Raw genomic sequence first — 57,671 nt, 5'->3', positions numbered from 1 at the left:
AGTGGTATGGCGATGCAATGACAGAAGCTGACCCTTACTTCTGGGCGAGCAAACTGCATTTCAGCATCTCTCAAGTAAGCTTCTACAACTACCCATACTTGTTCGGTTACCTGTTCAGTAAAGGTGTTTACGCTCAGCGCGATGCGAAAGGTGAGCAATTCTACGGCGATTACGTTTCGTTGCTTCGTGATACGGGCAGCATGATGGCGGAAGAAGTCGTTCAAAAGCACTTAGGAATGGACCTGACTCAAGCTGATTTTTGGCAACAAAGCATCGACATGGTCAAAGTTCAAATCGATGAATTTGAAAGATTGCTCGATCAGGAAGATTAATTGATCTCAATCTGTTCATAGCAGGTAAGAGCTGTGTTAGCTTACGTGGCTCTTATCTTGCTGGCATAACCTGAGATAAGCCGAAACAACCAAAAGTCTCTTTAAATAGAGAAAGTTATTTGGAACAGATGTCGGTTAGTAAAGTCAGCAGGTAATATAAAAATATATGGGTAGTATTTGTGAGTGATAACGGAGTTTCTGTTGATAAGTGCGATCCTAGCAACACAATTTCTATGTACAATTTATTAACATACGGCCGTGCAATTAAGGAGTAGCGCATGACGAAGACCCTCTTTCGCCAATCATTTCTTTTTGACAGCCTAGATCTTGAGCAAGAAGTGTTTGCAGGACAGACCGTACTGAGTAACGGTGTTCAAATTAAGCTTCATCAACGCGGTGTCTTGGAAGTGATTCCCGCGGATTTTAATTCTGAAACCAAGAACATCATTTTTTCAACCGGTGTTCATGGCGACGAAACTTCACCAATGGAGCTGATCGATAAGCTCATTGAGGATATTGAAACAGGTTTCCAAGTAGTAAACGCGAGATGCTTGTTTATCATAGCTCACCCAGAAGCCACTAACGCGCATACTCGTTTTCTTGATGTGAACATGAATCGTCTGTTTGATGAAAAGCAGTACGAGAGCAATCGAGAAGTGGATATCGCGAAGAACTTGAAGTTCTTGGTGACTGAGTTTTACAAAGAAACGGAACCTGTCACTCGTTGGCATCTAGATTTGCACTGTGCAATCCGTTTATCTAAGCATTACTCGTTTGCAGTGAGCCCTAAAGTTCGCCACGAAGTACGCAGTAAAGAGCTGTTTGATTTCATTAACAGTGCGCACGTGGAAGCAGTGTTGTTGTCAAATGCGCCAACCAGTACATTCAGTTGGTACAGTGCTGAAAACTTCGAAGCGCAAGCACTGACAATGGAACTAGGGCAGGTCGCGAGAATTGGTGAGAACCAACTTGATAAGCTAACGGCTTTTGACTTGGCGATGCGTAACTTGATTGCTGAAGTTGAGCCAGAGCATTTACCTAAGCGAACCATCACTTATCGCGTGAGCAGAACCATTGTTCGTTTACATGATGACTTCGATTTCATGTTCTCAGATTCTGTAGAGAACTTTACCGCGTTCAAGCACGGTGAAGTATTCGGTCATGATGGTGATAAACCGTTAATGGCTAAGAATGAAAACGAAGCGGTGGTGTTCCCTAATCGTAATGTTGCTATCGGTCAACGAGCAGCCTTAATGGTGTGTGAAGTTGAAACGCGATTCGACCATGGTCAGCTTGTGTACGATTAATATCGACTCGGGTTTAAACGACGAAAACAACCGCTCAACTGGTTGAAATATCAAGGTTCACATTACGGTGTGAGCCTTGAGTTTATTTGGGGATACAGGTAAGGTTACGCGAACATTTTCAAAGTAGCTTGATATGGATTTCCAACAACTTCTTCACCAAAAACAGCGCAAATGGACTAGAGCCATTTATCTGATGGCAGCACTGCTTGTCGCGCTGAGTGCGATTTACCTAATGGTTGGCGATCTTTTCATTTCCCCTCTGGGCACATTGTCCACGTTAGAACAAAAACTACTGATTGATTTACGCTTACCTCGACTATTGGCGGCTATTGCTATCGGGGCAGGGTTAGCCGTATCTGGCGCAAGTTTACAAGTCTTATTGGGTAACGTATTAGCAGAGCCCGGTGTGCTCGGCATTTCTGGTGGTGCAAGTTTGGCGATGGTTATCGTGCTGTTCTTCTTGCCGTTTGCTCCCACACCAGAACTGTTCATGATTGCCGCCGTTTTAGGCTCGCTCTGTTTCACCGTGATACTGGTGAGCATGGTAAAAACGATGCGACTCACCACGGCTAAATTACTGCTAGTGGGTGTCGCGTTAGGCATTCTTTCTGGCGCGATGGTGACATGGGCGTTCTATTTTAGTGATGACTTAAGTCTACGCTTATTGATGTATTGGCTGATGGGCAGCTTAGGTGGCGTCACTTGGTATCAACACTCGCTCACGTTGGTGATGATCCCCGTGATTATTTGGCTGTGCCTGCAAGGTAGTAAGCTAGATAAGTTAATGATTGGCGAAACGCATGCCGCACAGTTAGGCGTAAACGTACCGAGATTGCGCTGGCGTCTAATTTTCGCCGTGTCTATTTTAGTCGGCTGCGCGGTAGCTTTAGGTGGCGTGATCAGCTTTGTTGGCTTGGTTGTGCCACACTTATTGCGTTTAGCGATTGGTACTGATAACAAATACCTTCTTCCTTTGTCTGCCGTTGCTGGCGCTGCGTTGTTGGTGTTTGCTGATATCTGTGCAAGAACCTTATTAGATTCCGCAGAGCTACCTTTGGGTGTGATGACCACCAGTATCGGTGCGCCTATCTTCATTTGGATGTTAATTAAAAATCATGATTCAAATTAAGAGCCTGAGCGTTGGCGCTCGTTTATTACCACTATCATTTGAGCTCAAGCAAGGGCAGGTGACTCACGTTATCGGCCCGAATGGCAGCGGTAAAAGTACCTTACTCGAATCGATATCTGGCATTGGTGATGGTTACAAAGGTGATATCAAGATCGACGGGCAGGATTTGTCGGAGCTGTCTTTACAAGATTTATCATTGCATCGTGCTTACTTGTGCCAAAGCGCAAGGCCAGCCTTCAACTTAGAAGTGTTCCAATATCTTGCATTGTCACTGCCAAGCTCCTCACACGGCCTTGATGCTGAAATCAACGCAGCTTTGGAAGAAATCAGCCAGATGCTAGACATTGCAGACAAACTTCATCGCTCAATTCAGACACTGTCTGGTGGTGAATGGCAACGCGTACGTTTGGCGGGAATGTGCCTGCAAATTTGGCCGACACTTAACCCATACGCGAAGCTGCTGATCCTCGACGAACCCGCAGCTCCGTTGGATATTGCTCAAGAAGCCTTGTTGTACAAGCTCATTGAACGAGTGGCAGAGAAGGGCATCGCTGTGATCATGGCTAACCATGATTTGAACAGAACACTAAGACACGCAGACCAAGTGTTGTTGCTCGATAAAGGTGTACTTCAAGCATCAGGCTCAGCTTATCAAGTGCTTACCCCTGAGCAGCTAGAGTCCGTGTTCAACACCGAAGTCAAAAGTATCTCAGTCGACAATCAGACCTATCTTTTGTTTGGTTAAAAGACTAATTAGTTAAGCTGCTCATTGGGTTTAAGGCGAGTTAGTAAAGGAAGCAAATATGTTTAGATACATCCAAAGAAGAAGAATCAAAAAGGCGATTAAGTCATTGTCTGCAAAGATGGTGAAGAGCTACGGAAGCCGTGATTTCTTCTCTATTGGGCAGGTTGAAACAAGTTCTCGTGAGTTGAGTAAACGCCAACAACAGATTGCTTTAGCCTTGTTTGCGGATCCACAAGATCTTGCTGTTGAATTAGCTCCAACTATTCAGTTGCTGCGTAATGATGTGTCTAATGACTTCTTTGGCGGAGAAGACTACACAGCGCGAGATGTACTTAATCTATTGGGTGGCGGCGGTTGGAAGGGCGGTCGTATGGACGATGACATGTCACATCGCATGGGCATGCATAGCCGTTATTAAATATCTTCTTACTACCTAACGCCTTTATATCCCCAAAGCGGCTTAATCATAAAGCCGCTTTTTTATTCATTCCGAATAATGTTCCCTCAATCAACATAGAATACTGAAACGTCATAATTCAAAGCAACATCATCTATCTACAACGCATTTGTTTGAGTTGTGTGATGCTGATTCCTATCAATATAAAACCCGCTGTTATTGATAAAATTGACGTATATATTTTTCGTTGTTCTTTAAGTCAGAAACTATAAACCTTCGAATTACAGTGCTGGTTGGTTAGTAACCAATTGGTTTTGTGTTTAGGGTAAAATAATAGAGAGTGGGAAAGTGACAACAATAAATAATAATATTCTAAAAATAGCAGTGGGTATGGCTATGCTATCGAGTGTGCCGTCAGTGGCAAATGCTCATGGTTGGTCTGAGTTTCCAAGCGCGCGTCAGAACACGTGTTACGAGCAAGGCGGGATTTGGTCGGGTACACCACCTAATGCTGCGTGTGCTCAAGCAAAAGACATTTCGGGTTCATACCCGTTTGTTCAACGTAACGAGTACGCGAAAAATATCCAAGATTTCAACAACATCAATGCTGTAAAAGCGGCGATTCCTGACGGCACGTTATGTTATGCCAACGATTCGCAAAAACGCGGCATGGGTGCGCCTCATACTGGTTGGACTCGTACCGAGCTAAATACTGGTACGTTTGAATATGTATTCAATGCGACAGCGCCACACAACCCTTCTTTCTGGGAGTTCTACCTAACGAAACCAAACGCGGACCTAAGCAAAGGCCTAGCGTGGGGAGACTTAGATCTTATCCAAGAAGAGGGTAACGTTCCGGTTAATGGCGGCAAGTACCGCATTAATGTCACTATTCCTTCAGACCGTTCTGGCGATGCGATTCTATTCGTTCGTTGGCAACGTGATGATGCTGCGGGCGAAGGCTTCTACAACTGTTCAGACATCACTATCGCGGGTGGCACAACCCCTCCACCAGAGCCGGGTCCAGAGCCTGATCTAGTGCGTGGTGACCTGTTTGTTTCTGACCAGTTTGGCACGCCAGAAATTGGTGATACGGTTAAATACGACATCATCAACAAGTACGGTGAAGTAGCGCGTAGCTTCACCATCGTCATCGACGCTTCAAACGTTAACGATTGGGCTCGTTTGTTGGCTTCAGAAATTAACGGCTGGCATGAAGAGTTTAAAGACGGCGCGATCTTCATTGGTGATTGGCACGCTGAAATGCAGCACTACATGTACTTCCAAAACGATCCTTCACGTAACTTCTTCAACTCAAAAGATAGCCGTGCTTCTGGTCAGTTAACGTTGATTGATGGTGGCGACGGTGGTGTTGAACCATTGAAAGGTGACATCTACGAGCTAGTGAAGAGTGACAATGTAGTCAATGCTGGCGATAAGGTTGTGATTGCAACAAGCGAAGCCGCGACATTGACTCAAACTCAAGGTTCTTCAGTAAGCATCCAAAATAACGGCACGGCTTCTATCGTAGTTGATACCACTGGCATCACTGCAAACGAAACTTTATCGTTTATGGCTAGCTCGATTGAAAGCGACAGTGTTGAAACCTTCACTTTTGAAGTAATTGCCGATGACGGTGGCGTGACACCAGACCCAGATCCAACGCCGGATCCTGATCCGACTCCTGACCCAGACCCTACGCCAGATCCAGGTACGTGGGACTCATCAGCGACTTACCTTGGTGGCGAAGTCGTGACTTACTCGAACCAGTCATGGAAAGCACAATGGTGGGTTCAAGGTGGTACTAACCCTAAAGCGACTTACGAAAATGACAAATGGGGCGTTTGGCGTCCAGCCAACTAATCTTAACTATTGTTAGTTAATTAGCCTTGCAATAATAACCAAGACACCACATTTTTTGACGAGTGTGGTGTCTTTTTTAGCGTCTGCATTTGCGGTTTTGAATGTCATCAGCCTAGAAAAAGTGATTCAGGAACGGAGTCTTAATCACTCAGCACGGCTCTATAAGAAGATGAGAGTTATATAGAAAACAAGAGCTATATAACGTTTTGTAATGTGTTGACGAATTATTTCAGAATAAGGTTTTCTTTAATCTCATCGTTAAGATACCCCTGATCAAAATCTGGTGTCATAAATTCGACGGAGGAGGAGTCTAGATAGCTGGTTTCTAGATAACTCGGCTCTAGATAATGGGGGTCTAAGTGATCAGCACTTACGTAGGTGGGAATCGCAGAAAACAAAACGATACTGATCGCTGCAGCGATATTAATGGCTTTGTTGCGTTGAGGAGTCATTTTCATAGTAGTGCCCTCGAAAGGTGGGCAAATCCATCTGCCTATGAGAATTGAATCTGAGATGTTTAGAAGTCGTAAGACAAACCAAGCGTAATGATATTGTCGTTGTCGATCGGGCCCATCGATTGGCCGTTCAAGTAAAGGTCACCTTCGTTGGTGTTGAAATAGGTGTATTTCACGTAGGGTGTCCAGTCGTCGATGCTCTTAGAGAGAACGACTTCGTGTTCATTGGTACGGTAGTCGCCTTGATGAAAGATTACGTTGTCATCGTTGTGGGTAAACCCGCCATTGGATCCATCACTGTTTTCGTGAGTGTATTGATAAGCTAAATCCCAGCCTGCGAGTGAGTACCCCGCACCGGCGATGAACTTATTGGTGTTGATCGTGGTGTCGCTTACATTCTCGAGTACTTGCCCTGACTGGTTATATCCCAATCCACTGAATACATTGAAGTTGTCGTTCACTTGATAATCGATAATACCTTCGATTAATAACTCTTCACCGTTGTCCCATTTACCAAGTTCACCGTATAAGTTGAACGTGAAAGATTCGCTGATGTGAAAATCGTGCCCGTAACCCGCTGCCAACCAACCCTGGTCATCAAAACCTATATAGACTTGTCCATTTTCTGAGGTATCGATTAATGCGCCAGCTTCTGTGGTGTAGACACCGTTATCAGCAGCATTAGAGGCAACGTTTTGTTCGATGTAAACTTGAGTCGAAGTCGCAAACGCTGCGCTGCTGAGTAACGTAAGTGGTAGAGCAATAAGGTTAAGCTTTTTCATGGATTCTCCAGTGTCGTTCTATTGAATTAACTTGCTGGAGAGTATGTGATTAAATTGAATTTATATTAATAGGGCTAACTTTAGTTAAAACCTCAGTTTCATTTATGTTTTCTTAATGCCGACTTGATTGCTTCGCGGGTTTTGATGTGTTGTTCGTCGTTAGCGTAACGGCGGTGATAGAGCATCCGAAACGTGATCGGTCTTAATTTGATGGGGATAGGGTGAACGCGTAAGCCAAGCGCCGGTGCGAGCATTTCTGCAAAAGAACGAGTAGAAGCGGCAATATAATCCGTCGTGCTCGCCAAAATCAGCATGCTTGAAATTGAGCTGGTTTCAATTCTGACTTTTCTCGGCTCGATATCGCTCTCTGATAAAAACTCGACTGTGTTCATGTTGGCGCGTTTGATCTTGAGTGCAATATGTTCCTCTTGGAAATACTCCTCTTTACTCAGTGTCTCACCAATTCGAGGGTGGTTAATTCGAGTCAGACACACGGGTTCCTCATCGACGATGGTTTCTTCAATCAATGAGTGTTTCTTACTCGAAAGTACATCAATGACGATATCCACTTTTTGTGCAGTAAGCGCATCAAACAGTTCTTCCTCTTCGAGCGGCGCTTCCGTAAAGTTTACGCCTTCAACCTGGCTAACGAAATGAAGCAAGCTCTCTGTGCAATAGACTTTAAGGTCATTCTTTTGCTGCTCAACCGTTCCAATGATGTTCAATGGGTCTTCTATCTTGTTAGCGAGTGATACCGCAGCTCCAGTGGGCGCGATACCTCGTCCTTCTCTCACAAATAAAGCTTTGCCCACGACCCCTTCGAGTCTCTTAATAGCCGCGCTTACCGCGGGTTGAGAAATATCGAGCTGCTCTGATGCCACGGTGATAGAGCTGTGTTTGTAAACGGCCAAAAATGTCGTCAGTAGATTAAGGTCCAAATTCAGTTCCCTCTATTCTTATTGCCACTCATCCAAATCATGGTGGAGTCGTTATTAACTCATAAATGAAATGGAGGTTTTAAGTAAAGTTTACACTATATATCAAGGTTCTGTTTATTAATAAACTTGTTTGCATCGGAGTGAGGAAGGAACTTCATTCATTTACTAAATACTCAGACCGATAGGTGAAACTATGAGAACTTTCGCAAAATTATCAATCATCTCTACAGCAATGATCATCACGACAACCGCTTTTGCTGCTGACCCAATGATGCAATACAACACCAAGCAGACTAACTCTGATATTCAAAAACTCGAGAAATTTGAATATCACGAGGGTGAAACCCTTGAAGAGTATCTGAGCACTCAACCTAAGGGGAACTTGTACTCTTCAGAAGAAGAAGTGCTTTCTGTGTTAATGGGCGGTGTAAACAATGGTGACTATCGCAAAGAAACCAATTCAGGTTGGAAAGAAGGCCTGATGTTTGAGGGCATTGCACCTTATGGAGATCACATGGTGTCGGGCGCCAACTGGTTCCCACGAACTGAAGAAGTTCAACCGGATGAAATGCGTGTCACGTTCATGGGGACATCACCAATGATTCGCCCGGGGCAGGCAAACACCTCGATATACGTCGAATTGGGTAACGGCTCTAACTTTGTCTTTGATTTAGGTGAAGGATCAATTGCGAACTACGTAGCGGCGGGTGTCGCGATGAATGAACTCGACCATATCTTCATTACTCACTTACACGTAGACCATTACGGCTCGTTACCTTACCTGTATCAATTTGGTGGTTGGAATGGTCGCTGGGAAAAGCCGCTTAACATTTATGGCCCGAGTGGTGCGACTCCAGAATATGGCACTCGTCATATGATTGAAGGCATGCAGCAAATGTTGAACTGGCACACCGATGCATTTGATGTGTTCCCATCAGGCAACGACATAGTGGTACACGAGTTTGATTTCCGCGACGACGGTGGCGTTATCTATGACCAAGACAATGTGGAAGTGATTCACTGGCGACGCAGTCACGCAAAAGATGGCGCGTCTGGTTACCGCTTGAATTGGACTCAAGATGACGGTCGAGTGCTTTCATTTGTTTGGACAGGAGACGGTCGCCCAACCGAGTTGGATTTGAAATACGCAAAAGGTGCAGACTTGTTCATTACTGAGCTGCAAACCGAAACGTTCGGTGTGTCTTCGATTATTCAAGGTGTGCCGCCATTCTTAGCACGTTACACCGTTGATACTCACCATACACCAGCGTACGCGGCGGGTTATGTGGCGAATGAAGTACAACCGCGCTTGTTCATGACAACGCACATGACATTCGACCCATATCTCAATGAGGAAACCGTTGCAGAGGTTCGACACCATTGGCAAGGGCCTTACCACTTCGGTGCGCCAGATGGCATTGTCGTTAACATGACTAAAGATAATGCGTGGGTTCGTGAAGGTATTTTACCTGATTTCCCGAATGCGCGAGCGCCACAATTTGATATGGCAGATGGGTCTGACTTTAGAATCCCGCTGCCGAAAAACAGCCGTGAAGACATACAAGAACAAGAGATTCGTGATTTAGAGTTGGATCCAAAACTGTACTACCCAGAAGGCTACCACCCAGAGCTGTTAACTGAGTGGCCAGTCGACCGTGACATCGTGATCCCAGCTGAACAAGTACCAGAAGCAATGAAGCAAGGTATGAACACCAAGCAAGAATACATGGATAGAGTGCGTGCTCACCACAATCTTGAGCGCAAGTCGGTAAGTCGTCCAACTGAGCCTGGTGAAGGAGCAGGAACCGACAACAAATAGGGTATTTGTAGTGAGGGCTGATATTGCCCTCGCATCCTAAAAAGTTAGGTAAATAAACCCATTCTCTTACTCAATCATAAAAACTATTGCTTACAACATCTTTGCTTAGAATATCTGGAGTTCATTATGAAAAAATCAATTTTAGCGGTCGTCATTCTATCTTTAGTGTCAGCGTCTGTTTTCGCTAACGGACAATCAAATGCTCACAACTATCAACCTGGTGCGACGAATAACTCAGAACGTTTAGCGGATATTGATCCTAACTACGAACTGACCTTACCTTCAGAAAAAGAAGGCTACACCATGTATGACAACCAATCCATGTCAGATGGTGGGACCTACACAACGTATGTCAAACCGAATCCTTCCGATGCAATGCATGTAGCCGATGAAGGCTCGCTAAAAATAACGCATGGAGAAGGTGGTGTCATTATGACGGAATACACCACAAAGAATGGCCAACACACGTTTTCAGTGATGTGCGGCTACACTTCGGGCCCATCATACTGGGCTGACGGAAAACCAGCGAAGGTATGTGAAGAGGCGCAAGCACTAGCGGTTGCATTGGAAGCAAAAGGTGAATGGGAGGTGAAGCCAATGACTTACACCATCGCACCAGCAAGAATCGTAGTTGATAAGTGATTTTTGTCTACAGAACGCTCGTTATATCGAGCCTTGTTATCCAATCATATTGATTATTTGTAGTGAGACAGAGGGGTACTCAGGCTGAAATGGTCTTGAAGTTCCCCTCAGCTTAGCTCACCTCACAAGAAGCTAAGTCAGCCAACTAATCAAATTTGTATTCGAAAATACAGAAGGTCTATCCCATGAAAAATACCATTAAGCTACTGGCTATCGCATGTGTTTTACTTACTCCAATGCTTGTCGCCGCTGCCGAACATAATCACAGTCACAATCATTTTAACCCTGAATTAGAGAAACTTGGCGACGATATTATTGGTCTAACCGTGTGTTACAAAAATGGTCATCTATCAGATGAGAATCAAGAGCCTGCGTTTATGAACCTTATCAACCACGCCAATGTAGAAGGTGAGGAGCTGGGGATGTTCTACATGGACAAATTGGGCCCTAAAGCCGAGCAAATCATGAGTGATGATGAGGCTCGACGTTTATGGACCGAAGAATATTGTGCTGATTTAACTGATACCTATTTGGACTCACACAAGTTAGCTCAAAGAGCAAATGAACACAAAGGTTATTCCCACGGACACGATCATGGTCATCACCATAATCACGATCACCATGGACATGGCGACTTGACACCAGAGGTGCTTGAGCAAGATATCGAACGAGGTCGTTTACTCAGTATCAACTAAGCCCAATAAGATAAGTTCATCTAACCTATTGTTAAATATTCACTATTTGTTAGTGTGTTTAGGTGCACATTGAGGATGTGTTTCATATTTAGCGAAGAAATATTAGGAGTTGCGATGAGTATTATAGTGAGACGGTCTGAGCCGTCAGATGCGAAGGGAATAAAAGAAGTTTACGAATGCACGAATGCTTATACCGGTACGCTGCAACTCCCAAATCCATCTCTGGAAAGCTGGCAAAAACGAATCTCTAATATGCCTGACAACGTGTACTCGTATGTCGCGATGATCGACGATGAGATTGTTGGCAACTTGGGAATGGAAGTGTGTGTGAATCCAAGAAGACGACATGTGGCTTCATTTGGTATGGGTGTTAAAGACGATGTGTTAGGCAAAGGTGTCGGTAGCCAACTGCTCGCAACAGCAATCGACTTGTGTGATAACTGGATTAACATCAAGCGAATGGAGTTAACGGTGTATACCGATAACGAAAGAGCGATCAGTCTGTATAAGAAGTTTGGTTTCGTGATTGAAGGAGAGTCCGCAGGGTTCGCTTTCAGAAACGGCGAATATGTGGCGGCTTATCACATGGCGCGACTGGTATAGCATTTAGCTACACAGTTAGAATTGACTGACAGATAATAAAACGCCACGTTATTTAAACGTGGCGTTTGCTATTTTGGTGCGCTGGTCGGTTTAGATAACCAGCTTAACCTTAGTTCAGTCGTAAACTTAGTTAAGCCGTTAGTGGCTCAAGGTTCGCAGGGCGGTAGTGTACAGATTTTAGTACTTTACCTTGGCGAACTGTCTTGCCTTCAGATACGAAATCTTCCGCACACTTAGCGATGATGTATTCGCCTTTTTGAACCGCCATCAGCTTGATGTTCTGCTCAGCATAGAAAGCTTCTGTTTCAGCGTATTCAGTTTCGTTGCGACATACTTTGCTCATGTTGCTTGAGTGTACTTCGTCCCAGCAAGGCAAGAAGTCAATTGAGCGGTTTTTAGAAACATTCAATAGCAGGTCGATCAGGTAGCTGATTGCTAGGTTGTCTTCAACCTTAGCTTGGCCAAGGTGAACCAGACGCCCCATCAAAACATAAACGCTGTCTACAATAGCGTCCGCTTGTTCGATTTTTGAGTCAGCTTCTGCAAGTTCTGTCAGTTCTTCGATCGCTAGAGAGGTATGTAGCGTATCGCCTTTTTCGTCCATTGTTTCAGGAGCAGCAACAGGCAGATCAAAAGTACTGCGGAACTCTTCAATGTCGCGGTAAAGGTGATCGTAGATTTCTTGGCTTAGTTGAGAAAGGTTCATTTTCCTATCCATTTTGTTTCGTTAATGGACCATTTTAACAAAGGTAGTAATGGGGTGCTAACGCAAAGTCGAAGAAGTCGACTTTTATTCATTGGACCAATGAGGTATTTTGCATACAAACCAATTGATTATTATGTTTTTTTACACTTTACTCTTCTTAATATACCAAATATTAATGTTGCCATTAACTTCGGCTGCAGTGGGACCCCATTTATGAACCAAGCCAGTGAAAGCGAAATTGTTATACGTCGCTTGTATCAAATCACCAATGATTACCGGAAGGGCTTCGATATTCAGATCGCTCAGCTGCTTATCATGGGGCTTGAACGCTTCAACCTTGATATCGGTATTTTATCTAAAGTCGAGGGTAATACTTACTTAGTTGAACACTCTGTCACGCCTGAAGGGGTTGAGCTCAATAGTGGCGATATCTTCGATTATCGTTCAACCTATTGTGAAATTACCTGTAAATCGATTGGTCCTATCTGTATAGAGCATTGTGGTAAACACGATAAGTATGCGAAGCACCCTGCTTACCAGTCTTTTGGCTTGGAGTCTTATATTGGGGTTCCCATTTTCGTTAATGATGAGCTTTATGGCACCTTAAACTTTTCAAGTCCAGCGCCCTATCATCGTGAGTTTAAAGAGTTCGATGTCGACGTGATGAGACTAATGGCGTCATGGATCGAAGTGGAGCTGGTTAGAAGGCAGCAAGAAAGAAAGCTAAAAGAACTGAATGAGAAATTGGAGTATCAAGCTCTGTATGATCCTCTGACACACTTACCAAATAGACGTTGCTTGTTCAAAACATTGAATGCAGAAGTGGAGCAATTAAAAGGCTCTTTAGGAAAGGGAACCTTGGCCGTTGTCGACATCGATTTCTTTAAACAGGTCAATGACACTTATGGCCACCAAATGGGCGATGTTGTCTTAAAGAAAGTGGCGAACGTGCTGAGCAATAACACTCAAGAGGGTGAGTTTGTGGCGCGTTTTGGTGGTGAAGAGTTCATTCTTTGGTATCCAAATAAAACACCAAGTTGTGTTGAAGATAAGTTCATGACTCTTTTGCAAGAGATGAAGAAAATCACACTGGATAGAAAGCCTGTCACTATATCAATCGGTGCGTGTCATTTTGAGTTGAGTACCGGGGATACCAAAGGGGAAAGGATGTCGGCACTCGACTCTTTGATCAAAGTGGCTGACGAGTGTTTATATATCGCCAAACAAAATGGACGAGATCAGTTTGTATCTCGTCCATATCATCAAGAACGCGCAAGTTCGTAAATACAGAAAACGTATTGCATTTTCCGATTCGGAATAGCTTAACTGAACAGGTAAGGGAACAGTTTACGACGCTCTTCTGGCGTTAAAGACTCAACTCTTGCGATGTTGGTGTCTGGGATCGCTTCAGGGTTAGGGTAGTGCTTCAGTACCTTTTCCATGCTTGCTTCACGAATCAAATGGTAAACAGGGTATGGAGAGCGATTCGTTAGGTTTTCATCGTCTTCTGGATCCGCACCACCAAAGCAATAGTCAGGATGGAACGTTGCCACTTGGTAAACGCCTTCCCAGTCTTGCTGTTTGATCAACGCTTCAACCCAATCAATGAACATGTTGTAGTCGAAGAAGTCTTGCAGCATGTTAGGAACCACCACTAAAGTCGTCTCTAATTCAGCAACTGGCGTATTATCTAACTCTACGAAATGCGTCATGATGTCTTCCAGTAACGCTTCTTCCGTATTCGCTTCACTCACAAAGATCTTAATCTGTTTATTACGTTGTGGCTTGGCTGCGAATGGGCACAGGTTTAGGCCAATAACGACATCATCTAACCATTGTTTTACTTGGTCGTGGATGGTTTGAAGATCTGTGCTTTGAGTGTTCGACATAACAGGTTCCGAAATGAAATTTTGCGTAGGATATCAGAACGGACGTCAATCAAAAGCAATAATTGAGTTACAACCTTAGTCGTACTTATGCTTGTGCGAGTTTAGAGGCCGATACTTGAAGTTGTTTTAATTGGTAGACCCAAGCAAATATCGCAACATAGAAGATTGAACCGCCCGCAATCACGCCATTCCAACCGAACAGTTGCCAGCAATACAAGAGTAAGAAACCACCTAAGCTCCCGCCTATGTAATAGTGTACTAAGTAAAGAGCGGTTGCCGTTGCCTTAGCGCTCGGTGCTTTTTGACTTACCCAAGAGTAGGCAAGGGTATGGGCGAAGAACGCGCCGCCACTAATCAATAACAAGCCTGCTAGCATGAACGGAACTTTGTCGACTGCAGAAATTAGCATTCCGATTAAGCTAATACACACGCCCATCAATATTCCGCTTAACGGGTCAAAGCGAAGTGTCCATTTGTTGGAGAGCTTAGAGCTTACCGTACCGGCCAAGTAACATAGGAATATCAGTGAAGCTAAACCAACGGGTACCGAGTGAGGTTCGGATACTAGCCTAAAGCCCATTACAGAGTACAGGTTAACAAACAGCGCGAAGTTAGCACCACCAATCAACATGGCAAGCCACAAGGTACGGTTTCTTAAGTGCATTACAACGGAGCGGTTGTGATGAAAGAACAGCCCTTTTTGAGGTTTGAAGTTCTGTTGGTCAGGTAGGCGATAGGCAATAAAGAGTGCACCAAGCAATGAACCGACAACGAAAAACAGTACAGTTGCATGCCAATCGAAATAGTCTGTAATTAAGCCGCCTAATACACGTCCGAAGATTCCACCCAATGAGTTGGCCGCAATATAACCTCCAATCGCGACAGCAAAGGCTTTGGGTGTTAACTCCTCAACCATATAGGCAACCGCCACACCAGCAAACGCCGCCACAGCGATGCCCATAAATGCGCGGGCAATAACGAGTTGCAACAAGGTAGTCGTGAACACCATGCTTAACCCTATTAATGGGATAGCGAACAGACTGAACAGAATAATGGGTTTACGACCAAAGGTTTCAGAGGCAATTGCCCAAGGTACCAAGCTAATCGAAAGGCCGAGTGTTGTAGCAGCAAACAACCAGTTGATCTGAGTTTCAGATACTTGGAAGTGTTCCGCCATGTGCGGCAAGATTGGCTGAAAGAGGTAAAGGTTACAGAAAATGATAAACGAGCCAATCGCCAATGATTGGGTGATGCGTTTGTATTGAGGACTGCCTTTATCAAACATTTACGTTGTGCCTGCACGAGTTAGTAAGCTATTTGTGAACAAGTTATCAGCACAAGTGTGATTAAAGAAATATATTAAAAATATCACCTCTATATATTAAATATATCGCCATGCTTGAATCAAAACCTCTTCGACATTTTCTGGCTGTTGCGCAGTTTGGTAACTTCACTCAGGCCGCCAAAGCGCTGCATATCGCGCAGCCCGCATTGAGCATTTCTATTAAAAAACTAGAACAGACGCTTGAGTTGATTCTATTCCGTCGAGGCGATAAATCCGTCACTTTAACGGAGGAGGGCAAAGTACTGTTTGAGCATGCAAAGCGAATCGCCCAGCAGTTTGATGATGCTCAGCTCGCGATGAATGAGCTAAAGGGGCTAGAGAAAGGCGAGGTTCGATTAGGCGCTCCAAGTATGATGGGCAGTTATTTTTTTCCCCAAGTCGTGATGGCCTTTAAAAGCCAATACCCAAACCTAAAGTTGACCTTGATTGATGCTGGCACCGCATCGATTCGTGAAATGCTGTTAAACGGCGAACTCGATATTGGCGTAATTAATCATGAGAACGTTCCAGATGATTTGGAAACGGATCATCTGTTAAGCTCAGAAATGTTAGCTGTAGTTGGCAAAGATCACCCACTGGCAACGCAACCATCCATCACCTTTGAAGAATTTTTTGCTCAAGAGCTGATCATGTTCAAATCGGGCTACTTCCACCGCGATTTTATCGATGCGACTTGTAAGAAGTACAATCTCGATATGACCATTGCGTTCGAAACCAATTTATTGCCAATGATTCTTTCTATCGTGAAGCGAGAGTTTGCCATCACCGCGTTGCTTAGCTTGGTGACAGAATACGAGGAAGATGTCGTAGGCGTGCCATTTAAAGACCCTGTGAAACTGAACCTATCTTTGGCGTGGAGAAAGGAAGGGTATCTGTCAAAAGCAGACCGAACCTTTATTGATTTCGTTAAGCGGTATGTGTGATTTAGTAAGATTTAAATAAACAAAGCCCGAACATCCTAGATTGGATATTCGGGCTTTGTTGTATAGAAGTATGACTGGCTCAGAGCACGTTAGGTGTTCTTTGAGTTATACATCTTATCGAAGTTTTTCTGATTCCAGCCGACCATCACTTGATCGCCGATTTTAAGCACGGGGATAGAACGAGCACCCATTGCTTGCAATTCTTTACGGCCACGCTGCATCTTTGCATTCGTCAGGCGGTAAACAATTTTCTTAGAGTCTAAATACCTTTGGGCATCTTTACAGTGCGGGCATTTGTCTGCGACGTACAATACAACACGTTTCATTTTTTCATTCTCTTGGTGAATCTCGCTAAAGTGTAACGAATCCTAGGTGATTAGAAAAGTGTGATCAGTTACACTATGCGGCTCAATTTTCAAGACCACAACGTATTGTCGTGGTGTAACTTGTACGGTCTTTCAGCATGCATCCTTCTTTACGCTATATTCAAGGCTATCCTAAGCACATTCTTGATCCTGTTACTCAACTTGTAGAGTCGGGTAAATTGGTGCCTTGGTTTGAAGCTCGCTACCCAAAGAATCATGAAATAAAAAGCGAGAAAGCCCTGTTTGACTATGCGATTGAGATAAAAAATCGCTACATGAAAAAAACACCACCGATCAGCAAAGTGATTTACGACGGCAAGATACACCTAATCAATAATGCGTTAGGTCTGCATTCTTACGTTGCTAAGAATCACGGTGGAAAGATCAAATCAAAGAATGAAATTCGTATCGCCAGTGTTTTTAAAAATGCACCAGAACCTTTGCTAAGAATGCTGGTGGTACACGAACTGGCGCATATCAAAGAGAAAGAGCACGACAAAGCCTTTTACCAACTATGCTGTCACATGGAACCGGAATATCATCAACTTGAGTTGGATGCCCGTTTATTCATGATGTATTTAGATTTAAAGAAGTAGCCCAATGAGCCAATCACAAAATAGAACGACGCTAAGCCTGTCGAAAAACAGCACTTCATCAGCAAAAACAAAAGACAACCAAGCTGATGTTAAGCCAAGTACAGCTAAGCCAAGCAGCGACAAGCGTATTTCTACAAAGAACACATCTGATAAAAGCCGCAAGAATAGCGCACCTAAAGGCGCGGGCAATAACAAAGCAAAGCGACCTTTTGCAAAAGACAGTAAAGGGAAGCAGGGTGCAAATAAAGGATCATCGAATAAGGGTTCTTTCAATAAAACGGCTTTTAACAAGAACGCAGCTCAGAAAAGACGCTCGGCTGAAAAACCTCAAGGTGGATTACACCCAAGAAACCAGCACACTGGCCGCTATAACTTCGAGTTACTAGTTGCAGCCTTGCCTGAGCTAAAAGAGCATCTGATCAAGAATCCGGTTGGCGAAGACACCATTAATTTCTCTGATCCATTGGTCGTTAAGCTACTCAACAAAGCTTTGTTGGCGCATCACTATGGCGTTAAACATTGGGATATTCCTGCTGGTTACTTGTGCCCGCCAATTCCTGGTCGTGCAGACTACATTCACAGAGTGGCCGACATCCTTAATAGCGATGGCCAAGGTGAACCCTATAACCACGCGTCTGTGAAAGCATTAGATATTGGTGTCGGTGCAAACTGTATCTACCCAATCATTGGTGCGACAGAGTATAAGTGGCGTTGTACAGGGACAGATGTTGATTCAGTCTCCATCAAAACAGCGAACTTCATAGCGGAAAGCAACCCTAATCTAAAAGGTAAGATCCGCGCTCGCCTACAAGCTGACTCTGAATCTATCTTTAAGGGCGTGATTAAGGATAATGAACGTTACGATGTCACTATTTGTAATCCTCCATTCCACAGCTCTCTTGAAGAGGCTGAAAAGGGGTCACAACGTAAACTGGATAATCTAGCGGCGAACCGTGCTAAGAAAGCCGGTCAGTCGTTCAAGCCAGAAATGAATAAGAAGCCAGTTAAGTTAGATAAATCAACTAAGCAAGATAAACCAACCTTAAACTTTGGTGGTCAAAAAGCCGAGCTTTGGTGCCCAGGTGGTGAAGCCGCTTTCATTATGAAGATGGCAAGAGAGAGTCAACTTTTTGCTACTCAAGTTTTGTGGTTTACGACATTGATTTCTAAGAAAGACAACGTCGATATGGTTCGTTCAGAGCTTGGCAAGCTTAGAGCTAAACAAGTAAAAGTCGTCGAGATGTCACAAGGCCAGAAGGTAAGTCGCTTTATCGCATGGACCTTTATGGACGATGAGCAAAGACAAGAGTGGATTGCGCTAAAATAGCGGCTGCACTTAGTTAAGTTATTAAGCTGAAATACGGACGGGCTTGTTGTTAACGCAACAAGCCCGTTTTTTGTGTTTTACCTATACGCTAAGCAGAAAGCAACTCATCTAACTTACTCTGATATTTCTGCTCTAGAGCTCTGTTGCCTGCTTTATTTTCGAGATCGACCAAGATTTTAAGTGATGGAATTTGATAGCCATAACGCTGGTGGAATTTGAATAAACGGAGTCGAGCTTCATTGTAATCGGCGTCACTCACTTCAATCTTTGAAAGCTGCAGTATCGATTTCACGCGGTTTGGATCGTGGTCAATTGCTCTGCTAAAGTAGTACTTCGCTTGGTCGGTATTGCCAGCCTTAAATGCGCAAAACGCGGCATTTTCATAACTTGCAGATACCAAGTAGTAGTAAGGTTGATCGATAGCGCGATTAAAGTACTTATCAGCTTGCTCGTATTCGCCCTGTTTACACAAGAAGGTACCGTAGTTGTTCAATACATTGCCGTTTCTTGAATCAAGACTGAGTGCTTTGCGGTAAGTGCTTCTCGCTTCATCTACTTCACCCACTTGTTCGTAGTAATGCGCCATTGAAAGCCGAGCACGGTAGTAGCTAGGTGCGTGTTTAATCGCGAGCTCAAGGTTTTCACGCGCTCTCACCATATTGCCTTGTCCCATATAGCCCAAACCTAATTCGATTCGAGATTCAGACATCGCGATAGGATCACTTTCAATCTTTGGCGGTCCTTCAGTGACAGAGACACAACCGGCCAAGGAAAGCGAGGCAAGTAGTACCACACTTGATAACGAAAGAGGGCGGGACAACGAAATCGGATTTGAAAATGATGGCTTGGCAGGCATGTGAAGCTCCTTATGAACACCAACCCATCATATGAAATCAAACCCATTGAAGTCGTAAATCTATCATGGAATGCGACCCACACACCATAAAAAAACCGCGTCCAATTCGTCGTTTTATCAACAACATACTGAACACGGTTTATGTGTTTGTGAATCGGAAGAAAGAACTTAATCGTCTTTGGTAAAGTTGTCTTCGCTGAAATGATCCAGATCGTAAGGCGTTTGTTGGTAAACGCAGTAGTTTAGCCAGTTTGAGAACAACAAGTGTCCGTGGCTGCGCCAGCTTGCAACCGGTTTGTTGTCTGGATTGTTATTCGGGTAGTAGTTGATTGGTATCACAGGCTCCATGCCTTCACCCAAATCTCGAATGTACTCATTGTGAAGTGTGTGAGAGTCGTACTCAGGGTGACCCGTTACAAACACGTTTCGCTTATCTTTGGTTGCTGCTAGGTATACGCCTGCAACATCAGAAGTTGCAAGAACATCAAGGTCAGTATGTTCCGCTAAGTACTCTTGAGAGAAGTCCGCATAGCGAGAGTGCGGAGCTAAGAATGTATCGTCGAAGCCACGTAAAATAGGGTGGTATGGGTTATGTATCTCGTGGTTATAAACACCAGACAGCTTCTCTTTACGAGTGCGTTTTGGCAAATCATATAATAACTTCAAACCAGCCTGAGCCGCCCAACACACGTATAGCGTTGAAGTAACGTGCTTGTTTGCCCATTCCATGATGGTTTTCAGGTGATCCCAGTAGATCACATCTTCAAATTGAACCAAGCCAAGCGGCGCACCAGTGATGATCAATCCATCAAAGTTTCTTTCTTTGACCATTTCAAATTGGCGGTAGAAGTTATCAAGGTGTTCAGTCGGTGTGTTTTTACTTGGTCGGTCATCAATGCGCAGCAGCTCTACATCCACTTGCAATGGGCTGTTCGATAGTAGGCGTAAAAATTGAGTTTCAGTTTCAATCTTCTTCGGCATTAGGTTGAGGATCAAGACTCGAAGTGGACGAATTTCCTGTGTCGATGCTCTTGATAACGGCATAACGAAGATGTTTTCTTCACGAAGAACATCGGATGCTGGCAATTGGTCTGGAATGCGAATAGGCACAGCTTTCTCCCTAAGCTAGATATGTAGACGTCTATACATCTAAATCTATAGTAGTTTGATACGCTTGTCGATATGCAAAATGGATAGATGTAAATTATTTGTGTTTTCTATCAGAAGCAATCCACGCGCTTCGAGGGGAGTCTCATTGTATTCAGTGATTGTCTGAGTCGTGTGTAAGTACTTGGTTTTCGTATGCTGAGCAGAGGCAGTTATCAGAGCAACTCGTTACTATTTACGATAAACTCATGTTTTCAAATTAGCCTGTACAGTGACAGATGAAGTTAATACTCATTCGAGGGTTGCCCGGTTCTGGCAAATCAACAAAAGCAAAAACCTACGATGCATTGCATGTCGAAGCCGATATGTATTATGTGAATGAGCAAGGTGAGTACCATTTTGATCCTAGGCAGCTGCAACAAGCTCATGAGTGGTGTCAAAACACAGCTGAAAACGGCTTAAAGCAAGGGTTTGATGTGGTTGTTTCGAATACCTTTATTAAGCATTGGGAAATGAAAGCCTACCGCCAACTTGCACTCAAATATAAAGCAGAATTAATTATCGAAGTGTGCCGAGAGCAATATGGCACTATTCACGACATTGAACCTTCAGTAATTAAGCGTATGGCGAAAGACTGGCAAGAATAGCCTCGTTCTTCTTCTGCTTGCGTGGCTGAATGGCAAATAGAATTAAATTAATAGAACAACTTCAAGGTAACGATTGAAATGGCAAAGCGCTCTGTTGTGGTCGACATGACTTCTTATGGTATCTATTCCACATGGGATTCAAAATCTAAAGATCTTCCAAAAATCCAAGAGTTCACCACCACCGTTGATGCTGAAATCGACGTAGAGTTTGGCTATATCCTGAATATCAAAAAAGCCAAAGGTGAGAAGATCCGTTACTGCATTTATCACCCAAACATCACCACAGACAAAGGTGAAGTGCTCGAACCGTTTGATGGTGAGGAGTATGTCGGTAACAATGACTGGGATTTCTACTTAGGTGACACTATCTGGGCTCCTGTCTCGAACAAGCTAGGAAAGTGGCGTATGACGGTTGAGCTAAAAGGCAACATCATCGCCGACAAGACATTCGACCTAGTAGCAAAAGACGAAGGCCAATTCTGGAAGCGTAGAGGGTTTTAGATTCGACCTTCTATGTTCACCTAAACAACAAAAAGCCGAGCATCGTGATGATGTCTCGGCTTTTTTCATTGTGCTAGATAGAAGTGACTACCTAACTAATGGATTCGATTATTGCGTTACGTAAGCCACAACAAACTCAGTGATTGCGACCATGTCTTTCACTGCAATGTACTCTTCAGTGGTGTGAACTTTCGCCATACCAGTAGAAAGGTTAACTGTTGTCAGGCCTTTTGCGTTGAAGTTGTTTGCATCGCTACCGCCGCCAGTGCGTTTAGTGTTCGCTGTGACGCCAAGCTTCTCAAACGCCGATTTGATAGAAAGAATGTGCGGATGATCGTCTGCAATAACGAATGCATCGTAAGCACGAGTTGATTCGGTTTCTACTTCAGCGCCGAACTGCTTAGCACTTTCTTGGAATGTAGAGATCATATGTTCAACTTGAGCCGTTAGCTTTTCTCCGTTTAGAGAACGTGCTTCAGCCACGACTTTAAGCTCTGGCATTACGATGTTAGTTGCTTGACCACCTTCAACAATACCAACGTTTGCTGTCGTTTCTTCATCGATACGAAGTAGGTTCATCTTAGTGATAGCGTCTGCAGCAACTTGAATTGCGCTGATGCCTTCTTCTGGTGCTAAACCAGCGTGAGCAGGGCGACCTTTGATTTTAGCAACAATCTTCTGCTGGCCAGGCGCTGCGTTTACGATAGTGCCAATTGGACCGCCTGTATCAAGTACGATTGCGTGCTCAGATTGAATGTAAGACATATCGAAGTTCAAAGAGCCGAACAGACCGCCTTCTTCGAATACAGTAAATGCAATCTCGATAGTTTTGTGCTCTTGTCCTTCAGCTTTAATGCAACGAACCGCTTCCATGATAGCTGCGATACCAGACTTGTCGTCACCACCTAGAATTGTGTTGCCTTTTGAACGGATGATACCGTCTTCGATGATTGGCTCAATGCCGATGCCTGGCGTTACTGTGTCCATGTGGCAGCTGAACACTGTGCTACCTGGAAGAGTGCCATCTAGACGAGCGTAGATGTTGAAACCGTTAGATACTTCTTCAGGAACCGCCAGTTTGTGAACTTCAAAACCTAGTTCACCGAGTTGCTCAGCCAAAGCTTCAGCAATCGCTTTTTCGTTACGAGATTCACTATCAATTTTCACTAGATCGCAGAAATGTTCTACAAGACGTTGTTCATTAATTTGGGTCATTGTTAATTCTCATTATGCTTCCGCTTGTTCAAAAAGAAGCCGCGGAGGTAGGAACAGGAAAATCACTATAACGCCAATGAGGTAGATGATTGTCTGAGTTAAATCAAGAAAGTTGCCTGATTATTCTAATTAATGAGAAAAACCCAATTCAGATCCACCAGTGCGTAGGATTTTAATCTGTATATCTGTCGGGTATAATGTTTGACCGCTCTTAAAAAACGTCAATAAAATTGGAATTCAATCAATAATGGCCCTGATAAATGAATAGAAACAATGTGTTAGGTTCATTCCTTTTCGTGGTGCTGATGAGTATTGTGCTGGGGCTGTATTTGCTCTATCCAACTTATGACGACGATTTAAAGCATATTCGCCCTGAAAACCCGAGTGTTTATAGTCCAGAGAAAGAGTTATCACTCTCTCAATATGGATCTGCGTTGATCGATATTCTCGATGTATCTCGCGGTGACCCTAATTTAGCTTCCCAACAACTTGAGGCTCTCCAAGCCAAGTTCCCAGACCAAGATAAAGCCATCTATCGTGCTTACGAATTGATGATTTTGTCCAACCTCGCGCAACATAAGTTGGATACCGAAGCGGTTTCCGAATACGTCAGGCAGATTAAAGCACTCGCACAACACGAACATATGGGTTGGTTAAAGGCCCAATCTCTCGTTGAATTAGCGATCGAATACATCAGTACGGGTGAGCTAGCGGAATCTGAAATCCAAATCAGAGCTGCGATAGATATCGCAGAATCGCTTCACTATGAAGAGTTGTTGATTAAGGCCTATAACACGGCTGGTGTCATCAATAACATCCGCAATGACTTTCCTGAAGCTCAATACTTTTTCCATAAAGGTTTAGACCTTGGTAAGAAGTACCCTCATCACATCTACAACAGCAAGTTAGTGTCAAATATGGCACTGCTTTATATCTATTTGGAAGACTGGCCTAAAGCGCTCAAGCTGATTAAAAGAGCCAAAAAGCTCTATTACAAGAGTGGACTACTCGAAGCGTCTACCATCGGCGTGCTGCATGTGAATGAGTCTTTTGCTTATCTGCGCAGTGGTGATTTAGTCAAAGGCCGAGAAGCATATCAAAGTGCGGCTAAGCTAAATGGCGATAACGTGAGTGAACGATACAAAATCATCCTATTAAAAGCAGAGAGTGATGTGTTGTTGGCGGAAAAGAACTTTGAGTCAGCACGACAAGTCGCAAACTTGTGTCTTAGATACCCAGGCGTGGACAAATACACACTTCAATTGGGGCAGTGTTACCTAAATAGAGCCTTAGCGAACATTGGTTTGAACCGAGATAATTTTGTTTTTGCTGATCTAAAGCGATCGTCTGCAATGTTCGATGTTGTGGGGACTCGCAGCTGGAAGGTCCTCGGCTTAAGAACACTTGCTGAATACTATGATTCAAGAGGCGACAGCGAGAACGCACTTCGCTACTTCAAGCTCTATTACAAGGGTAATAAAGCGCTGCTATTTGATAAGCGCCAGAGTGATATCTTTTTACTCGAGCAAGATTTCGCTACGGCATCATTAGCTCAAGAAAACGAACTGCTTAACGCAGAAAAAGAGTTGGGTGAGCTGACATTAGATAAGCAGCAATTACGGAATCGAATCGTCGTCGCTTTGGGTATCATGGTGATGATAAGCGCCACGTTACTATTGATAAGGTTACGCTCGATCCAGAAGACCAACAAAGAACTACTTAAGCAATCAACAAGATGCGAACTGACAGGCTTATACAATAGGCGTTACTTAGAGCAACGGTTAACTCAGCCGATGCCACATCATTTGTCGTCGTTTGGGTATACGCTCGCTATTCTAGATTTAGACCGCTTCAAACAAGTTAATGACACTTATGGCCATGATATTGGTGACCAAGTGCTGGTGGAAGTCGCTAAGCGTTTAGAGAAAATCTTATCAACAAACGATGTAGTGGCAAGATGGGGTGGGGAAGAGTTTGTTTTGTTGCTGGCTGGGAATCAAGATCCTAATAAAGAGCTTAAGCTTATAAGGCAAGCGATCGCTGACCGAGCGATTGAAACGCATTCTGGCCCATTAGAATTAACCACATCGATTGGTGCGACGACTCATCTAACGGAGCAACAGTTGAATAGCCGTACCTATAAGAAACACTTGAAATCGGCAGACGATGCTTTGTATCAAGCTAAGCAGTCAGGGCGCAATAAAGTCGTTATCATTTGAATTCCTAAACTTAGTTAATCCCCTGCAATCAAGAAACCTGAACTTCAATAACTAAGCGAATAAGAGTGCTTATCTGAACTAATACGGCTATTTACTCTTATTCGCTTAATTCATACTGTGATTTGGCTTGGTGGGTTACTTAGCGACACCTTGAAGCATTTCAACCAATTCGCCTTCTGTCGCTGGTTCGCTAGCGAGTTCAATCACAGCCGAAGCTCCTCCCTTTAACATGTAGGCTTGGGTTCCGCAGTGGTCATAGTGGAACCATTTACCATCTACACATACGTCGGTATAACATCTTGGGTCTTGTTTAAGTTCCATATCAATTTCCTTATTAACATTTGCCTAACGTTTTTCAGACTAGTTGATCACAAATCTAGGTAAATTGATCTAAATCAATCTAGAGTGTAATTGATGATTTAATTATCAAAATAAGAGAGGTGTGTCTAGCGAAGGAGCGACCTCTCGTTGGGCACTGCGCTCAAAGGTCGTGATTCTGGTTGGCAACTCTCGCTCTTTTGCTTGCCAGGTGATGCTTTTCTACATACGCTAGCTACTCTCTTAATCCCTATACAGACTTGATTGTGTTGGAAAATGACTAATATCTTTATCGTTGTAATTGCTCTGGTTGTGTTCTTTTACTTTATTCAAAAGTATGTGGTGAAACACGATGACACCAAAGACCACGCTTATCAGAAGAAAGGCGCGTTGATGTCGGCGCAACAGGCGACATTCTATAATGCGCTAAAATCAGCTGTGGGCAACCATGGGGAAGTGTTTGCTAAAGTCAGCATGTCGAACGTACTTGTTCCTGCTAAGACGAACAATAAGAAGAATTGGTTTATCGCCAACAACAAGATCTCACGTAGTTACTTCGACTTTGTTGTTTGCGACCCGCGAACGCTAGAGCCCCGCGTTATTATCGAACTTGATAACGGCAAAGAGCTCAATAAAGGGAAAGTCGATCGCGAAAAGCTACTAATTCACGTGTGTAAATCGGCAGGTTTACCTCTGATTGGTGCATCTATTAAACACAGCTACCAAGTGAGCCGTTTGAAGAGGTTACTGGCAGCACACATCGATTTAATCGAGCCATCAAAAGAAGTGCGATTTTGTAAGAAGTGTGGTAGCCCAATGATCATCAAACTGGCAAGCCAAGGCGATTACAAAGGCCGACGCTTCTTCACTTGTAGCCGCCAGCCAAACTGCACCTATACCGAAAACTACAACGTTGTATTCGATGTTGAAGAATAGTTGGTATCGATAGTAATGCATCCGGTTGGACTCCATTCAATCGCTTAGATACGAATAAGTTATACAAACTAAAAAGCCGAGCATTGATTATGCTCGGCTTTACTAATATTAAGTGGATTGGTTTAGACTAAAACGCGTAACGCATACCGAGCTGTAGCTCATCTTCGTCGTTATCGCCTTCCCCACCTTCGCCCTCGTCTAACATGTTAAACTTATAACTACCAAAGAAGGCCACATCGCCAATATAACGTGCGTATTCTAGACCGATAAAGTTAATGTCGTAATCTGCAATATCGTCAGCTTCAAAGTAGCTGTAGGTCAGGTTGACGGTGTTGACACCAAACGAGTATCCCAAGTAAGCATCGGCAGAATCGTAGTCTGAATCTTTTACGCCTAGACCTGAAATACTACCAAATTGATAGAGTGCGGCGAACCAAACCCCCTGATCGTTGGTGTACTTAACCGCACCAATATAGGCATCAGAAGTTTCTGTATCTGTCCCAACGCCATAGGTTTCATCACTTGACGCATAACCGACGCCAATATCTAACCCAATCGAAGTGCTGCCGGCGACAACTGCACCGAAGCCGTCACTTTGTGCTGATTCACTATCTGAATTGAAATTGCCATCAATTTGAAAGGTGATGTTGTCGCTTGTCAGTTCATAACGTAAAACATTTTTTGCTCGATCAGCAGTCGACACCGTGTATTCATTGATATAGCCGCTGAAGGTTTCAGCCATATCCGTCCAATCGGTTAAGTAGGTAACGGCATTATTTTGGTGGCCATAATAGACGTTACCGTGATTGGTTTGAACACCCGTATATAAGAATCGAGTGTTAATGCCGATATCATCTGATGCGCCATCTTCAGACTCTGTTAGTTCGAATTCATATTTCCCAAAAAAGGAAATATCGTCCGACGCTTTTTGTGTGCCATCGACACTTAAGCGGACACGTGATCTATCACTATAGGTGCTACTATTACCAGCACTTTTATTCGCATCAGAGAAATTCCCTCGAACTTCTGCGCGGCCGCCGATATTGAATACTGTTTCATCTGTCTCATAAATGGTCGCCGCCGATACGGCAGATGTCGATAGTATGCTCACCACTGCAATGGCGATATGTGATTTTTTCATAATTTATTCCCTATTTTTCACACTTGTATTTATCGCAAACCATAAATTCACGTATAGCATTGAATTTAGGTTATTGATTCCTACAGATTATGAATATAGGCGCGCTTTACCATTATGCAAATTTCATTATGTATTACTGTGCTGTATGTATTCAAAATAGCTATGATGTGTGGGGTTGGGTTTTGAATTGCTTATAGATTGTTGCTCTTGAGGGAGATTAATTGTAGCTGATGTTTTTCGACTATAGAGTGCTATCGTATTTATGTATGTTGGTAATAACCCGGCCACTTTATATGAAAAATCCGAATTTAGTCATTGCGGCCTAGTAATTCGATGACGACGATTACAAAATCGTGGTGATTTTTATGAATGATGTATTTCAGTGAGTTACAAAGCCTCTGCGTGCCTTTCACTTATAATGATCAAAATACTACGGTAACCCAGTGGGCAAGCAAAATTTTTGACACTAAATATAGGCATTGATCTATACCTGTATGGTTACTGTAAAGGCCAAGAAAAACGGTATAGATACAAAAATCCCAAATTGAACACATTAGGTTAGTTAATTGGTTGTCATCAAGGATTAGAATTTTTTCTAACTAAACTTTGTTTTTCAGCGGTTTGACGATAATCTGGGTGTAAAATCGACATGTTGTTATGTCTTTGATTGCAAAGTGAGCAAACGAATCGCAAGATGCCAGTTAATACTTGCACCATCTGTTTATGATAGATATCATCGTTGGCGTTCTAAGGGAATGCGTCCGTAGCTCAGTTGGTTAGAGTACCGCCTTGACATGGCGGGGGGCGGGGATTCGAGTTCACTCGGACGCACCATTCCTTATTTGTTTTTATTGCATAACTATTGAGTTTGTCACAATGGTAGTAATAAGAAACTAGAACATCGCCCGCTTAGCTCAGTTGGTTAGAGTACTTGCATGACATGCAAGGTGTCACTGGTTCGAGTCCAGTAGCGGGCACCAAATTCGTTCTTCATGAACAAGCAAAAAGCCCACCTAGCGTGGGCTTTTTTGTGTCTGCGTTTCTGGAAAGTACCTTAAATAGCATCATTCTTGTCTGCCTCCCCGTTGAATAATTATTGGATGAGCTAAGTGACTCATATCTCTCAAACTCGATTTGTGACCGCGTGGTGACCATGCTGTGACAACCTTCTAAGCATCTACAGTTTGGAGTAACAGAACATTTAAGAAATAGTCATCAGCACATTTTTAAAAAGAATGCTCTCGTTAATCTGAGTCTGGTGCGGTTTGAAGGGTCCAGCACTACGGTTAATGCAAAACTACTATAGAACTTAGGCTCAAGTTATCAACGTTAACTTTGTGCGGCCAGTGAAGTGGGTGTGCAACAAATTATAGTGTTCTTGTTAACGGGTGATGGCTGATGAGTTATTTCAAGGTGAACTAGGCGCCAGTTGTAGGTGAGGGTAGATTCAAGCAGAGTATAGAAATGTTCAAAAATGGGAAATAGAAAAGAGCCAAATAAACATGGGTTCATTTGGCTCTTTTTTGAGTAGCTCTCATTAATGCAATTGCTTCAAAGAAAAACTGATCCGTGATTGCATTGCAATCAACAGCCAACTGGCATCTCGATTATTTGGTTTGTCTTTACATAGATGTAGTGCTTTTAGTACACCGCGCGTGACTGAATCAATAAAGACATGTTCATGATGGAATTTATCTGGCCACAGTTCAGTACGTTGCTTGATAAGTTCGTAAATTTCATCGTATAGCCAATCAATATCTTGATGAGAGATTTTCTGAAAACGCTGAGCCTGAAGAATGTCACAGCACAAACTGGTGCAGTGAATAGCTAGAGGTGAATAAGCCATTTACTTTCCTCCATTTAAATTAGCATCTAATAACTTTTCAAAAGCACTGCCGTCTTGCCTGGTTAGGTTTGGTATATATCGGCTGTAAACTGTGAACAGCATTTTTGTAGTGGTATGGCCCATTTGGCGAGCTATCCACTCAGGTGCTTCTCCGGCTGCTAACCATAATGTTGCAGCCGTATGTCGAGTCTCATAAGGGCGGCGATATTCCATTCCCAAGTTTTTAAGTGTCGGCTTCCAGATTCGGTCTCTGACGTTACCTTTATCTAAAGGGTTTCCAGCTGCATTGCAGAACACATACTCCTTAGTACCAGTCACTTTGTATTGGGATTTTATAGCTTTAAGTACAACAGATGACATTTGAATGTCTCTTGTTGAACCCACCGTTTTCGTTGTGTCTGAACGGCCGTGTACAAACGTTTCTCGAACTGAAATTAAACCACGCTCAAAATCTACGTACTTCCATTTCAGACCATCGATCTCTGAGGTGCGCATTCCGGTGAAGAATCGGACGGTGAAGTAATCTTTAAAATCGGAACGTACCGATGATAAAAACAAGTTCACTTCGTTAAAATCAAACGGGTTTACATTAGTGCGTTCAACACGTAGTGGTTTGATGTTTTCAAACGTCGAACGAAAATCGTAGCGATCTGCGGCTTCGCTCAAAATCATGCGCAGTGGTGTCATGACATGATTAATGAACTCGGCAGATAATTTTTTGCCGTTGTTACGCGGTTTCACTAAAGAAGCACGGTACTTTAAGATGTCAGGTCGAGAGATCTTCGCGACGTCTAAATGCCCGAAGTGGGGTACAAGGTACGACCATAAGTAGACCTTCATACTGTCCTTATAGCTCTCTTTCCAACGCACTTCGTTTTCGTCATACCACTCCTGTGCGAAGCTTTCGAACAAGACAGTTTCAATTCCTTGTAGCTCTTGTACTGCCGTTTTGTAATTACCAAGTAATTCCTGTTTGCGTTTTTGAGCTTGGATGTCTTGTTTCAAAAATGTTTGAGCTTTCTTAGACTCAGGGAAGTACTCACTATATACAAAACAACTCAGGCGAATGTCCGCTTCAATTTGATTTAGCAGTTTCTGTAGCTTGCGTTGGTTTACTTGAGTTGCAGGCAGTGCAGTTTGCTCACGGCAACGCATACCTTCATATCGGAAGTCGAGATAGAGCTTACCGCTACGTGAATTGATACTACCCATGACACACCCTCCCGCCAGCCATTGGAATATACTGAAGGTTACGTGATGCAGATTGGTATAATTCTGCCTCTACCTCTTCCCAAATGTAGAGAATTTTTCTACCATTGAATGGTCGAATGTAGTGTTTACCTTCGATGAAAATTGAATCTCGCAGAGTCGAATTGATATAGTTGGCGCTAAATTTGATACGACCTGCAAGCTCTTTTGCTGTAAGTAATAATTGGTCCGTTTGACCTCCATTGTTTGTGTTTTAACAAGACACAAAATCAGCTTAACCATACTTTTGTGTTTTATCAAGACACATTATTATATCTTTTAGGAATTAATGTGTGATTAGATATAACTTAAAGGAACTTATTGAGAAAAAATCTTCGGAAGAGGGACGGAAGATCTCTGGAGCTCAAATTGCTGCCGAAATAGGTATTCAGCGTTCGGCCATGGCGAAAATGATTCGAGACGAAGGGTACACTACAACCACAAAAACTCTTGATGCTTTGTGTCAGTACTTTGATTGTGATGTGTCTGATTTAATTATGTTCGAACGTGAGAGTGACGTATAACCATAGGGGTGGCTATGCTCATGTTATGTTTTGCTCATAGTGCTTTATGTAATGCAAACTTAGGGAACTTATTAACAAAAGTCAGAAGATAAGCCCCAAAAATTATTCAATTTTAGGCTTCATCAGTAACCATACTTCCTCATCCTCCTCTTAGAAATCACTGTTACTCATTGAAATTGATTGAGAATATCGGATGATCTTTGTCTACTAATGGATGTAATTAACAATTTAGCTAATGTGTAGTTGACGTGATGGCCGTTCAAAAAATAAGGTATAGTTTATTCGTATTGATGAATATTCTCATTTTTGAGTACAAATTCACGTTGGTAAGCTAGGTATGGAACTCACTCCGGTATTAAAAGAATTACAAGCTTTTGTGTATGCAGAACATGAAGCTAGCATGGAAAACCTTCTAGAAATTTGGAAGAAACCTTTAGAAGAAAAACTATTAAAAGGCGAAACTCAACGAATAGAGTCAGTAAGGTGTTCCGGGTCTAATCATCTGGAAGTCGTATTAGGTGATAACGAATCACGCTTTAGAGAAGGCGACATGATTTGTTTGCATCTTGGCGACCCAAGTAACCATAAGGTATTTGACCAAGTAGCTATTGAAGCTGAAAACGATGGAGAGTGGTTGCTCAAAGTCAAAGTAGATCAAAGCTTACTTCCACAACTAAGTGAAGGCTGTTATGCCGACCCTGCAGGCATGGACTTAAAACCGTTTTATGACAAAGCTTTGGTTGATGTAGCAACATCTAAAGTCGGCAGAGACGTATTGCTACCTATGCTTTCCGGACATTTGAATACGGAAACGATTTATGACGAAGACTTTGATGACGCTGCGGATTATGCCGAATCTCGAGGATTAAATGAAAAGCAGAGTGAAGCTGTTGGGCTTGGTGTCGGTTCTAAATACTTAGCGTGTATTCAAGGTCCTCCCGGAACGGGTAAAACAAAAGTTATTAGTATTATCGCCAAGCTTCTTGTAGAGGCAGGGCAGAGAGTTTTCATGACTTCTCATACCCACATGGCGATCAATAATGCACTCAATAAAATTGTAGAGGAAGGGGTTCCTGTTGCAAAAATTTGTGCGAGTGGCGGTAAGAAATCACTGAGTGATAAGGTTCAGCATTTTGAATACGCATCAAAATGGGAAGATATACCGGACACTGGGTATGTGATTGGTGCGACACCTTTTGCTACCTGTAGTGAGCGACTTGAAAGCTTTACATTCGACACCATTATTTTTGACGAAGCCAGCCAAATTACCGTTCCATTGGCGTTAATGGCAATGAGAAAAGGGTGTCGATTTGTATTCGTTGGGGATCATAAGCAGCTTCCTCCTGTGATACTTTCTCAATCCGTTCTTGAGGACAGTTCGGCTTTCTCTAAGATGATTCTTGGCAATGAAAAGGTTTCGGTATTGTTAAGCCAAACTTATCGGATGTCTCCAGCCTTAACTGAATGGCCTAGTAACTGTTATTACAAGGGCGAATTAGAATCGAAAAGACCACCAACGCTGTCATCATTTTCTCTACCTAAAAAACCTCACAAGTATTCTGAGGTCCTCTCTAGCAATCGGCCTTCTGTATTCATAAAAACTCCAGGGGTCAATGCCCGAAGTGTAAATAGAAAAGAAGCGGCGTTAGTGGCCGATTTGATAACCGCGGCTGTTGAAGCGGGTCTATCTGCTGAAGAGATAGGTGTCGTTACACCGTTTCGGGGTCATGCCAAAGCTCTAAAGTCTTGCCTTCAGGATAAGTTAGGGATATTTGGATCAAAATTAGTGGTAACGGATACTGTGGAAAGGATGCAAGGCCAAGAGCGGGAAATGATTATAGTTTCATTCTGCTCCTCAGATCCGCAATACATTAGCGCTATCGCTGAATTCTTTTTCCAAGCGGAACGTCTCAATGTCGCCATTACTAGACCCCAGACTAAGTTGGTGATTGTAGGTCCCGAAATCCCAGAAGGCATGCTGCAACAGGTGGATGATCCTAAGGTGCGACAAAACATTGAAGATTATAAATCTCTGGTTCGTCACTGTTATAAGGTGGAAGTAGATTAATGGCACATATAGATACGATTACAGGCTTAGACCGCAAGCATCGACGTCATTGCAAAAAGGTATTCAATAAACTCAATGACGAATTTTTTATTCGTGAGTCATTATTAGAGTCTCTACAAGTTGCTCCTTGTATTATTGAGGGGCCTTGCAATAGTTGGGTGTTTGTTGGAGTCCATTCAGAGAAACCAGATAGTATTAGTCTTTCTAAATTGTTGAAGTTTAATGACTCGATGTTGACGTTAGGTTTAAAGCCTATTCAGTATCTAGCTGTCGTCGATAATATGATTGTGGAAGAAGAAAGTACTTTCCCAATTGACGGTTCTCTCCAAGTTGATAGTTCTTTCTCTGATTATGTACAAATAATTGAGAACAAAACGTTTATTGAGCGTGGTGAAAAACTAATCCACGCCGCACTAACCGAGTTCACAATCGACTCACATTCACGAATCAAGCGCACGTTTTTTCCGGAGTCGGTTATTCCCGCACAGTGTAGTACTCGTCGAGGAAAAACCTCCGTAGACAATACCGCAAAGCTGCTCCCATTTTTTTTAGATTACGATCAAGAATTGGCTACTAGGCTAGATATGGTCGAGTCTGTCGATTCTGAAGAAGAAGGTCAGGAAGACATTTCAGTAAGGTTGATAAATGGGGTCGCTGGGAGTGGGAAAACTCTGATTTTAATTAATCGTGCAGTTTTGTATTGTAAAAAATACCCGGAAAAAAAGGTCCTTCTTGCGATACACAATAAGCCAGTGACGGAAGATATTAAGTACAGGTTCGAAACCTGGCTTAAAGGTAAACCTGATAACCTTGAAATTACCACCTTTCACTCGTTTGCGCTAAAGCAGTACAGTAAAAGCCATCAGCGTGTTAAGCCAGTATTTGGCGATGCGAATATGAAAGAAGAAAAGAAGACCGTTTTAAGTGATAAAAATGAAGCTTACACGCAACTATCGTTAACAGATGAGCAGATTTGGTCCGAACTAGAGTACATCAATGACTATTTAATTAAAGACAAAGAAGAGTACTTGGAATTCGATCGACAGGGTCGTGGGTTTGCACTACAAAAAAGTCAGCGAGAACATATTTGGCAGCTATATGTTGATTTTTCTGCTCGGTTGTCGTCGGTTAAGAAATACCTACCGAGTTTGTATATTAAGGAAGTTGCGTTATCAGACAAGCCTCTTGAACAGTTTGATCACATACTGCTTGATGAGGCTCAATTCTTCGCGCCATCTTGGTTACAGTTAATTAAACGCTCATTGACGCCGGGGGGACAATTATTTATTTGTGCTGATCCCAACCAAGGTTTCTTAAAAAGCCGTTTAAGCTGGAAGAGCGTAGGTTTGAATGTTCGAGGGCGCACTAAGCGTTTGAATCATTCTTACAGAACGACTTATGAAATAATGGTCGCTGCGAACGCTCTGCTCGATGATCTCGAAGGAAGCCCTGAAGATTACGTGAAGCCTGACTATGAAAAAATGGCAAGAGGACACAAACCCCAAATTATATATTCTCGAAATGCTCAAGATGAGAAAAAGAGGTTCCTGAACGAACTCGCAGCCCTGGTGCTGTTGGGAACAGTCGCTCTTCATCAGATCATGGTTTTATGTAGCCCAGAGTATAATCCATGGTCGCTAAAGCAAGACATTGAAAAACGTATTGGTTCAAACAAGGTCATTAACTACAACAACTCCAAAGAGTTAGCGGATAACGTAGGCAGCAAAATTAGGCTACTTAATATCAATAGTTGTACGGGTATGGAGTCTGGTACGGTGTTCGTTCTTGGTTGTGGTCAAATAATTAACCAGCCTAAGAATCTAGAGTTGAGTGATTCGGAAAGAGAAGAAGTATTGCAAGAATCAATGCGTAAACTTTATGTAGCAATGACTAGAGCTGGGCAAAAGTTAGTGGTTTTCAGTACTGAAGAGTTTCCAATTAGCGTTGAAAAACATATTGAAATTACGGGAGAAGTTACCCAAATTTAGTTGCTATTTATTTATCATAAGTAACTCTTAATCAATGCAAAAAGTCGCATTTACGATACAATACCACGCAATAAATCTTGGCTCTGCTGTTAAGAGCCAAGTCCTACATTATTCGAGTAATTAACAACATGGCAAAAGCACCCGCTAACAAGAAACCTGCTTCAACAGCTAAGCCCGCGTCAAAAGCTAAAAAAACAACCAAAGGCTTTGAAGAGACCCTTTGGGATACCGCTAATCAGCTGCGTGGCAGTGTTGAGTCATCTGAATACAAACACGTGGTATTAAGCCTTGTGTTCTTAAAGTTCATCAGCGACAAGTTTGAAGCACGCCGTCAGAAGATGATAGACGACGGGCAAGAAGCTTTTGTTGAGATGAAAGAGTTCTACCAACAAGACAACATCTTCTTTTTACCAGAAGATGCGCGTTGGTCATTTGTTAAAGCACGCGCTAAGCAAGATGATATCGCTATCATCATTGATACCGCTTTATCGACTATCGAAAAAAACAACCCAAGCTTAAAAGACGCTTTGCCAGATAACTACTTCTCGCGCCAAGGTTTGGAAGTGAAAAAGCTCGCGTCACTTATCGACAGCATTGAAAACATCGATACGTTAGCTAACGAATGTGACATGAGCGAAGAAGACTTAGTCGGTCGTGTTTACGAATACTTCCTAGGTAAGTTTGCAGCAACCGAAGGCAAAGGTGGTGGCGAATTCTATACGCCTAAGTCAGTGGTAACACTGTTAGCTGAAATGCTAGAACCTTTCCAAGGAAAGATCTACGATCCGGCTTGTGGCTCGGGCGGTATGTTTGTTCAGTCTTTAAAGTTCATTAAAGAGCACGAAGGGCGCACCAAAGACATCGCTATCTATGGCCAAGAGCTGACCTCGACCACTTATAAACTGGCGAAGATGAACTTAGCCATTCGTGGTTTATCGGGCAATTTGGGTGAGCGTGCAGCCGATACCTTTTTTGCTGACCAGCATAAAGACTTGAAAGCCGATTACATCATGGCGAACCCGCCGTTTAACCTTAAAGGTTGGCGTAATGAAGCCGAGCTAACCGACGATGCGCGCTTTGCTGGCTATCGTACACCGCCAACAGGCAATGCCAACTACGGTTGGATTTTACACATGCTGTCTAAGTTAAGTGAAACAGGCACTGCGGGTTTTGTCTTGGCAAACGGTTCCATGAGTTCAAACACTTCAGGTGAAGGTGAGATCCGCCAGCAGCTAATCGAGAACGATCGTGTTGAATGTATGATTGCTCTGCCGGGGCAGCTGTTCTTCACTACGCAAATTCCAGTGTGTATTTGGTTTATCACGAAAGACAAAACCGAGAACACCACCAAAGGTTTCCGTAACCGCCAAAAAGAGACGTTGTTTATTGATGCTCGTGAAATGGGTACCATGATTAGCCGCACCAATAAAGAGCTGACTAAAGACGATATCGCGCTGATTGCCGATACATACCACGCTTGGAGCTGTGATGAAGCAGAACTTAAAGCGCGTATTGAACGTGGTGATGGCAAAGTAGAGAAGTATCAAGACCAAGCTGGTTTTAGCAAATCAGCGACCATTGCAGACATTAAAGCTAATGATTTTGTACTGACTCCGGGGCGCTATGTAGGTGCAGCCGAAGTGGAAGATGATGGAATTCCGTTTGAAACCAAGATGAGTGAGCTCACACAAACCCTGTACAGCCAAATGAATCAATCCAAAGAGCTAGACAAAACCATTCGCCAGAACTTGGAGGCATTGGGCTATGGGGAGTGATTGGAAAACATTTACATTGGAAGAGTTAGCTAGTGAGCAAAAATCAGCTCTAGCAACTGGACTTTTTGGATCCGCCATTAGCTCTAAGTTTTTCCAAGAGAACGGAATTCCTGTTATTAGAGGTGGAAATTTAAGTGCCAATACTTCAGATAGAATGTCAGATGATGGCTTGGTATTTGTAAGTGAAGAAAAAGCAGCTGAGTTTAAGCGCTCTGTTGTGAGAAAGGGTGATTTGATATTTACTTGCTGGGGGACAATCAATCAAGTTGGTTTACTCGATGAACAACGCCAATTTGACGAGTACATTATCTCCAATAAGCAAATGAAAGTGACTTTAGATGTTGACAAGGCAGATCCTTTATTTGTCTATTACATGTTTTCCGGTCCGAAGAAGCAAAAAGAAATTCTCCAAAATGGAATTGGCGCAGCAGTACCAGGTTTTAATCTAGGCCAGTTACGCGAACATAAACTGACTCTTCCTAATATTAATAATCAACGACGAATCGCTTCATACTTAGATTCGTTGGACCAAAAAATCACCCTCAACAACCAAATCAACCAAACCCTAGAGCAAATGGCGCAAACGTTGTTCAAATCTTGGTTTGTCGATTTTGATCCTGTAAAAGCCAAAATGAATGCTGAACAGCCAGAATGGATGGATGCGCCTTTTCTTTCAAAAGAAGTTGCCTCGCTTTTCCCAGAAAAGCTCGTTGAGTCTGAGCTAGGGTTGATACCGGAAGGTTGGAAAGTAGGCACTCTCAACGATATCGCTGAGTTCCAAAATGGTTATGCTTTTAAAGGCAAAGACTGGACAGATGAGGGCTTTCCAGTTGTAAAAATTGGTTCAGTAAAGCCCGGTATAGTTGATTTGAAATCATGTAGCTACGTAGCAAAGCCAACAATTGAGCCGCTGGAACGTTTTAAACTGAGTGTAGGTGATATTTTAGTTGGGATGACGGGTTACGTTGGTGAAACAGGTTTAGTTCCACACTCAACCGTTGCCCCTTATTTGAATCAACGAGTTGGTCGTTTAACTCCTCTAAATCAAAACCTCTATGAACTTCTGTATGTGACGGTTAGAAATGCCGCTTACAAACAATTTGCTGAAGCTCAAGCTCAAGGAAGTGCTCAAGCAAATGTTAGCGGTAAAGCTTTGATGAGTTATCCAATAGTAATTCCGTCCGAAGATACTGTTGTAAAATTCTCAGAGCTTATTGCGCCAATGATCAAGCAGAAACTAGCATTCTCAGCGCAAAGTGAAATGCTTGCTCAAACCAGAGATACGCTACTTCCTAAATTGCTTTCCGGCGAAATCGACTTAGAAAGTGTGCAAGTAGAAGCAGAGAAAGCAATCACGGAGTAACCTTTCGTCATTCCAGAAAGTGAGGAACGAACTTATCAGGAATCTCGTCTTTTACGGGGGTGAAAAGCGAGATCTCAGATACCTCGGCCCTCGGTTCTGAGATGACGAAGGTGGGAATTAGATGAATCCGAAATAGAACAAAGCAAAGCGTAGGTGGAACCATAATATAATGAACGCAACTAATACTCGTGAAATCGACATTTCTGAATTGACGACACTGTGTGAAACAAGCACTTTGCAAAAAGGCATCTTGCTTTCACGCAGTGGTGCAGTACGCAAGCTTAACCTTGTTGGCAACACCGCGACCGCACTGGTCAAAGGCAGCCTCAATTATCAAGTGAGCCTCGATTTCACTGGCGATCTGGTTGGCACTTGTACTTGCCCTGCGGCGCAATATCAAATGTTGTGCAAGCACGGCGTGGCGGTTGCCCTTTGCCTACAAGACCAAGAACAAGCTTTAAACCAAAGTAGTGAACGAGATACCATAAAAAATCACCTGCAAAGCCTTGGTGAAGAGGCCATGGTAGAGATGCTACTCGAATACCTAGAAGAAGATGAGTACACATGGAATGCACTGCTGACAAAAATTGAAATACGCGAAAAGCCAGCCGTATATGGCGAGCTGAAAAAGTTGGTTACCCAAGCCTTACCGCGAGAACAGCTCTGGGATTGGCGAGAAAGCCATGATTATTTCAACTCAGCAGAAATTCAATTGAACATGATCATTGAATCAATGCAAAGCCTTAACGCCGATCATCAATGGAAATTAATCAACTACCTTGTTGAACGGTTGAATAAGGTGCTAGAGCAAATTGATGACTCCAATGGCGATCGTTATGGCATTGAAAGCATGATTAACGAACACATGCCAAAGACGCTGGCAAAGCTTAATTGGAGTGAGCAAGAGAAAGCGCAGTGGATGTTTGAGCGTTTGACCCATTACGAATTTGACGTATTTCCTTCGATTGAAGAGAGTTTTGGAGCGATTTGGCAATCTAACACCCACTTTCTAACCTTATGCCGCCAAGCGATAGATCAAGCATCGCAAGATGAGAGTAGCTGGAACTTACGCTCATGGGCAGTTCCGTTAATGAAACACAGCTCCGATTGGCGTGAAGTGGCGGAAATTAAACAAAAAATAGCACGAACGTGTCGAGATTATCTTGAAGTTGTTGATATGTTCATTGATGAGCAAGAGCCGTTAGAAGCTGAGTTTTGGTTAGCTAAGGCGAAAAAAATGGCGAGTGATTATGAACTTCGTGCGTGCGAACAAGCTCAATTCCGTCTTTATGTTGAACTAGGTGAAATCCATTCTGCATGGGTATTAGCTAACCGTTTGTTAGAACAATCACCAAGCTTTCAATATTATCAACAGTTAGCGAAGTTTAAAGCCAATTACCAAATTGATGATGTTGAATTTTTCTCCCGCACTGAACTGCTACTTGCCAATGCCTATCAACAACCAGACCGCTATAATCAAGCTTCTGATCGTACGGATGCCTTGGTTCTGTTCTATATCGATAACCAGCAATTAGACAAAGCGTGCGAATGGGTTGCCGAACATAAAATATCAATACAAGGACTTATTTCGCTTGCCGATCATATTGTGGATGATAAACCTGAAAATACGCTGGATTATTATCTGCGAGCAGTCTCATCTTATATCGAACAGACCAATAATACGGCTTACGATCAAGCTTTAGAGTTACTTCGACGTTTAGAGAATATGCTGAAATCGCATCCTACTCAATTGGCGACATTTTATAGTCAGGTGGCGCAACTCGCTACCACGTACAAGCGTAAGCGTAATATGTTCGCTTTAATTCAGAAATATTATTCAAAATATATCTGATTCTGCGGAGGTGACAAGATCTGCGGTGTTGAGAAAATGGAACAAAGCCCGAAACCGAGTTACTACAAAACAAATTTAAATAACTCAATTTAGAAAACAACAAACAACGTCAAACAGCAGTAGGAAAAGGCGATGAGCTTAAAATTTACTGAAGCCAAACTCGAACAGGCCATTATTGAGCTATTGGGTGAGCAAGGCTACCCACACGTAGTGGGTGAACAAATAGCGCGTGAAGACAAAGAACAAGTACTCATCTTAGATGACTTACGCCGCTACCTTGCCAAGCAGTACCGAGGCGATGCTATAACCGAGAGCGAAATTGACACCATTGTTCGTATGATCTCAACGTTGCCTGCCAGTGATTTATACCATAGCAATAAAACCTTCTGCCAATGGCTAACCAATGGCTTTCTGTTTAAGCGTGAAGATCGCTCAAAGAAAGACCTCTATATTGAGTTAATCGACACAAGACATTTGGCACAAGCCTTACGCTTGATGTTTGTCCCGTTGCTAGAGAATAAATCTAAATCAGATAATACTGATAGAGAAGTTGCAGAGGGTAATGTTAGTTACTTAGAAACATATCGCCTAGACCCGACTGATACCAATATCTATAAAATCGTTAACCAGCTAGAGATTGAAGGTGTCGATGAACAAGTTCGAATCCCTGATGGCATCCTTTATGTGAACGGCTTACCGCTGGTGGTGTTTGAATTCAAAAGTGCCGTGCGAGAGAAAGACGCGACCATCTTTGATGCATGGAAGCAAATTTGCGTTCGTTATCGCCGTGATATTCCCAAGCTGTTCGTCTACAACGCGATGTGTATTATCAGCGATGGCGTGAACAACAAAATGGGCAACCTGTTTGCGCCGTATGAGTTTTTCTACGCATGGCGAAAAGTAACGGGTAACGAATCTACCGAAAAAGAGGGTATTAACTCCCTCTACACCATGATTGCCGGGTTGTTTAACCAAACCAGATTACTTGATGTGGTGAAGAACTTTGTCTTCTTCCCTGATACCTCTAAGAAAGAGATCAAAATCTGTTGCCGTTATCCGCAGTACTACGCGGCGCGTAAGCTTTACTACAACATTGACAAAGAACGTAAGCCATACGGTAGTGGTAAAGGCGGTACTTACTTTGGTGCTACAGGGTGTGGTAAGAGCTTTACCATGCAGTTTCTATCTCGCCTATTGATGAAAAGCATCGATTTTGAAAGCCCGACCATTGTACTTATTACCGACCGCAACGATCTTGATGACCAGCTTTCTAAACAGTTCTGTAATGCCTCTGATTACATTGGTGATGAGATGGTGGTGCCAGTTAAAAGCCGTCAAGATTTAAGAGACAAGCTACAAGGCATCAAAAGCGGTGGTGTGTTCCTGACTACCATTCATAAGTTCACCGAAGACATCGAATTGCTTTCAGAGCGTACAAACATCATCTGTATTTCTGATGAAGCGCACCGTTCACAGGTCAACCTCGATAAGAAAGTGGTGATCAAATATCAAGATGGTGTAGCCGTCGATGTGAAAGAGACATACGGCTTTGCTAAGTATCTACACGACTCTCTGCCAAGCGCGACTTACGTTGGCTTCACCGGAACGCCGATCGATGCCACCCTTGATGTATTCGGTGATGCAGTAGACAGCTACACCATGACAGAATCTGTTAATGATGAAATTACGGTTCGTATTGTTTATGAAGGCCGAGCAGCTAAAGTTATTCTTGATAACAGCAAGCTAGAAGATGTAGAGAAATACTACCAAGCGTGCGCAGAAGCTGGCACTAATGAACATCAGATAGAAGAGAGCAAGAAAGCTTCTGCCAATATGAACGCGATTCTTGGTGACCCTGATCGTATTGAAGCTTTGGCGAAAGACTTTGTTGAACATTATGAAGGGCGAGTTAAAGAAGGTTCTACGATAAAGGGCAAGGCGATGTTTGTCTGTGCGAGTCGTGAAATTGCGTTTGATTTTTATCAGCAAGTCAAAGTCTTAAAGCCAGAATGGTTCGAGGAAAAGCTATCAATTGATGGTGTCGAGCTGACTGATAAAGAGAAAGAAGAGTTAAAGCCACTTGCGATGGTGCAAATGGTGATGACGCGCGGTAAAGACGATGACCCTGATCAGTACAGCCTGCTAGGGACAAAGGAATATCGAAAATCGCTCGACCAGCAGTTTAAGAGTCCTAAGTCGAATTTCAAAATAGCCATTGTAGTCGACATGTGGCTAACAGGTTTTGACGTTCCTGAACTGGATACTATCTACATCGATAAGCCGTTGCAGAAACACAACCTGATTCAAACTATCTCACGTGTTAACCGTAAGTTTGAAGGCAAGGCGAAAGGGCTCGTTGTCGATTACATTGGTATCAAGTCACGTATGAATCAAGCCTTAGCGATGTATTCAAAGGCTGATGAGACTAACTTTGAAGATATTCGCTTTTCCGTTATTGAGGTGAAGAACCATCTCGATCTGTTAAGGCAGATGTTCCACAAGTTCGATACGTCCGGTTATTACACAGGAGAGCCGTGTAAGCAGCTAGAGTGCCTTAATCAGTCGGCAGAATACATTCTTCAAACCAAGAAAGGCGAAACCCGATTCATGGCTTTAGTCGGCCGTATGAAGGCGGCTTATGATGTTTGCTGTGGTAGTGAATTGTTATCTCAGCAAGAGCGCGACCAAATTCACTTCTATATCTCAGTGCGCTCGATCATCTTCAAGCTAACCAAAGGTGATGCACCAGACACGGCACAAATGAATAAGCGTGTTCGAGAGTTAGTGGCAGAAGCACTCCGTGCCGATGGAGTAGAAGAGATCTTTACCATTGGTGATGAGCACGCCGAAGCTATCGATATTTTTGACGAAGATTACCTAGCTCGTATCAACAAGATTAAGTTGCCTAACACCAAGATTCAGTTGCTTCAAAAGCTACTAGAGAAGGCGATAAGTGACTTTAAAAAGGTCAACCAGCTACAAGGGATGAATTTCTCTAAGCGCTTCCAATCGCTGGTGGAGCAATACAACGAACGTCGTGAAAATGATGTGTTGAATGGTGAGGAGTTCGATACCTTCTCTCAAGAAATGACCGACATTATCTTTGATATCGTGAAAGAAATGGGCTCGTTTGAAGACCTAGGCATCGACCTAGAAGAGAAAGCGTTCCTCGATATCTTGAACCACATGCGCAAGAAGTACGATTTCACTTACGACGATGACAAGATGCTCGAACTGGCGAAGGAGATGAAAACCACAGTAGACAATGTCGCTCAATACCCAGACTGGGCAGGCCGCGATGACATCAAAGCCAAGTTGAAAGTGGATTTAATCTTACTGCTACACAAATACGGCTTCCCACCAGTTGCCAATGATGATGTTTACAAAGGCGTGCTAGAGCAGGCTGAGAATTATAAGAAGAATAGTTAGGGGCAAGTGAATATGGTTAAAAAAATAGAAGTAGTAGCGGCCATTATTCAACATGAAGATAAAACTTTGTGTGTTCAGCGCGGTCCTTCAAAGTTAGCTTATATCCATGAGAAGTTTGAATTTCCCGGCGGGAAAGTGGAAGTAGGTGAGCAGAGAGAATAAGCCATTAAAAGAGAGTTGAATGAAGAGCTGCATCTGAATATCGAACATGTAGATTATTTCATGACGGTTGAGCATGCTTACCCTGACTTTCATATCACGATGCACGCTTATTTATGTCCTGTCGAAAACCGAAAGATAGTACTTACTGAGCATATTCAAGCATTGTGGTTAAATCTCGATGAACTAACTTCTTTAGATTGGGCTGCAGCTGATGTTCCCATCGTTGCAAAGTTGCAAGCAAACTGAAGAGGACCGTGAATGACTTATTGCTATGCAAATAGGATTGATGTCTTTCTTCAAGAACAAGAAGAAAACTGGTTGGCCAACATGTGTTCTGAGTTTTGTATTAACTTCCCTGGCTTAGAGCTCGGTGAACTTCAGAAACGAGCTTGGGTTGATTGTTTTCATCATCTTCAGAAAGAACTCTCCAAGCGTGCCCAATCTGATGGCTATATTATTTTTGAGTACGCTCTACCAATGGAAGGAGGGCGTAGACCCGATGTTCTGCTTCTCGTCGAAAATAAGCTATTCATTTTAGAATTCAAAATGAAGGATCGCTATCAGCGAGCCGATTATGACCAGTTGTGTGGCTATTATCGAGATCTCTGCAATTACCATCATGAAAGCGCTGCGCTAGAGGTGATTGCCGGTTTGGTTTTGACTCAATCCACCGGTAAATTAACGGATATCGAAAGTAATATCTCAATCCTATCTAGCGATAAACTCAAAGCCTTTCTTGATAAGTACTTAACGGGCGCTCCAACTAACACTGATTTAAAACAGTGGCTTGAATCGCCTTATGCGCCATTACCAAATTTAGTGGATGCGGCAGTAGAGATATTTCAAAACAACCCAATAGAAGAACTAAAGAGCGCTAAAAGCGCAGGGATTTATGAAGCGCTTGATGAGTTGGATAAAGTAACTGCTTGGGTTGAGAGTGAAGGAAATAGAAATCGGGCGAGTGTATTGACCCTGGTTACTGGTGTTCCTGGAGCAGGGAAGACGTTGCTGGGTTTGGAGTTTGTACATCGGAACAAAAGAGGCCAGTTTTTATCTGGGAATGGCCCGCTGGTAGATGTCTTGCAATATGCTCTTGATGACAAAACGTTTGTTCGCGCGTTGAAAGACTTTAAACGCGAATATATGAAGCCACGTACAACCCCTCATACTAATTTGGTTGTTTTTGATGAAGCCCAGAGGATGTGGGACGAAAATAAAAACAAGAATTACCAAATGTCGGAGCCTTCTTGCATCATCAGGATCGCAGATAAAGATAAAGATAAAACGCCTTGTCACTATGTCGCTCTAGTTGGAGAGGGACAAGAGATTTATGTGGGTGAAGAAGTGGGTATTTCTCTTTGGTGCGATGCTTTGAAAAGTAGTAAAGAGCCTTGGATTGTTTTTTGCCCACCAGCGTTAGAGCATCATTTTCAATTCATGAGCAGTAATCGTGTTCGAGTAAACCCATTGCTAAATTTAGACCAGTCTTTACGAGCTCATAGCGCAAGTTTATATCCTAAGTGGGTGGAAGGTGTTTTGAATGATAAGCCGGATGTTGCGCTGGCTAAGCAGACGATTAAAGACGGTTTTAATATCTATCTAACCAGAGATTTGGAAAAAGCCAAAAGATACTGTCTCAATAGATATCAAAACACCAACAAGAAGTATGGCTTGTTAAGTTCGTCAGACAACATCAAGTATAACAAACAACCATTGGGCCCATGGTTCCATGATGACGTTAGTTCTTCGACATCGTGTTGTAGTTTCCAGCGCACAATTAGTGAGTTTGATTGCCAGGGGTTAGAGCTTGATATGCCAGTGCTAATCTGGGCGAAAGACTTTCTCTACAATGGCAGTGGCTGGGTTCTTCATAAAGGCAATAGAAATGTTCAAAACCCTTTTCAAATTAAGCTTAATAGTTACCGGGTACTGATGACAAGAGGTAGAGATGGCGTAGTGTTTTATTTCCCTCAAGAGGCACTGTTCGACGAAACTTACGAATATTTCTTAGGTGCAGGTGCACAATGCCTATAAAGGCAGCAATCATTCAATCAAAACTATAGTTGTGTTTATCAAAATCCTGTTAGAACAGGACAAAGCAAGAATAATAGTAAGGAAAGAGGCTAGGTATGGACGTTTCAAAGCGGTCAGTTGAGGATGCCGTAACTCAGTTGAAGCAAGATGGTTATTACGAAAAGGACTTTCATCACTTTGTTGAAATTGACGGCAATTTGTATCCAGCAAAAAGACTCTACAGTGTGATTTTTGATGTCCACCACAGTCAGTGTCATACGTCTGAAGCTGAGAGGTATTTTGAAAAGCAAGGGTATAAATTAGTCAACAAAGACCCACTACAAACTATCCCTAATATTTGGAAAGTTTCCCATGGTTTCAACGAAATATCTGAAAGCGTATCCCAATGGCTAGACGAAAATAACTATCTAGCTGTACATAGCGAAACAGCAAAAAGTCAGGGCAGTCGTTTTATCAAGGAAGTCAAAGTTAGTGATATCGTAAGCCTTTCTCGCAGCGGTTATTTAAAGGCCTTGGTACGAGTCACTGGAGAGGCTATGTTCGATGATGAATCTCCTTTAGATCATGGTTGGAGGTTTCGAAAGTATGAGTTAGTCCGTTCTTTGTCAGAGTTACAAAAGTACGCAGGCCCAAGTAAAGGTTGGGCCCCAAGCTATAACAGTACTCTTGCAAAGGTATACCAGCAAAAACAAGACCTAAAGCTATTTGAAGAGAGCATTCTGCAACCATACTACTCGATGAGTTTAGATGAACTGAGAGTTAAGCATGATAGTGAGAAGGAAAGCCAAATGAACCATGAATATAGTAGTCACAGTATCATCTCTCCGCTTAACCAAATTTTGTATGGGCCGCCAGGCACTGGTAAAACCTATCATACTATTGAAGCCGCAGTTCAAGCCGCTGATCCTGACTTTTACGCCAGCATAAACATTGATCCTGAAACCGGTGTATCAGAAGAGCAAAGAGGCTCACTAACGAAAAAATACAAAGCACTGACTGCCGCTGGTCGAATTCGTTTTGTCACATTTCATCAAAGCTATGGGTATGAAGAGTTTGTGGAAGGACTCAGTGCTAAAACAGAAGGCGGTCAAATTTCTTACTATGAAAAAGAGGGTGTATTTAAGGCGCTCTGTGAAAAAGCTAAGGACTACCAAGAAACCAAAACCACGGATGAGAAAGATGATTTTGATACATTGTGGGGGCGTTTTTTAAATAGTTTATCTGAACTGGAAGAGGGCGTTCGAGTCGACACAGTTCGTACGTTTTTCATAGTGACTGATGTCGATAACAACACAATTCGCTTCGAAAAAGACAAAGGCGAATCAACTCATTCTTTGAGTGTAAAAACCTTAAAAGACATCTTTCATGGTGCTCGAGTGATTAATGGAGGATTGAACCCTTACTATTCTGCTTTGATCAAGCATTTAGAAAAGCTTGCGCATAGTAAGCGCGAAGTCAAAACAGAACGCCAAAACTATGTATTAGTTATCGATGAGATCAATCGAGGTAATATCTCAAAAATTTTTGGTGAACTGATTACCTTGATTGAACCTTCTAAGCGCAAAGGTGCGCAGGAGCCGCTAGAAGTCACCCTACCTTATTCTGGTGATACTTTCTCAGTACCAGATAACTTATATATCATTGGCACTATGAACACGGCAGACCGTTCATTGGCAATGATGGACACTGCATTACGTCGTCGTTTTGATTTTAAAGAGATGATGCCAAACCCCAAGCTTTTTGCTGATAAAGAAGTTAAGGGCATCAATTTATATAAATTGCTAGAAACACTAAATAAGCGTATTGAAGTTCTCTATGATCGTGAGCATACGCTCGGTCATGCTTTCTTGTTCCCTGTTTTCAATGAGGTTGATGAAGGCAAGGCGTTTATCGAGCTACAGTCAGCATTTAAGAACAAGATAATCCCACTATTGGAAGAGTATTTTTATGAAGATTGGAGCAAGATTCGTTTAGTCCTCGGTGACAGTTTGAAACAAGACGAGGGATTACAATTTTTGCAAAGAACAGAAGACTTCTACAGTGAGTTATTTGGCCCTGAACATGGATTAGAGTTGTATGAGGATTGCAAAGTGACATACTCATTCAAGCCTTTTGGTGAAGGGACTGTTTGGCAAAATCCGACAGCGTTCAAAACTATCTACGCAAAAGATAGCGAGTAAGCTTAGTGAAAGCCAAGCAAGAAATCACTCTTTTCGAGTATGACTGTTTAGTGAGTGAAGATGTGCTTAAAGATCAGACTACATCTTCACACGTTCAAGCTATCTCTATATCAGCTTATCAATATCTCAAGCAGCTTTGCTTAAGTAATGAGAATGAAAGAAATCTTCTTCAATTACGTCGTCGAAATGGTATGGAAGTTCTGCAAGTTCAAAACTATGCAGGAGTTATGTTTACGCCAGATAAAACGCAAATTGAAATCTTGCCTAAAATCGGAAAAGGCTTCACAGATGAAGGTAGTGACAACAACTATGATGACGCTTATGTGAAAGCTCGGCACACACTACTAGTAATGTTACGTGCGTTGAAAGGTTTCTCACATATTCAAACCTCGAATGCTAATATTACTCGCCAAAGAATGCCGTTGTTAGAGGTATTTATAGGCCAGTTCTTACAGTCGGTGAACACGCTCGTAAAACGTGGCTTAAGAAGCGACTATGTACGTAGGGAAGACAATTTAGGTTTCTTAAAGGGGAAGCTGAATGTAGGAAAACAAGTTAGGCATAACTCCATTAGTAAGCATAAATTTTACTGTGAGTACGATGAGTTCTTACTCGATCGTCCCGTAAACCGGTTAATGCATAGTGCTCTAAAACGAGTGAAAGGCTATACGCGGAGTGCAGAAAATCAGAAGTTGTTACAAGAGCTAGACTTTGTATTCAATGAAATACCAGAGAGTATGGACTACAGCGTTGATTTTTCGAAAGTCAGGCTTGATAGAGGGATGAGTTACTACCAAATACCTTTAGACTGGTGTCGACTAATCTTAGAAGGCTTTTCTCCACAAACGATGAAAGGTGGTGCTAACGCAGCTTCTCTTTTATTCCCTATGGAGAAGGTATTTGAAGACTACGTTGCTAAAGTTTTAAAAGAACAACTAGCGGTCAGTCATCCTAAGCTCAGTGTTAGTACACAAGTTACTGGTGAATACCTTGCCCGTTATGACGGTAGAAACAAATTCAGTTTACGCCCGGACTTGATCATTAAGGAAGGGAGCACCAATCAAGTCGTACTCGATACGAAGTGGAAGCTCCTCAATACCAAGTTAAGTAATTCAAATATCTCCCAATCGGATATTTACCAACTGTTTGCTTATGCAAAAAAATACCTTGCGGATGATGAAAGTGGACAGGATGTAGTGCTGATTTACCCTAGCCAAGATAACTTTGATGAAGCACTGCATTTCCCCTTTGAGTTGGGAGGTGGGCATCAGCTTTGGGTCGTACCATTCGATATATCAGAGAAGAAACATGCGGGCATCAGATGGCCACTAGATTTCAATTTTACCTCTAGAGCGGAAGTCTCTCAAAGGTCACCTAACTAATGTGGTTCCTTGAAGTCACAAAGGTATACATTTTCGCGAGTAATTATAAATAAGGCATACCAATGAGATTTCTTAAAATAAAAGAAGTCATGAAAAAGACTGCGTTAAGTAGATCCTCTATTTATCGCAAGATAAGTGAGGGCTCATTTCCTAAGCCCGCACCTATAGGAGAAAGAGCTGTTGCTTGGCTCGACAATGAAGTGGAAGAGTGGATGACAGAGTGTTTAAATCAGCGATGACTGACAGCTAATAAGTGCTCAAAGGTCATGAGTTATATGCAGTAACTCATACTCGATCTTATACACCCGCTGGTTAGTCACGACTAGATCGTACAGGCGACCTGTTGGTATCGTAACTCACATTTGGACAAAAGCTTGTTAGCGATTCTTCTAAATTAAAAAACCATTAATAATTACAAGTATCTCAAACCACTAAACTTAGAGCACTATCTCGCCAGTGCGTAGCCGTTAAGTATTAGAATCATCATTCAAACGGTACAGGCGAAGATTCACCTTTACCATCAAACAAAACAACCACTTCAGTTGTACTCGATGGGTTCATCACTACCCATCCATTTGGATCCGCATCTTCACTTGGTGAACAATCCATCCGGTAAGAATAACAGCCAACAGTAAACATAACTTGGATACGCTCTTCATCTACGATGACCTGCATTGAAGCTCGAGCAGGCTGATAGTCTTTATAATAGCTCTGCAAAGTGCGCATTTTCTTCTCAGCTAATTCAGCGTCAATCGGTGCATCAATACGGTAGTAGACCAGTTCATCATCATAACTCCAGCCTTTACGCCATGTCCCTTTGATATGTGCGGGGACGCCCATTTTTCCGATGTCGGCACTTGCTCCAGGATAGCCATTGACTGCTCCATAACCAAAGCCGGTCCAACCACCGCCTGTGGTTTGGATAGCGACATCACGGATCCCATAGAACCCACTAAGGCTTCCCGCATTACCAATGCTCGCCTTTATTAACGGCTGCTCTTCTTGACAACCACTCAAGGCGACCATTGCAATGAGGAGTGTCGTTATTACGTACTTAGGCATTGTCCCAAATTCTCCGCTCTGGTGTTTTTTCTGTTTTTTCATCGGTTGTGATGCTGTTTATAAGAGTTTCCCTGACCGTCTTATACGGGAGGTTAATCACCGTATCATGAGAGCGGTGGATATAGTTGTCAAAGATAAGCGTTGGTTGAAGCGTTGTTTTCCAATCTTCGCTGGTTAGCTCCCCCAATTGCTTGGTTGACATATTAGCCCATAGAGATTGGCAGAGCTCATCGTTCACATAGTCAGGAGTTAGGTTTTCAATATAATCTGGCTCGATCCATTTTACTCCTGCGTTTTGAGCTTGTTGCTTCATGCGCTCAAGGGCTAGCCCTGCTATCGCATTACTCACGGGTTTAAAGTGATAAAAATAGAGCGTGTTGTCTTTTTCTTTTACCTCACCGTAATGGCCAAACCGTTGTCGGCATGTCTTTTTCCATTCGGCATCTTTAACTTGGCGAGTGCGCTCTATCATAGCAACCTTATCTAGACTTCCCCCAGGGTATGCAAAATTAGCGTGCACGATATCAATGGTTTCTGATTTTATTTCGTTACGGTTGTAGGTACTGCTCACCGGAAAGCCCACATAGTCAGGGAGTCCCTCTTTCTCATATTGCTCAATTGAAGGGTAACCGCCTCCCACATCGGTATGGCATCCTGGGAAGTGTTCTTGGTGGAAATTATCGGGTAACCAATTATCACGACTCAGTGAAGTTAATGGAAAGTTTTTCCGATACTCATGTTCGGCAACCAACTGCAAGACCGTGGTGGCCATCGTCGGCTCTAGGCCCAGCTGAAAATTACCTTCATCGTTATTCCCCGCTAAGTAAAACGACCCTACGGTATCAAATAACCCCAAGAACCTTACACTGACGCCTTTCGTATCATCGCGTTCATAACCACCTTCTTCTGAAAACTTTTTGTTGCTTTCATTACCCAATAGATGAGGGTAAACCGTAACATCCGCCTGCTTGCCCGCAACTGGTCGATGGTAATCCGGTAATCCTTGGTACAGTGCATTAACAAAGTGACGAGATAATGCCGCACCTCGGCTAAAACCGATAACATCAAAAACGATATGGGTGATGTCATTATAAGAGCCGGATTGTTCCAATTCATCGATAGTGCGCTGCAACTGACTAAGCAAACTCTGCCATTTGTAAAACGCACCATTTTCACCGTCCACATAGTTGAGTAAGACTTTGCCGCTAATACCCGCAATAGCATCAGCAAAGCCTCCACCAAAGGCCTGCTGTGCACCCACCCCAAGCGCCTGCTCTGGTCCGGTTTCATCTTTTTCGGCATCGATGATGGCGGGGCGCTGACTGTCGTCTTCAATGTCGACGGTGCCGACACCGGACACATAAATTTTTGCTGATTCACCTTGAATTTGCGGATAAGCCGCAAACAAACGCGCCACATTGCTGCGTGACTTATTTCCACGCTGCTCTTTGTAAGCGTCATTCTTATCGTTGGCCCCCGTCCCATCAAAAAACACGCCGATACGAAAGAGTTTTTCAGGGCGAAGATTGATGACCGGAATACCTTTGGCAACGAGACTGGGACTATTGATGGCGACAATCTCTGTCCCATGTAATAAACGGCCAGGGTGTGGGTAATGGCAATTCAGTGGGGCATGATATCGTTCATTCGGGGTTTCCTTACCTTGTCCTACATCCACAAGTTCTGAAATATTCAACGCAAGTCCTTGCTCATTGAGCCACGCTGGATTCACCGAAGAAAACTCATCTTGTGTCAACTTACGAGGAAGATAGAGTAAGTGCTGGTTGTCCAACACCTGATTATCGACACGCCATTGAATCGGTATCGCACTTTGCCAAGCGGTAGGACGAAGCTCATCGCTAAGTGTGAGTTCATCCGAATAGGTCAGGCAGAACCGACAATTACCATTACCGATGATTTTGTACTCTTGAACGAGCTTGCCTTCACTAAAGTGGTAATAATACCCTTGAGTGGCAAGCCCTAGTCGTTCACCAAACTGTACAGCCGGCATCACTGCGAGGAAGGCTTCATTGAGTGCGTTCGTCCCTTTAGGTTTGGCTGAGACGTCAGGGATTGATAAGGGTACTGCAGAATCTCTCGATGACAATGCAAGCGTCCTTAGCGCATCCTCTTTTATGCTGGCCACCAATTGCGTGCTGTGCTCGTTTTCTTGCTCGCTCCAACGAGAATGCATCGGTGACGTACTCGTTTTAGCTAACGCCACATCCCATCCAACATGTGAACTAAAAGACGACTGAGAGCACGAGAGCTCAAAAGTGTATTCAAGATCCTGTCTTTGGTCTTCTTCTGTATTACTGACGGTGGTTTGGGTGCTTACGAGTTTAGGCTCTTGTTGTACCGGTGGGTAGTACGCACTTTTATAAGAAGAGGCAGGCACGGAGGATGCCGCGTTGACTGCCACCCACCTTTCTGATTTTAATTGAGATTTTAATGCGTTGAGGTAAGCATTCGGGCTTTTTTCCACAAAAGGAGCAAGTATTCGTTGCAACTCATCAGGTAGCGCATCATGAAATTTAGATATTGAACCGCTGTCAATCAAGTAGCTTGTTAGCTCATCGGCAGCGATAGACTGACCACCTTGCTTTTGATGAAACTCTACTACTTTTATATCCGATATACTCATGGCACTTATTCCTATACAAGTCCGACTAATTACTGGCGAATAAATAATCGTATCTTACTGAATAATATGGTGAGTGTGTGCCGTTCTTCCCTGTCATTATGACTGAATTACCAGATAGTCAGTATCAACTAATAAACCTGTTAGAGGAAATCCGTTAAATAATGTGCTAATTGGGTGATTGGTTATTTGCAGAAAGAAGGAATGGTCGGATAAGCGACACCTGTTACCAGGTGCCGCTCTCCTAAGAACCCAGCGTGCAACTTTCACTGCACTGGGCTCAAGCCTCCGCGAAGGCGTACTATGTACACCCACTTGCCAATAAGGCAGATTTTGCAATGCACATTTGAAGCTTCAATACTTACGACCAAAGCTATTCTGGTTAAAGAGTAGCGTTGATGTTCATTAGGAGAGGCACTAACTTTATATAAAGTCATCATTTGCGTTTCTCCTTTAATAAAGTTCCTCAAATCATCTTGCAACGGGAGACCCGCTGGAAGTAGGCTCACTTTCGTGCCAGACATAAGTCTGTATCTGCATCATTACAATACAGCATTAGCTTTCTCCAGCATCCTCTACCTGCACCACTATCGGCTTTCTTCGCAGAAAGCTTTCCCATGAAGGAATGATACAGGCTTACCGTGTTCCGTATGTCGCGTAATGTCAGGTTAGATGCCCACTCTGGTGCGGAGAGCTTAATGACCACGAAAGAGTACTGCCCAACTTCTTTCCCGCTCTCGTTGCCTTTTGGCCACAGCGTATTAACCACTTCCGCTGCTTCTCATGTGGCGCACCTTAAATGGATTCACATATGTTCATCATACTGACTCCCTAGCACTCACCCGATTTGTGGTTGTCAGGAGGAAGTTCTTCTCACGATTTACTTCCCGCCAAGTAGTTACTTGACTTCGTTACATTGTCTGGCTCGCTACTTTATTCAGAGCCATAGGGTCATCTGGTGATACAGATGGTTCACGCTTTCGTGGTGAACAACGCTTCATACGACTTCACGTCGCACGGGCAGATCTGAGCTAGCTGGCGCTTTTAGAGAAAAGTGCCACGAGTAAAACTTCAGTCTTATGAAGACTCTAGACAGAAATTAGTTTCGCAAATCAGAACATTAACATGTCATGAATTACGTGAAGTATGGAAAAGTCGCTTAACTTGGTGTCTAGCATTGGTGATGCGCATCACACGAAGTAAGCACACATTGTCTTTGACTTGATAATATTGTGATAATTAATATGAGATTTATTCCATATCTTGTATTTTTTATCATCACTATTTTTCCAATGTTGAGGTGTGCATGAGAAATCGTTCTATTTTTGGGTGGAAGCTAAGTGAGAGTAGAGTTGTTTCTGTTGTTGATCTAGAAAGTGGCACTCAGGATGACGTTGTTTGTCCTTGTTGTGGAGACTTCATGGTTGCCGCACATAGTAATAAAGGTATAGCTAGCTACTTACGTCATCAAAGTAACGCAGACTGTCTCTATTCGTATGAAACCCAGTGGCATTTTTGATTCTAGTGATTGCGAAATGGTAGGTGTGAAAAATGTCCGTCTAGAGGTCTATCGAGACGGAAGGATTCCAGATGTCGTTTGCCAGATCGGTAGGGAAGAGTATTACGTGGAAGTTACTAATACTCATGAAACCCCGCCAGATAAAATAATGGATTTTCGAAAGCAGGGCAGGAGTGCTATTGAGTTATTTCTAGTTGGATTGGACTCAGATTCGCTGCTGAACAGCTATGAAAATGTAAAAGTTCAGATAACAGCATTAAACCCGCTAAATCCATTCTGGGATTTTATTGAGCAGCAAGCCGCGATGAGTATCAGCAAAGAAAGAAGTATGTTGTTGAGAAAGATAGCAAGGCATCGCAAACAAGTTCAAAGAATTACTGAAAACATTTCTGAGCGTGAGGAACAAGCTAAGGAAAGGGTTGACCGAATAAAACAAAGGGTTGGAAAGTGGCAAGAAAAAGAGCGGGAGCAAAAAGAGCTCTATAAGCAGATAAAGTCCCTAGCGAATGACCTTCAAGTTGTGGTACTGCGGCTTGAAGAAGAGAAGTCATCTTTAAATCAAGAATTAGAACAACTCAAGCAAGCCATCTATCTCAACAAGTTAGAGGCGGGAAGAATTATTAACAATGCGAGAGTTGAAGCAGAACAACAACGTGAAAAGGTCAGAGTAGAAGTTAGAGATGATGTTCTAGCTGAGTTAGCTTCGGAAATAGAAGATACTAGAAAGAATGCTCAAATGATTACCGATAATGCTCTAAAGCAAGAGTTATCAATGATTGAAAGCGCTCAAACAACAGCGCAACAAATATTGGATGGAGCACATTACAAAATCACGAGTGAGCTTGAAGCTGCACTTGATAGAAAAGGTGTATCAAATGAAGCGTTGACCGAGTTAGAAAACCGTGTCAAATGGCTAAAACAAGAAACGGAGAGTCTAGAGGAAAAGAAAGCTGAGTTAGAGAGTGGTGTTAATTTAGATAGACTTTGGAGTAAACAACAAGACTTGCAGAGAGCGATTAGTAAGGAAGTAAACCGCTTGAATGACTTTAAAGAAGTCGGTGATAAGTATGTCAAAATCATTAACAGTATTGCTCTAGATTTCAAACAGCTAGATACGGCAGAGTATGCCTCTCTCTTGCCTGAACGTATTCAAAAGAAAATAAAAGTTAATCGAATGATCTTAGAGATGCAAAACTCAATCGAATACGAGCCGCTGTAACTGACATTCGAGCATTTTCGAGCTAGAAAATACCACATGTTAAAATTCAGATTATGACGTTTTTGGACAAAGCCTTGTCCGTGAGTTTACCAATTTAGCTAACGTAAAATTAACTAAGGTATGAGAAAGACGCCCATCTTCGAAGCTTTGTATGAATATTCTGTAAGCGTGTCATGAACACCGCATTCTAATCTTTCAGCACGAAGAATAAGATCATCTCTCCAACCCAAAGGAGAGTTGAAATGGCAAAACGACGTACCAACCTAGAATGGCAATCACTGTTTGAGCAATATGAAAGCAGCAGTGTTACCCAACGCGCTTTTTGTGAAGAGCATGGACTGAGTTTATCCACGTTCTTCGCCAAACGGCGTCAACTCCAAACAGCAAACCAATCGGAATCTGTCGGATTTGTTAGAGCCGAAATCGTTGAAAAGACAACCAAGTATCAGGCCCAGATAGCTACGGCGAACATGACACTTCTCATCAATGATGTGGAGCTGAGCATTCCTCAAGGCACGCCAGCCACCTATCTTGCTGAACTCATTGGAGCGTTGTCATGAAAGGTATGCTCAGCGCTCCAGACATTTACCTTTATCGTGAAAGCGTCGATTTTAGAAAGTCCATCAACGGCCTTGCAGCGATTATCGAAAATGATACTGACTTGCCTCTTGGCAGCGGTGCGCTGTTCCTGTTTACCAATAAACAGCGCGATAAGATTAAAGTGTTGTACTGGGATAAAACAGGCTTCGCCCTCTGGTATAAACGCCTTGAAAAAGCCAAGTATAAGTGGCCTTCAAAAGAGAAAAATCAGGTGTTTACCCTCACTCAATTTGAGCTTGACAGACTGCTTTCAGGCTTCACAATTATCGGCCACGAACCCATCAAAATAAACGATTTTACAATGAGTTAATCGAGAATAAAGCCTTATTCTCCAAGCGTTAACGGCACGATTTTAGTATAATCAATGCTATGAAAAAGACGCCAAATATCGACCCAGAAAGCCAAGATGTTGCCGAGCTACAAGCGATGGTAGCTGCTCTGATGTCGGAGAAAAATGAGTGGAAACAAGAGCGCCAATCGCTGCTTGAACAACTCAAACTCGCCTTCGACCGTCAGTTCGCGAAACGCTCGGAGGCATTAAAGCCTTACGATGAATCACAAGGTGACCTCTTCAACGAAGCGGAATGTGAAGCCGTTAAAGAAGACGAGGTTGAGGTGACAACCACGACCACAACGAAAAAGCGCGGTAAACGTAAACCTCTGCCTAAGACCTTGCCTCGTGAGGTTATCGAACTTGATATAGACGACCATGAAAAGCAGTGCGCTTGCTGCAATCATAGCCTGCATAAAATCGGGGAAGACCGCAGCGAGAAGCTAGAGTTCACGCCAGCGGTACTCAAAGTGTTGGAATATGTTCGTCCTAAGTACGCTTGCCGCCAGTGCGAGAAAACAGGCGACAGCAGCCGAATCGTTCAGAAGCTATCCCCTCAGAGCCTCATCCCTAAAAGCTTCGCCACAGAAAGTTTGCTGACCAACATCATTCTTGGAAAATACCAATACGCGATGCCACTTTACCGTCAA

At 43.0% G+C, this 57,671-nt stretch carries 51 protein-coding genes, 2 tRNA genes and 1 pseudogene (2 of these 54 cut by a window edge); 37 read left to right on the top strand and 17 right to left on the bottom strand.

The genetic code is table 11. The features are described from left to right. From AB6D06_RS13755 to AB6D06_RS13730, 6 genes are all read left to right on the top strand, one after another. On the top strand, positions 1–332 hold the end of the coding sequence (locus AB6D06_RS13755; RefSeq protein WP_372100471.1) for a M3 family oligoendopeptidase. Its footprint begins 1,465 nt before the window's first position; the window shows 332 of its 1,797 coding nt (coding positions 1,466–1,797); its start codon lies beyond the left edge, outside the window; it ends in the stop codon at positions 330–332. Between the two features lie 278 nt (positions 333–610). Then, entirely contained in the window at positions 611–1,639 is a 1,029-nt protein-coding gene (locus AB6D06_RS13750) for a succinylglutamate desuccinylase (protein ID WP_372100469.1), read from the top strand. Between the two features lie 133 nt (positions 1,640–1,772). Continuing rightward, positions 1,773–2,768 carry a vitamin B12 ABC transporter permease BtuC gene (gene btuC / locus AB6D06_RS13745; RefSeq protein WP_017096955.1) on the top strand — a complete coding sequence of 332 codons (996 nt, stop codon included), beginning with the start codon at positions 1,773–1,775 and terminating at the stop codon, positions 2,766–2,768. After that, positions 2,755–3,513 (top strand): vitamin B12 ABC transporter ATP-binding protein BtuD, encoded by a 759-nt coding sequence (btuD, locus tag AB6D06_RS13740; protein WP_372100467.1) that lies wholly within the window; start codon positions 2,755–2,757, stop codon positions 3,511–3,513. The genes btuC and btuD overlap by 14 nt, the downstream gene beginning before the upstream one ends. A gap of 58 nt (positions 3,514–3,571) precedes the next feature. Continuing rightward, positions 3,572–3,931, top strand: a complete 360-nt coding sequence (locus tag AB6D06_RS13735) for a DUF6559 family protein (protein ID WP_372100465.1) — start codon at positions 3,572–3,574, stop codon at positions 3,929–3,931. Between the two features lie 375 nt (positions 3,932–4,306). Continuing rightward, positions 4,307–5,773: a lytic polysaccharide monooxygenase gene (locus AB6D06_RS13730; protein ID WP_372058528.1), complete on the top strand. Its 1,467-nt coding sequence runs from the start codon at positions 4,307–4,309 to the stop codon at positions 5,771–5,773. Positions 5,774–5,997: 224 nt separating this feature from the next. Here the strand turns inward: AB6D06_RS13730 and AB6D06_RS13725 are convergent, their stop codons facing one another. The 3 genes from AB6D06_RS13725 to AB6D06_RS13715 form a co-directional block, all read right to left on the bottom strand. Beyond that, positions 5,998–6,231 (bottom strand): hypothetical protein, encoded by a 234-nt coding sequence (locus tag AB6D06_RS13725; RefSeq protein ID WP_171733535.1) that lies wholly within the window; start codon positions 6,229–6,231, stop codon positions 5,998–6,000. Between the two features lie 59 nt (positions 6,232–6,290). After that, on the bottom strand, positions 6,291–7,010 hold the full coding sequence (locus AB6D06_RS13720; protein WP_372079384.1) for a hypothetical protein: 720 nt from the start codon (positions 7,008–7,010) through the stop codon (positions 6,291–6,293). Between the two features lie 98 nt (positions 7,011–7,108). Further along, positions 7,109–7,948: a LysR family transcriptional regulator gene (locus AB6D06_RS13715; protein WP_372110539.1), complete on the bottom strand. Its 840-nt coding sequence runs from the start codon at positions 7,946–7,948 to the stop codon at positions 7,109–7,111. A 193-nt stretch (positions 7,949–8,141) separates the two neighbouring features. Here AB6D06_RS13715 and gntH point away from each other — a divergent pair, with 193 nt between their 5' ends. The 4 genes from gntH to AB6D06_RS13695 all read left to right on the top strand — a co-directional run bounded on the left by gntH (position 8,142) and on the right by AB6D06_RS13695 (position 11,707). Then, positions 8,142–9,767 carry a guanitoxin biosynthesis MBL fold metallo-hydrolase GntH gene (gene gntH, locus AB6D06_RS13710; protein WP_017068281.1) on the top strand — a complete coding sequence of 542 codons (1,626 nt, stop codon included), beginning with the start codon at positions 8,142–8,144 and terminating at the stop codon, positions 9,765–9,767. Positions 9,768–9,893: 126 nt separating this feature from the next. After that, on the top strand, positions 9,894–10,409 hold the full coding sequence (locus AB6D06_RS13705) for a hypothetical protein (protein WP_017068282.1): 516 nt from the start codon (positions 9,894–9,896) through the stop codon (positions 10,407–10,409). A 185-nt stretch (positions 10,410–10,594) separates the two neighbouring features. Further along, positions 10,595–11,104, top strand: a complete 510-nt coding sequence (locus tag AB6D06_RS13700; protein ID WP_017070904.1) for a hypothetical protein — start codon at positions 10,595–10,597, stop codon at positions 11,102–11,104. A gap of 114 nt (positions 11,105–11,218) precedes the next feature. Continuing rightward, the gene (locus AB6D06_RS13695; protein ID WP_017068284.1) at positions 11,219–11,707 is read left to right on the top strand and encodes a GNAT family N-acetyltransferase; all 489 of its coding nucleotides are present in this window, start codon (positions 11,219–11,221) and stop codon (positions 11,705–11,707) included. 130 nt (positions 11,708–11,837) lie between these two features. Here AB6D06_RS13695 and AB6D06_RS13690 read toward each other — a convergent pair whose 3' ends face one another. Next, on the bottom strand, positions 11,838–12,413 hold the full coding sequence (locus AB6D06_RS13690) for a nucleoside triphosphate pyrophosphohydrolase family protein (protein WP_017059167.1): 576 nt from the start codon (positions 12,411–12,413) through the stop codon (positions 11,838–11,840). A 213-nt stretch (positions 12,414–12,626) separates the two neighbouring features. Here AB6D06_RS13690 and AB6D06_RS13685 point away from each other — a divergent pair, with 213 nt between their 5' ends. After that, on the top strand, positions 12,627–13,697 hold the full coding sequence (locus AB6D06_RS13685; RefSeq protein ID WP_372110534.1) for a diguanylate cyclase domain-containing protein: 1,071 nt from the start codon (positions 12,627–12,629) through the stop codon (positions 13,695–13,697). A 38-nt stretch (positions 13,698–13,735) separates the two neighbouring features. On the opposite strand, the gene AB6D06_RS13680 is transcribed toward AB6D06_RS13685, so the two are convergent. Beyond that, positions 13,736–14,302 carry a DUF1415 domain-containing protein gene (locus AB6D06_RS13680; protein ID WP_065584218.1) on the bottom strand — a complete coding sequence of 189 codons (567 nt, stop codon included), beginning with the start codon at positions 14,300–14,302 and terminating at the stop codon, positions 13,736–13,738. A gap of 85 nt (positions 14,303–14,387) precedes the next feature. Then, entirely contained in the window at positions 14,388–15,587 is a 1,200-nt protein-coding gene (locus AB6D06_RS13675) for an MFS transporter (RefSeq protein WP_017065532.1), read from the bottom strand. 110 nt (positions 15,588–15,697) lie between these two features. Here AB6D06_RS13675 and AB6D06_RS13670 point away from each other — a divergent pair, with 110 nt between their 5' ends. Beyond that, a complete protein-coding gene (locus tag AB6D06_RS13670; protein ID WP_017065533.1) occupies positions 15,698–16,570 on the top strand; it encodes a LysR family transcriptional regulator in 873 nt (290 codons plus the stop codon). A gap of 89 nt (positions 16,571–16,659) precedes the next feature. Here AB6D06_RS13670 and AB6D06_RS13665 read toward each other — a convergent pair whose 3' ends face one another. Continuing rightward, entirely contained in the window at positions 16,660–16,896 is a 237-nt protein-coding gene (locus AB6D06_RS13665) for a glutaredoxin family protein (RefSeq protein ID WP_016786183.1), read from the bottom strand. 137 nt (positions 16,897–17,033) lie between these two features. Here AB6D06_RS13665 and AB6D06_RS13660 point away from each other — a divergent pair, with 137 nt between their 5' ends. Next, positions 17,034–17,531: a YgjP-like metallopeptidase domain-containing protein gene (locus AB6D06_RS13660; RefSeq protein WP_004734935.1), complete on the top strand. Its 498-nt coding sequence runs from the start codon at positions 17,034–17,036 to the stop codon at positions 17,529–17,531. 4 nt (positions 17,532–17,535) lie between these two features. Beyond that, positions 17,536–18,858, top strand: coding sequence for a 23S rRNA (adenine(1618)-N(6))-methyltransferase RlmF (gene rlmF, locus AB6D06_RS13655; protein WP_372110529.1), 1,323 nt, complete (start codon positions 17,536–17,538; stop codon positions 18,856–18,858). A gap of 88 nt (positions 18,859–18,946) precedes the next feature. Here the strand turns inward: rlmF and pilW are convergent, their stop codons facing one another. After that, a complete protein-coding gene (gene pilW / locus AB6D06_RS13650; RefSeq protein WP_372102208.1) occupies positions 18,947–19,714 on the bottom strand; it encodes a type IV pilus biogenesis/stability protein PilW in 768 nt (255 codons plus the stop codon). Positions 19,715–19,882: 168 nt separating this feature from the next. After that, positions 19,883–20,824 carry a homoserine O-succinyltransferase gene (metA, locus tag AB6D06_RS13645; protein ID WP_017066439.1) on the bottom strand — a complete coding sequence of 314 codons (942 nt, stop codon included), beginning with the start codon at positions 20,822–20,824 and terminating at the stop codon, positions 19,883–19,885. A 275-nt stretch (positions 20,825–21,099) separates the two neighbouring features. Between metA and AB6D06_RS13640 the strand changes: the two genes are divergently transcribed. Both AB6D06_RS13640 and AB6D06_RS13635 read left to right on the top strand, forming a co-directional pair. Then, positions 21,100–21,468, top strand: coding sequence for an ATP-binding protein (locus AB6D06_RS13640; RefSeq protein ID WP_017065537.1), 369 nt, complete (start codon positions 21,100–21,102; stop codon positions 21,466–21,468). A 78-nt stretch (positions 21,469–21,546) separates the two neighbouring features. Continuing rightward, complete coding sequence (locus tag AB6D06_RS13635; protein WP_019824122.1) at positions 21,547–21,969, top strand: DUF3859 domain-containing protein; 423 nt, start codon at positions 21,547–21,549, stop codon at positions 21,967–21,969. Positions 21,970–22,077: 108 nt separating this feature from the next. Here the strand turns inward: AB6D06_RS13635 and AB6D06_RS13630 are convergent, their stop codons facing one another. Then, complete coding sequence (locus tag AB6D06_RS13630) at positions 22,078–23,184, bottom strand: M20/M25/M40 family metallo-hydrolase (RefSeq protein WP_372110526.1); 1,107 nt, start codon at positions 23,182–23,184, stop codon at positions 22,078–22,080. Between the two features lie 260 nt (positions 23,185–23,444). On the opposite strand from AB6D06_RS13630, the gene AB6D06_RS13625 reads away from it, so the two are divergent. Continuing rightward, on the top strand, positions 23,445–25,403 hold the full coding sequence (locus AB6D06_RS13625) for a diguanylate cyclase domain-containing protein (RefSeq protein ID WP_372110523.1): 1,959 nt from the start codon (positions 23,445–23,447) through the stop codon (positions 25,401–25,403). Between the two features lie 135 nt (positions 25,404–25,538). Here AB6D06_RS13625 and AB6D06_RS13620 read toward each other — a convergent pair whose 3' ends face one another. Next, complete coding sequence (locus tag AB6D06_RS13620) at positions 25,539–25,724, bottom strand: hypothetical protein (RefSeq protein WP_017059179.1); 186 nt, start codon at positions 25,722–25,724, stop codon at positions 25,539–25,541. A gap of 273 nt (positions 25,725–25,997) precedes the next feature. On the opposite strand from AB6D06_RS13620, the gene AB6D06_RS13615 reads away from it, so the two are divergent. Continuing rightward, on the top strand, positions 25,998–26,657 hold the full coding sequence (locus tag AB6D06_RS13615; RefSeq protein ID WP_372110520.1) for a DUF2726 domain-containing protein: 660 nt from the start codon (positions 25,998–26,000) through the stop codon (positions 26,655–26,657). A 127-nt stretch (positions 26,658–26,784) separates the two neighbouring features. Here AB6D06_RS13615 and AB6D06_RS13610 read toward each other — a convergent pair whose 3' ends face one another. Continuing rightward, positions 26,785–27,798, bottom strand: a complete 1,014-nt coding sequence (locus AB6D06_RS13610) for a porin (protein ID WP_372110517.1) — start codon at positions 27,796–27,798, stop codon at positions 26,785–26,787. Positions 27,799–28,555: 757 nt separating this feature from the next. On the opposite strand from AB6D06_RS13610, the gene AB6D06_RS13605 reads away from it, so the two are divergent. Together AB6D06_RS13605 and AB6D06_RS13600 are read left to right on the top strand one after the other, a co-directional pair. Further along, positions 28,556–28,632: transfer RNA gene (locus AB6D06_RS13605), tRNA-Val, on the top strand. A 69-nt stretch (positions 28,633–28,701) separates the two neighbouring features. After that, positions 28,702–28,778: transfer RNA gene (locus AB6D06_RS13600), tRNA-Val, on the top strand. Positions 28,779–29,335: 557 nt separating this feature from the next. On the opposite strand, the gene AB6D06_RS13595 is transcribed toward AB6D06_RS13600, so the two are convergent. Both AB6D06_RS13595 and AB6D06_RS13590 read right to left on the bottom strand, forming a co-directional pair. Then, entirely contained in the window at positions 29,336–29,644 is a 309-nt protein-coding gene (locus AB6D06_RS13595; protein WP_102321029.1) for a hypothetical protein, read from the bottom strand. Continuing rightward, entirely contained in the window at positions 29,645–30,856 is a 1,212-nt protein-coding gene (locus tag AB6D06_RS13590; protein ID WP_371721606.1) for an Arm DNA-binding domain-containing protein, read from the bottom strand. Positions 30,857–31,185: 329 nt separating this feature from the next. Between AB6D06_RS13590 and AB6D06_RS13585 the strand changes: the two genes are divergently transcribed. The 13 genes from AB6D06_RS13585 (at position 31,186) to AB6D06_RS13525 (ending at position 49,888) form a co-directional block, all read left to right on the top strand. Then, on the top strand, positions 31,186–31,416 hold the full coding sequence (locus tag AB6D06_RS13585; protein WP_136980188.1) for a helix-turn-helix transcriptional regulator: 231 nt from the start codon (positions 31,186–31,188) through the stop codon (positions 31,414–31,416). A 337-nt stretch (positions 31,417–31,753) separates the two neighbouring features. Further along, complete coding sequence (locus AB6D06_RS13580; protein ID WP_371721605.1) at positions 31,754–33,484, top strand: AAA domain-containing protein; 1,731 nt, start codon at positions 31,754–31,756, stop codon at positions 33,482–33,484. After that, positions 33,484–35,472, top strand: a complete 1,989-nt coding sequence (locus tag AB6D06_RS13575; RefSeq protein ID WP_371721604.1) for a UvrD-helicase domain-containing protein — start codon at positions 33,484–33,486, stop codon at positions 35,470–35,472. Before AB6D06_RS13580 ends, AB6D06_RS13575 begins: the two co-directional genes overlap by 1 nt. A 128-nt stretch (positions 35,473–35,600) precedes the next feature. Continuing rightward, on the top strand, positions 35,601–37,247 hold the full coding sequence (locus tag AB6D06_RS13570) for an N-6 DNA methylase (RefSeq protein WP_372110512.1): 1,647 nt from the start codon (positions 35,601–35,603) through the stop codon (positions 37,245–37,247). Next, positions 37,237–38,610, top strand: coding sequence for a restriction endonuclease subunit S (locus tag AB6D06_RS13565; protein ID WP_372110510.1), 1,374 nt, complete (start codon positions 37,237–37,239; stop codon positions 38,608–38,610). The genes AB6D06_RS13570 and AB6D06_RS13565 overlap by 11 nt, the downstream gene beginning before the upstream one ends. A 169-nt stretch (positions 38,611–38,779) precedes the next feature. Then, positions 38,780–40,462: an SWIM zinc finger domain-containing protein gene (locus AB6D06_RS13560; protein ID WP_372110507.1), complete on the top strand. Its 1,683-nt coding sequence runs from the start codon at positions 38,780–38,782 to the stop codon at positions 40,460–40,462. 132 nt (positions 40,463–40,594) lie between these two features. Next, a complete protein-coding gene (locus AB6D06_RS13555; RefSeq protein WP_372110504.1) occupies positions 40,595–43,891 on the top strand; it encodes a type I restriction endonuclease subunit R in 3,297 nt (1,098 codons plus the stop codon). Between the two features lie 12 nt (positions 43,892–43,903). After that, positions 43,904–44,053: a hypothetical protein gene (locus tag AB6D06_RS13550; RefSeq protein WP_372110501.1), complete on the top strand. Its 150-nt coding sequence runs from the start codon at positions 43,904–43,906 to the stop codon at positions 44,051–44,053. 3 nt (positions 44,054–44,056) lie between these two features. Continuing rightward, complete coding sequence (locus tag AB6D06_RS13545) at positions 44,057–44,299, top strand: NUDIX domain-containing protein (RefSeq protein ID WP_372110549.1); 243 nt, start codon at positions 44,057–44,059, stop codon at positions 44,297–44,299. A gap of 12 nt (positions 44,300–44,311) precedes the next feature. Continuing rightward, entirely contained in the window at positions 44,312–46,087 is a 1,776-nt protein-coding gene (locus AB6D06_RS13540; protein ID WP_372110498.1) for a DNA/RNA helicase domain-containing protein, read from the top strand. Positions 46,088–46,182: 95 nt separating this feature from the next. Then, positions 46,183–48,267, top strand: a complete 2,085-nt coding sequence (locus tag AB6D06_RS13535; RefSeq protein WP_372110496.1) for an McrB family protein — start codon at positions 46,183–46,185, stop codon at positions 48,265–48,267. Positions 48,268–48,272: 5 nt separating this feature from the next. Further along, on the top strand, positions 48,273–49,649 hold the full coding sequence (locus tag AB6D06_RS13530; RefSeq protein WP_372110494.1) for an McrC family protein: 1,377 nt from the start codon (positions 48,273–48,275) through the stop codon (positions 49,647–49,649). Between the two features lie 62 nt (positions 49,650–49,711). Further along, entirely contained in the window at positions 49,712–49,888 is a 177-nt protein-coding gene (locus AB6D06_RS13525; protein WP_371714996.1) for an AlpA family transcriptional regulator, read from the top strand. Positions 49,889–50,132: 244 nt separating this feature from the next. Here AB6D06_RS13525 and AB6D06_RS13520 read toward each other — a convergent pair whose 3' ends face one another. From AB6D06_RS13520 to AB6D06_RS13510, 3 genes are all read right to left on the bottom strand, one after another. After that, positions 50,133–50,711 carry a hypothetical protein gene (locus AB6D06_RS13520; protein WP_372110491.1) on the bottom strand — a complete coding sequence of 193 codons (579 nt, stop codon included), beginning with the start codon at positions 50,709–50,711 and terminating at the stop codon, positions 50,133–50,135. Continuing rightward, positions 50,704–53,355, bottom strand: a complete 2,652-nt coding sequence (locus AB6D06_RS13515) for a DUF2235 domain-containing protein (protein WP_372110488.1) — start codon at positions 53,353–53,355, stop codon at positions 50,704–50,706. Before AB6D06_RS13515 ends, AB6D06_RS13520 begins: the two co-directional genes overlap by 8 nt. Positions 53,356–53,857: 502 nt before the next feature. Beyond that, positions 53,858–54,121 carry a hypothetical protein gene (locus tag AB6D06_RS13510; protein ID WP_102488805.1) on the bottom strand — a complete coding sequence of 88 codons (264 nt, stop codon included), beginning with the start codon at positions 54,119–54,121 and terminating at the stop codon, positions 53,858–53,860. An 856-nt stretch (positions 54,122–54,977) separates the two neighbouring features. On the opposite strand from AB6D06_RS13510, the gene AB6D06_RS13505 reads away from it, so the two are divergent. From AB6D06_RS13505 to tnpC, 4 genes and pseudogenes are all read left to right on the top strand, one after another. Further along, on the top strand, positions 54,978–56,090 hold the full coding sequence (locus AB6D06_RS13505) for a hypothetical protein (protein ID WP_372110485.1): 1,113 nt from the start codon (positions 54,978–54,980) through the stop codon (positions 56,088–56,090). A gap of 242 nt (positions 56,091–56,332) precedes the next feature. Further along, on the top strand, positions 56,333–56,650 hold the full coding sequence (gene tnpA / locus AB6D06_RS13500; protein WP_017037717.1) for an IS66 family insertion sequence element accessory protein TnpA: 318 nt from the start codon (positions 56,333–56,335) through the stop codon (positions 56,648–56,650). Then, the gene (gene tnpB, locus AB6D06_RS13495) at positions 56,647–57,000 is read left to right on the top strand and encodes an IS66 family insertion sequence element accessory protein TnpB (protein WP_017037716.1); all 354 of its coding nucleotides are present in this window, start codon (positions 56,647–56,649) and stop codon (positions 56,998–57,000) included. Before tnpA ends, tnpB begins: the two co-directional genes overlap by 4 nt. Before the next feature lie 59 nt (positions 57,001–57,059). Next, positions 57,060–57,671 (top strand): annotated as a pseudogene (tnpC, locus tag AB6D06_RS13490) (IS66 family transposase); it runs 917 nt beyond the window's last position.

The sequence above is a fragment of the Vibrio sp. 10N.239.311.G01 genome (genome assembly GCF_041465805.1).
Classification (GTDB): Bacteria; Pseudomonadota; Gammaproteobacteria; order Enterobacterales; family Vibrionaceae; genus Vibrio; species Vibrio crassostreae_C.
Note: the sequence above shows the minus strand (reverse complement) of the source record. Positions and strands in the feature narration are given on the sequence as shown.

Coding starts and splice junctions, on each gene's coding strand:
- AB6D06_RS13750 (WP_372100469.1), top strand. CDS start 611: ATGACGAAGACCCTCTTTCGCCAATCATTTCTTTTTGACAGCCTAGAT.
- btuC (WP_017096955.1), top strand. CDS start 1,773: ATGGATTTCCAACAACTTCTTCACCAAAAACAGCGCAAATGGACTAGA.
- btuD (WP_372100467.1), top strand. CDS start 2,755: ATGATTCAAATTAAGAGCCTGAGCGTTGGCGCTCGTTTATTACCACTA.
- AB6D06_RS13735 (WP_372100465.1), top strand. CDS start 3,572: ATGTTTAGATACATCCAAAGAAGAAGAATCAAAAAGGCGATTAAGTCA.
- AB6D06_RS13730 (WP_372058528.1), top strand. CDS start 4,307: ATGCTATCGAGTGTGCCGTCAGTGGCAAATGCTCATGGTTGGTCTGAG.
- AB6D06_RS13725 (WP_171733535.1), bottom strand. CDS start 6,231: ATGAAAATGACTCCTCAACGCAACAAAGCCATTAATATCGCTGCAGCG.
- AB6D06_RS13720 (WP_372079384.1), bottom strand. CDS start 7,010: ATGAAAAAGCTTAACCTTATTGCTCTACCACTTACGTTACTCAGCAGC.
- gntH (WP_017068281.1), top strand. CDS start 8,142: ATGAGAACTTTCGCAAAATTATCAATCATCTCTACAGCAATGATCATC.
- AB6D06_RS13705 (WP_017068282.1), top strand. CDS start 9,894: ATGAAAAAATCAATTTTAGCGGTCGTCATTCTATCTTTAGTGTCAGCG.
- AB6D06_RS13700 (WP_017070904.1), top strand. CDS start 10,595: ATGAAAAATACCATTAAGCTACTGGCTATCGCATGTGTTTTACTTACT.
- AB6D06_RS13695 (WP_017068284.1), top strand. CDS start 11,219: ATGAGTATTATAGTGAGACGGTCTGAGCCGTCAGATGCGAAGGGAATA.
- AB6D06_RS13690 (WP_017059167.1), bottom strand. CDS start 12,413: ATGAACCTTTCTCAACTAAGCCAAGAAATCTACGATCACCTTTACCGC.
- AB6D06_RS13685 (WP_372110534.1), top strand. CDS start 12,627: ATGAACCAAGCCAGTGAAAGCGAAATTGTTATACGTCGCTTGTATCAA.
- AB6D06_RS13680 (WP_065584218.1), bottom strand. CDS start 14,302: ATGTCGAACACTCAAAGCACAGATCTTCAAACCATCCACGACCAAGTA.
- AB6D06_RS13675 (WP_017065532.1), bottom strand. CDS start 15,587: ATGTTTGATAAAGGCAGTCCTCAATACAAACGCATCACCCAATCATTG.
- AB6D06_RS13670 (WP_017065533.1), top strand. CDS start 15,698: ATGCTTGAATCAAAACCTCTTCGACATTTTCTGGCTGTTGCGCAGTTT.
- AB6D06_RS13665 (WP_016786183.1), bottom strand. CDS start 16,896: ATGAAACGTGTTGTATTGTACGTCGCAGACAAATGCCCGCACTGTAAA.
- AB6D06_RS13660 (WP_004734935.1), top strand. CDS start 17,034: ATGCATCCTTCTTTACGCTATATTCAAGGCTATCCTAAGCACATTCTT.
- rlmF (WP_372110529.1), top strand. CDS start 17,536: ATGAGCCAATCACAAAATAGAACGACGCTAAGCCTGTCGAAAAACAGC.
- pilW (WP_372102208.1), bottom strand. CDS start 19,714: ATGCCTGCCAAGCCATCATTTTCAAATCCGATTTCGTTGTCCCGCCCT.
- AB6D06_RS13640 (WP_017065537.1), top strand. CDS start 21,100: ATGAAGTTAATACTCATTCGAGGGTTGCCCGGTTCTGGCAAATCAACA.
- AB6D06_RS13635 (WP_019824122.1), top strand. CDS start 21,547: ATGGCAAAGCGCTCTGTTGTGGTCGACATGACTTCTTATGGTATCTAT.
- AB6D06_RS13630 (WP_372110526.1), bottom strand. CDS start 23,184: ATGACCCAAATTAATGAACAACGTCTTGTAGAACATTTCTGCGATCTA.
- AB6D06_RS13625 (WP_372110523.1), top strand. CDS start 23,445: ATGAATAGAAACAATGTGTTAGGTTCATTCCTTTTCGTGGTGCTGATG.
- AB6D06_RS13620 (WP_017059179.1), bottom strand. CDS start 25,724: ATGGAACTTAAACAAGACCCAAGATGTTATACCGACGTATGTGTAGAT.
- AB6D06_RS13615 (WP_372110520.1), top strand. CDS start 25,998: ATGACTAATATCTTTATCGTTGTAATTGCTCTGGTTGTGTTCTTTTAC.
- AB6D06_RS13610 (WP_372110517.1), bottom strand. CDS start 27,798: ATGAAAAAATCACATATCGCCATTGCAGTGGTGAGCATACTATCGACA.
- AB6D06_RS13595 (WP_102321029.1), bottom strand. CDS start 29,644: ATGGCTTATTCACCTCTAGCTATTCACTGCACCAGTTTGTGCTGTGAC.
- AB6D06_RS13590 (WP_371721606.1), bottom strand. CDS start 30,856: ATGGGTAGTATCAATTCACGTAGCGGTAAGCTCTATCTCGACTTCCGA.
- AB6D06_RS13580 (WP_371721605.1), top strand. CDS start 31,754: ATGGAACTCACTCCGGTATTAAAAGAATTACAAGCTTTTGTGTATGCA.
- AB6D06_RS13575 (WP_371721604.1), top strand. CDS start 33,484: ATGGCACATATAGATACGATTACAGGCTTAGACCGCAAGCATCGACGT.
- AB6D06_RS13570 (WP_372110512.1), top strand. CDS start 35,601: ATGGCAAAAGCACCCGCTAACAAGAAACCTGCTTCAACAGCTAAGCCC.
- AB6D06_RS13565 (WP_372110510.1), top strand. CDS start 37,237: ATGGGGAGTGATTGGAAAACATTTACATTGGAAGAGTTAGCTAGTGAG.
- AB6D06_RS13560 (WP_372110507.1), top strand. CDS start 38,780: ATGAACGCAACTAATACTCGTGAAATCGACATTTCTGAATTGACGACA.
- AB6D06_RS13555 (WP_372110504.1), top strand. CDS start 40,595: ATGAGCTTAAAATTTACTGAAGCCAAACTCGAACAGGCCATTATTGAG.
- AB6D06_RS13550 (WP_372110501.1), top strand. CDS start 43,904: ATGGTTAAAAAAATAGAAGTAGTAGCGGCCATTATTCAACATGAAGAT.
- AB6D06_RS13540 (WP_372110498.1), top strand. CDS start 44,312: ATGACTTATTGCTATGCAAATAGGATTGATGTCTTTCTTCAAGAACAA.
- AB6D06_RS13535 (WP_372110496.1), top strand. CDS start 46,183: ATGGACGTTTCAAAGCGGTCAGTTGAGGATGCCGTAACTCAGTTGAAG.
- AB6D06_RS13525 (WP_371714996.1), top strand. CDS start 49,712: ATGAGATTTCTTAAAATAAAAGAAGTCATGAAAAAGACTGCGTTAAGT.
- AB6D06_RS13520 (WP_372110491.1), bottom strand. CDS start 50,711: ATGCCTAAGTACGTAATAACGACACTCCTCATTGCAATGGTCGCCTTG.
- AB6D06_RS13515 (WP_372110488.1), bottom strand. CDS start 53,355: ATGAGTATATCGGATATAAAAGTAGTAGAGTTTCATCAAAAGCAAGGT.
- tnpA (WP_017037717.1), top strand. CDS start 56,333: ATGGCAAAACGACGTACCAACCTAGAATGGCAATCACTGTTTGAGCAA.
- tnpB (WP_017037716.1), top strand. CDS start 56,647: ATGAAAGGTATGCTCAGCGCTCCAGACATTTACCTTTATCGTGAAAGC.